The sequence below is a fragment of the Neorhizobium sp. R1-B genome (assembly GCF_004368875.1).
Classification (GTDB): Bacteria; Pseudomonadota; Alphaproteobacteria; order Rhizobiales; family Rhizobiaceae; genus Neorhizobium; species Neorhizobium huautlense.
This window is the reverse complement of the sequence record NZ_SOEM01000018.1, coordinates 1-56,433: the sequence shown is the minus strand read 5'-3', so window position 1 is coordinate 56,433 and position 56,433 is coordinate 1. Positions and strand designations below refer to the sequence as shown.

General features: G+C 60.5%; 55 protein-coding genes (1 of these 55 only partly in view). 25 read left to right on the top strand and 30 right to left on the bottom strand.

Features of this window, described 5'->3' with window-relative positions; genetic code table 11:
- Positions 1 to 290 carry the 3' end of a sn-glycerol-3-phosphate ABC transporter ATP-binding protein UgpC gene (ugpC, locus tag EDE05_RS20600; RefSeq protein WP_134102771.1) on the top strand. It extends 754 nt beyond the left edge of the window, so 290 of the gene's 1,044 nt are visible here — the last part of the coding sequence; its start codon lies beyond the left edge, outside the window; the stop codon is at positions 288 to 290.
- Positions 287 to 1,186 carry a PfkB family carbohydrate kinase gene (locus EDE05_RS20595; protein WP_134102768.1) on the top strand — a complete coding sequence of 300 codons (900 nt, stop codon included), beginning with the start codon at positions 287 to 289 and terminating at the stop codon, positions 1,184 to 1,186. The genes ugpC and EDE05_RS20595 overlap by 4 nt, the downstream gene beginning before the upstream one ends.
- Here EDE05_RS20595 and EDE05_RS20590 read toward each other — a convergent pair.
- From EDE05_RS20590 to EDE05_RS20565, 6 genes are all read right to left on the bottom strand, one after another.
- Positions 1,183 to 2,184 carry an ABC transporter ATP-binding protein gene (locus EDE05_RS20590; protein WP_134102765.1) on the bottom strand — a complete coding sequence of 334 codons (1,002 nt, stop codon included), beginning with the start codon at positions 2,182 to 2,184 and terminating at the stop codon, positions 1,183 to 1,185. The genes EDE05_RS20595 and EDE05_RS20590 overlap by 4 nt on opposite strands.
- A gap of 12 nt (positions 2,185 to 2,196) precedes the next feature.
- Positions 2,197 to 3,261 carry a Gfo/Idh/MocA family oxidoreductase gene (locus EDE05_RS20585; RefSeq protein ID WP_134102762.1) on the bottom strand — a complete coding sequence of 355 codons (1,065 nt, stop codon included), beginning with the start codon at positions 3,259 to 3,261 and terminating at the stop codon, positions 2,197 to 2,199.
- Positions 3,258 to 4,097, bottom strand: coding sequence for a carbohydrate ABC transporter permease (locus EDE05_RS20580; RefSeq protein WP_105373598.1), 840 nt, complete (start codon positions 4,095 to 4,097; stop codon positions 3,258 to 3,260). The genes EDE05_RS20585 and EDE05_RS20580 overlap by 4 nt, the downstream gene beginning before the upstream one ends.
- Before the next feature lie 10 nt (positions 4,098 to 4,107).
- Complete coding sequence (locus tag EDE05_RS20575) at positions 4,108 to 5,058, bottom strand: sugar ABC transporter permease (RefSeq protein ID WP_105373597.1); 951 nt, start codon at positions 5,056 to 5,058, stop codon at positions 4,108 to 4,110.
- A gap of 211 nt (positions 5,059 to 5,269) precedes the next feature.
- Positions 5,270 to 6,526, bottom strand: a complete 1,257-nt coding sequence (locus EDE05_RS20570) for an ABC transporter substrate-binding protein (RefSeq protein ID WP_134102759.1) — start codon at positions 6,524 to 6,526, stop codon at positions 5,270 to 5,272.
- A gap of 25 nt (positions 6,527 to 6,551) precedes the next feature.
- On the bottom strand, positions 6,552 to 7,466 hold the full coding sequence (locus EDE05_RS20565) for an N-acetylmuramic acid 6-phosphate etherase (protein ID WP_134102756.1): 915 nt from the start codon (positions 7,464 to 7,466) through the stop codon (positions 6,552 to 6,554).
- Between the two features lie 206 nt (positions 7,467 to 7,672).
- On the opposite strand from EDE05_RS20565, the gene EDE05_RS20560 reads away from it, so the two are divergent.
- Genes EDE05_RS20560 through nagA form a run of 4 tightly spaced genes read left to right on the top strand, consistent with a single transcriptional unit; the run spans position 7,673 to position 11,521 of the window.
- Positions 7,673 to 8,560 (top strand): N-acetylglucosamine kinase, encoded by an 888-nt coding sequence (locus tag EDE05_RS20560; protein WP_134102753.1) that lies wholly within the window; start codon positions 7,673 to 7,675, stop codon positions 8,558 to 8,560.
- The gene (locus tag EDE05_RS20555; protein ID WP_134102750.1) at positions 8,557 to 9,321 is read left to right on the top strand and encodes a GntR family transcriptional regulator; all 765 of its coding nucleotides are present in this window, start codon (positions 8,557 to 8,559) and stop codon (positions 9,319 to 9,321) included. The genes EDE05_RS20560 and EDE05_RS20555 overlap by 4 nt, the downstream gene beginning before the upstream one ends.
- Positions 9,322 to 9,338: 17 nt before the next feature.
- Complete coding sequence (locus EDE05_RS20550) at positions 9,339 to 10,361, top strand: SIS domain-containing protein (protein WP_134102873.1); 1,023 nt, start codon at positions 9,339 to 9,341, stop codon at positions 10,359 to 10,361.
- A complete protein-coding gene (gene nagA, locus EDE05_RS20545) occupies positions 10,358 to 11,521 on the top strand; it encodes an N-acetylglucosamine-6-phosphate deacetylase (protein ID WP_134102747.1) in 1,164 nt (387 codons plus the stop codon). The genes EDE05_RS20550 and nagA overlap by 4 nt, the downstream gene beginning before the upstream one ends.
- On the opposite strand, the gene EDE05_RS20540 is transcribed toward nagA, so the two are convergent.
- The 3 genes from EDE05_RS20540 to EDE05_RS20530 form a co-directional block, all read right to left on the bottom strand.
- A complete protein-coding gene (locus EDE05_RS20540) occupies positions 11,518 to 12,900 on the bottom strand; it encodes a sensor histidine kinase (RefSeq protein ID WP_134102744.1) in 1,383 nt (460 codons plus the stop codon). The genes nagA and EDE05_RS20540 overlap by 4 nt on opposite strands.
- Positions 12,897 to 13,574: a response regulator transcription factor gene (locus EDE05_RS20535; protein ID WP_134102741.1), complete on the bottom strand. Its 678-nt coding sequence runs from the start codon at positions 13,572 to 13,574 to the stop codon at positions 12,897 to 12,899. The genes EDE05_RS20540 and EDE05_RS20535 overlap by 4 nt, the downstream gene beginning before the upstream one ends.
- A 73-nt stretch (positions 13,575 to 13,647) precedes the next feature.
- Positions 13,648 to 14,157, bottom strand: coding sequence for a DUF1993 domain-containing protein (locus EDE05_RS20530; RefSeq protein ID WP_112796224.1), 510 nt, complete (start codon positions 14,155 to 14,157; stop codon positions 13,648 to 13,650).
- Between the two features lie 166 nt (positions 14,158 to 14,323).
- Here EDE05_RS20530 and EDE05_RS20525 point away from each other — a divergent pair, with 166 nt between their 5' ends.
- The 4 genes from EDE05_RS20525 to EDE05_RS20510 all read left to right on the top strand — a co-directional run bounded on the left by EDE05_RS20525 (position 14,324) and on the right by EDE05_RS20510 (position 18,602).
- Positions 14,324 to 15,394 carry an ABC transporter substrate-binding protein gene (locus EDE05_RS20525; protein WP_134102738.1) on the top strand — a complete coding sequence of 357 codons (1,071 nt, stop codon included), beginning with the start codon at positions 14,324 to 14,326 and terminating at the stop codon, positions 15,392 to 15,394.
- A gap of 236 nt (positions 15,395 to 15,630) precedes the next feature.
- The gene (locus tag EDE05_RS20520) at positions 15,631 to 16,575 is read left to right on the top strand and encodes a tripartite tricarboxylate transporter substrate binding protein (RefSeq protein WP_112796219.1); all 945 of its coding nucleotides are present in this window, start codon (positions 15,631 to 15,633) and stop codon (positions 16,573 to 16,575) included.
- Positions 16,572 to 17,063: a tripartite tricarboxylate transporter TctB family protein gene (locus EDE05_RS20515; RefSeq protein WP_112796216.1), complete on the top strand. Its 492-nt coding sequence runs from the start codon at positions 16,572 to 16,574 to the stop codon at positions 17,061 to 17,063. Before EDE05_RS20520 ends, EDE05_RS20515 begins: the two co-directional genes overlap by 4 nt.
- A 21-nt stretch (positions 17,064 to 17,084) precedes the next feature.
- Entirely contained in the window at positions 17,085 to 18,602 is a 1,518-nt protein-coding gene (locus EDE05_RS20510; protein WP_105373585.1) for a tripartite tricarboxylate transporter permease, read from the top strand.
- A 54-nt stretch (positions 18,603 to 18,656) separates the two neighbouring features.
- Here EDE05_RS20510 and EDE05_RS20505 read toward each other — a convergent pair whose 3' ends face one another.
- The 8 genes from EDE05_RS20505 to EDE05_RS20470 form a co-directional block, all read right to left on the bottom strand.
- Positions 18,657 to 19,586 (bottom strand): glutaminase, encoded by a 930-nt coding sequence (locus EDE05_RS20505; RefSeq protein ID WP_134102736.1) that lies wholly within the window; start codon positions 19,584 to 19,586, stop codon positions 18,657 to 18,659.
- 35 nt (positions 19,587 to 19,621) lie between these two features.
- Positions 19,622 to 20,134, bottom strand: coding sequence for a MarR family transcriptional regulator (locus EDE05_RS20500; protein ID WP_134102733.1), 513 nt, complete (start codon positions 20,132 to 20,134; stop codon positions 19,622 to 19,624).
- 3 nt (positions 20,135 to 20,137) lie between these two features.
- The gene (locus tag EDE05_RS20495; protein ID WP_166675492.1) at positions 20,138 to 20,824 is read right to left on the bottom strand and encodes an ABC transporter ATP-binding protein; all 687 of its coding nucleotides are present in this window, start codon (positions 20,822 to 20,824) and stop codon (positions 20,138 to 20,140) included.
- Complete coding sequence (locus EDE05_RS20490; RefSeq protein WP_134102729.1) at positions 20,821 to 21,570, bottom strand: ABC transporter ATP-binding protein; 750 nt, start codon at positions 21,568 to 21,570, stop codon at positions 20,821 to 20,823. Before EDE05_RS20490 ends, EDE05_RS20495 begins: the two co-directional genes overlap by 4 nt.
- The gene (locus tag EDE05_RS20485; protein WP_134102725.1) at positions 21,563 to 22,552 is read right to left on the bottom strand and encodes a branched-chain amino acid ABC transporter permease; all 990 of its coding nucleotides are present in this window, start codon (positions 22,550 to 22,552) and stop codon (positions 21,563 to 21,565) included. The genes EDE05_RS20490 and EDE05_RS20485 overlap by 8 nt, the downstream gene beginning before the upstream one ends.
- Positions 22,545 to 23,468, bottom strand: a complete 924-nt coding sequence (locus tag EDE05_RS20480) for a branched-chain amino acid ABC transporter permease (RefSeq protein ID WP_134102722.1) — start codon at positions 23,466 to 23,468, stop codon at positions 22,545 to 22,547. Before EDE05_RS20480 ends, EDE05_RS20485 begins: the two co-directional genes overlap by 8 nt.
- A gap of 9 nt (positions 23,469 to 23,477) precedes the next feature.
- A complete protein-coding gene (locus EDE05_RS20475; protein ID WP_134102719.1) occupies positions 23,478 to 24,614 on the bottom strand; it encodes an ABC transporter substrate-binding protein in 1,137 nt (378 codons plus the stop codon).
- 146 nt (positions 24,615 to 24,760) lie between these two features.
- Positions 24,761 to 26,386: an AMP-binding protein gene (locus EDE05_RS20470; protein ID WP_134102717.1), complete on the bottom strand. Its 1,626-nt coding sequence runs from the start codon at positions 26,384 to 26,386 to the stop codon at positions 24,761 to 24,763.
- Positions 26,387 to 26,575: 189 nt separating this feature from the next.
- Here EDE05_RS20470 and EDE05_RS20465 point away from each other — a divergent pair, with 189 nt between their 5' ends.
- A complete protein-coding gene (locus EDE05_RS20465) occupies positions 26,576 to 27,403 on the top strand; it encodes an alpha/beta hydrolase (protein WP_166675490.1) in 828 nt (275 codons plus the stop codon).
- Here EDE05_RS20465 and EDE05_RS20460 read toward each other — a convergent pair.
- The 4 genes from EDE05_RS20460 to EDE05_RS20445 are packed head-to-tail and all read right to left on the bottom strand — an operon-like array spanning position 27,400 to position 30,918.
- On the bottom strand, positions 27,400 to 27,921 hold the full coding sequence (locus EDE05_RS20460; protein ID WP_105373577.1) for a winged helix DNA-binding protein: 522 nt from the start codon (positions 27,919 to 27,921) through the stop codon (positions 27,400 to 27,402). The genes EDE05_RS20465 and EDE05_RS20460 overlap by 4 nt on opposite strands.
- Positions 27,922 to 27,979: 58 nt before the next feature.
- Positions 27,980 to 28,960 carry a TRAP transporter substrate-binding protein gene (locus EDE05_RS20455; protein ID WP_208325232.1) on the bottom strand — a complete coding sequence of 327 codons (981 nt, stop codon included), beginning with the start codon at positions 28,958 to 28,960 and terminating at the stop codon, positions 27,980 to 27,982.
- A 55-nt stretch (positions 28,961 to 29,015) separates the two neighbouring features.
- Entirely contained in the window at positions 29,016 to 30,329 is a 1,314-nt protein-coding gene (locus EDE05_RS20450) for a TRAP transporter large permease subunit (RefSeq protein WP_105373576.1), read from the bottom strand.
- Between the two features lie 4 nt (positions 30,330 to 30,333).
- Positions 30,334 to 30,918 carry a TRAP transporter small permease gene (locus EDE05_RS20445; protein ID WP_112796197.1) on the bottom strand — a complete coding sequence of 195 codons (585 nt, stop codon included), beginning with the start codon at positions 30,916 to 30,918 and terminating at the stop codon, positions 30,334 to 30,336.
- A 198-nt stretch (positions 30,919 to 31,116) separates the two neighbouring features.
- Between EDE05_RS20445 and EDE05_RS20440 the strand changes: the two genes are divergently transcribed.
- From EDE05_RS20440 to EDE05_RS20425, 4 genes are all read left to right on the top strand, one after another.
- Complete coding sequence (locus EDE05_RS20440; protein WP_134102711.1) at positions 31,117 to 34,728, top strand: hydantoinase B/oxoprolinase family protein; 3,612 nt, start codon at positions 31,117 to 31,119, stop codon at positions 34,726 to 34,728.
- A 22-nt stretch (positions 34,729 to 34,750) separates the two neighbouring features.
- Positions 34,751 to 35,959, top strand: coding sequence for a TIGR03862 family flavoprotein (locus tag EDE05_RS20435; protein ID WP_134102708.1), 1,209 nt, complete (start codon positions 34,751 to 34,753; stop codon positions 35,957 to 35,959).
- Between the two features lie 110 nt (positions 35,960 to 36,069).
- Positions 36,070 to 36,789 carry a YoaK family protein gene (locus EDE05_RS20430; RefSeq protein ID WP_105373572.1) on the top strand — a complete coding sequence of 240 codons (720 nt, stop codon included), beginning with the start codon at positions 36,070 to 36,072 and terminating at the stop codon, positions 36,787 to 36,789.
- A gap of 18 nt (positions 36,790 to 36,807) precedes the next feature.
- The gene (locus EDE05_RS20425; protein ID WP_132411964.1) at positions 36,808 to 37,596 is read left to right on the top strand and encodes a YdcF family protein; all 789 of its coding nucleotides are present in this window, start codon (positions 36,808 to 36,810) and stop codon (positions 37,594 to 37,596) included.
- Here the strand turns inward: EDE05_RS20425 and EDE05_RS20420 are convergent, their stop codons facing one another.
- Positions 37,597 to 38,070 (bottom strand): hypothetical protein, encoded by a 474-nt coding sequence (locus EDE05_RS20420; protein ID WP_105373570.1) that lies wholly within the window; start codon positions 38,068 to 38,070, stop codon positions 37,597 to 37,599.
- Positions 38,071 to 38,177: 107 nt separating this feature from the next.
- On the opposite strand from EDE05_RS20420, the gene EDE05_RS20415 reads away from it, so the two are divergent.
- Positions 38,178 to 38,831 (top strand): trimeric intracellular cation channel family protein, encoded by a 654-nt coding sequence (locus EDE05_RS20415; RefSeq protein WP_132411966.1) that lies wholly within the window; start codon positions 38,178 to 38,180, stop codon positions 38,829 to 38,831.
- Positions 38,832 to 38,838: 7 nt separating this feature from the next.
- On the opposite strand, the gene irrA is transcribed toward EDE05_RS20415, so the two are convergent.
- On the bottom strand, positions 38,839 to 39,255 hold the full coding sequence (gene irrA / locus EDE05_RS20410) for an iron response transcriptional regulator IrrA (RefSeq protein ID WP_105373568.1): 417 nt from the start codon (positions 39,253 to 39,255) through the stop codon (positions 38,839 to 38,841).
- 318 nt (positions 39,256 to 39,573) lie between these two features.
- Between irrA and fabA the strand changes: the two genes are divergently transcribed.
- Genes fabA through fabI form a run of 3 tightly spaced genes read left to right on the top strand, consistent with a single transcriptional unit; the run spans position 39,574 to position 42,170 of the window.
- Entirely contained in the window at positions 39,574 to 40,089 is a 516-nt protein-coding gene (gene fabA / locus EDE05_RS20405; RefSeq protein WP_105373567.1) for a 3-hydroxyacyl-[acyl-carrier-protein] dehydratase FabA, read from the top strand.
- Positions 40,090 to 40,135: 46 nt separating this feature from the next.
- Entirely contained in the window at positions 40,136 to 41,359 is a 1,224-nt protein-coding gene (gene fabB, locus EDE05_RS20400) for a beta-ketoacyl-ACP synthase I (protein WP_105373566.1), read from the top strand.
- A gap of 4 nt (positions 41,360 to 41,363) precedes the next feature.
- The gene (fabI, locus tag EDE05_RS20395; protein WP_132411968.1) at positions 41,364 to 42,170 is read left to right on the top strand and encodes an enoyl-ACP reductase FabI; all 807 of its coding nucleotides are present in this window, start codon (positions 41,364 to 41,366) and stop codon (positions 42,168 to 42,170) included.
- A 68-nt stretch (positions 42,171 to 42,238) separates the two neighbouring features.
- On the opposite strand, the gene EDE05_RS20390 is transcribed toward fabI, so the two are convergent.
- The 6 genes from EDE05_RS20390 to EDE05_RS20365 form a co-directional block, all read right to left on the bottom strand.
- Positions 42,239 to 43,246 carry a class I SAM-dependent methyltransferase gene (locus EDE05_RS20390; protein ID WP_132411970.1) on the bottom strand — a complete coding sequence of 336 codons (1,008 nt, stop codon included), beginning with the start codon at positions 43,244 to 43,246 and terminating at the stop codon, positions 42,239 to 42,241.
- A 90-nt stretch (positions 43,247 to 43,336) separates the two neighbouring features.
- Positions 43,337 to 45,481: a polyribonucleotide nucleotidyltransferase gene (pnp, locus tag EDE05_RS20385; protein WP_132411972.1), complete on the bottom strand. Its 2,145-nt coding sequence runs from the start codon at positions 45,479 to 45,481 to the stop codon at positions 43,337 to 43,339.
- A gap of 330 nt (positions 45,482 to 45,811) precedes the next feature.
- Positions 45,812 to 46,081 (bottom strand): 30S ribosomal protein S15, encoded by a 270-nt coding sequence (gene rpsO, locus EDE05_RS20380; RefSeq protein WP_105373562.1) that lies wholly within the window; start codon positions 46,079 to 46,081, stop codon positions 45,812 to 45,814.
- 170 nt (positions 46,082 to 46,251) lie between these two features.
- A complete protein-coding gene (truB, locus tag EDE05_RS20375; RefSeq protein ID WP_105373561.1) occupies positions 46,252 to 47,181 on the bottom strand; it encodes a tRNA pseudouridine(55) synthase TruB in 930 nt (309 codons plus the stop codon).
- A gap of 11 nt (positions 47,182 to 47,192) precedes the next feature.
- Entirely contained in the window at positions 47,193 to 47,600 is a 408-nt protein-coding gene (gene rbfA / locus EDE05_RS20370; protein WP_112796181.1) for a 30S ribosome-binding factor RbfA, read from the bottom strand.
- 143 nt (positions 47,601 to 47,743) lie between these two features.
- Positions 47,744 to 48,748, bottom strand: coding sequence for a GntR family transcriptional regulator (locus EDE05_RS20365; RefSeq protein ID WP_132411974.1), 1,005 nt, complete (start codon positions 48,746 to 48,748; stop codon positions 47,744 to 47,746).
- A gap of 201 nt (positions 48,749 to 48,949) precedes the next feature.
- Between EDE05_RS20365 and EDE05_RS20360 the strand changes: the two genes are divergently transcribed.
- Positions 48,950 to 50,035: an Ldh family oxidoreductase gene (locus EDE05_RS20360; protein ID WP_245505184.1), complete on the top strand. Its 1,086-nt coding sequence runs from the start codon at positions 48,950 to 48,952 to the stop codon at positions 50,033 to 50,035.
- Positions 50,036 to 50,099: 64 nt separating this feature from the next.
- Here EDE05_RS20360 and EDE05_RS20355 read toward each other — a convergent pair whose 3' ends face one another.
- Positions 50,100 to 51,833, bottom strand: coding sequence for a hypothetical protein (locus EDE05_RS20355; protein ID WP_132411976.1), 1,734 nt, complete (start codon positions 51,831 to 51,833; stop codon positions 50,100 to 50,102).
- A 337-nt stretch (positions 51,834 to 52,170) separates the two neighbouring features.
- Between EDE05_RS20355 and EDE05_RS20350 the strand changes: the two genes are divergently transcribed.
- From EDE05_RS20350 to EDE05_RS20330, 5 genes are all read left to right on the top strand, one after another.
- Positions 52,171 to 52,500, top strand: coding sequence for a hypothetical protein (locus EDE05_RS20350; RefSeq protein WP_132411978.1), 330 nt, complete (start codon positions 52,171 to 52,173; stop codon positions 52,498 to 52,500).
- Positions 52,497 to 52,865: a response regulator gene (locus tag EDE05_RS20345; RefSeq protein WP_105373556.1), complete on the top strand. Its 369-nt coding sequence runs from the start codon at positions 52,497 to 52,499 to the stop codon at positions 52,863 to 52,865. Before EDE05_RS20350 ends, EDE05_RS20345 begins: the two co-directional genes overlap by 4 nt.
- Positions 52,862 to 54,874, top strand: coding sequence for a chemotaxis protein CheA (locus tag EDE05_RS20340; RefSeq protein ID WP_132411980.1), 2,013 nt, complete (start codon positions 52,862 to 52,864; stop codon positions 54,872 to 54,874). The genes EDE05_RS20345 and EDE05_RS20340 overlap by 4 nt, the downstream gene beginning before the upstream one ends.
- Positions 54,871 to 55,398 (top strand): chemotaxis protein CheW, encoded by a 528-nt coding sequence (locus EDE05_RS20335; RefSeq protein ID WP_105373554.1) that lies wholly within the window; start codon positions 54,871 to 54,873, stop codon positions 55,396 to 55,398. The genes EDE05_RS20340 and EDE05_RS20335 overlap by 4 nt, the downstream gene beginning before the upstream one ends.
- Positions 55,399 to 55,402: 4 nt before the next feature.
- Positions 55,403 to 56,433 (top strand): HAMP domain-containing protein (locus tag EDE05_RS20330; protein WP_132411982.1); only part of this gene is annotated, 1,031 nt, incomplete at its 3' end.

Here is a 56,433-nt window from a genome sequence, read left to right as displayed (position 1 = left end):
AGGCACAGGACGGCGGCGATGTCCTGATCGGCATCCGGCCCCACGACCTGATCGTTGCCGACGATGATAAGGCGTCCCCTGCCGCATTCCGGTTGCGCGGCACCGTGATAGCCGTTGAGCCACTGGGGCCGGAGACGCTCGTACATCTGGATGTTGCCGGAACCTCAATCATTGCGACCGCGCGAAACAAGTTCGTGCCAGCCGTCGGAAGTACGCTCAGCTGCGACGCCGCTTCCGGTGGCCTCTACCTCTTCGATGCCAGCACAGAGAAATTTCTGGAGCGTTCATGATGACGCCTACAGAGACAAGATCCGCGGTGCTCAGCATCGGGCGGATCTATTGCGACCTTATCTTCACAGGCCTCGACCACCTGCCGGTGCTGGGGCGCGAGCTTTTTGCAAGCGGGATGGAGATCGCGGCCGGCGGCGGAGCCTTCATCGCTGCGGCGCATCTCGCCAATGCGGGGCGCAAGGTGGCGCTCGCTGCCCGGCTTGGCACGGACTCTCTGTCGGCGGGCGTCGAAACGCAGATCCGTGAAAGCGGGGTCGACCTTCAGTTCATCGAACATTCGGAAGACGCCGGACCGCAAGTAACCGTGGCGGCCGTGGTCGGGCAGGACCGCGCCTTCTTGACCCGCCGTGCGGGACAAGCCCTTCCGGCGACGCTCGACGCCGCCTTGGACTGGGAAGAGGCGCGCCACCTCCACATCGCCGAATACGCAACGCTGCACGAAATCCCGGATCTCGTTTCCCGCGCTAAGGAAAGAGGCCTCACCGTCTCGCTCGACCCCAGTTGGGACGCGACGCTGATTTACGATCGCGGCCTGCTCCGCGCCTGCGAAGACGTCGATCTGTTCATGCCGAACCTGGAAGAGGCAGAAGCGATCACCGCTTCTGCCGATCCGCAAGCTGCGATCCGCAAACTGTCGCTTGCGTTTTCGACGGTCGTGGTGAAGGGAGGCGCGAAGGGCGCATGGGCAATGTCGAATGACCAGGTGCTGCATGAGCCAGCCGAGACGGTACCGGTTATCGATACGACGGGGGCAGGCGATGCTTTTAATGCGGGCTTCATCAATGCGTGGCTGAACGGGGCCTCTGACGAGGCTTGTTTGCGTGCCGGCATCCGCTTCGGCAGCCTTGCGGTTCAGGCTGCCGGCGGCGCCAGGCTGCTTCCGGCTGCGAATTAGGCAATCGCCCGATCGTTCGTGTCAAACCGATGAAGGCTCGCCTTGTCCGGCGTGGCATAAACCACGTCATCGGGCGCATAACGATGCTCGCCGAACAGTCGAACGGTCAGAAGTCCCGTCACTTCCGTTTCCAGATAAACGATCGTATCGGCGCCGAGGTGCTCCACGTGAATCACCCTGCCTTTCCAAGCGCCGTCTTCGCGGGACAGGGCGATGTGCTCAGGACGGACACCGATCGTTTTCGCGCCGGACTGACCGAGTTTTTCTGCGGGGATCAAATTCATCTGCGGCGAGCCGATGAACCCGGCAACGAAGATGTTGGCCGGCCTGTTGTAAAGCTCCATCGGCGAGCCGATCTGCTCGATCGCGCCGGCATTCAGCACGACGATCTTGTCGGCCAATGTCATAGCCTCGACCTGGTCGTGGGTGACGTAGATCATTGTCGCTTTCAGCCGCCGGTGAAGGCCGGCAATTTCCAGCCGCGTCTGGACGCGTAGTGCCGCGTCGAGGTTCGAGAGCGGTTCGTCGAACAGGAAGAGCTTCGGTTCGCGAACGATGGCGCGGCCGATGGCAACGCGCTGGCGCTGGCCGCCGGACAATTCGGCCGGTCGGCGGGCAAGATAGGGATCAAGCGACAACATGGCCGACGCCTTGGCGACGCGGGTGTCGATCTCCGCTCTTTCGGTGCCCGCCTGCTTGAGGCCAAGACCCATATTGTCCTTGACGTTGAGGTGGGGATAAAGCGCGTAGGACTGGAAGACCATGGCGATGCCGCGCTTTGCCGGCGGCGTGTTGACCACTTCTGCGCCGTCGATCCGCACGCTGCCGGAGGTGGCATCCTCAAGCCCGGCAATCACCCGCAAGAGCGTGGATTTGCCGCAACCGGACGGCCCGACGAAGATGACGAACTCGCCGTCCTTGACCTCAAGGTCGATGCCTTTCAGCACCTCGTGCGTGCCAAAGGCCTTGCGGATGGATTTCAGCTCAAGAGAACCCAAGGTACGTTTTCCTTATAAACGGATCGGCTTGCCGGTGCGTACGCTCTCATCCGCCCCGAGGCAGATCCTGAGCGACTGGACGGCATCGTCCATGTGCCGGGTGAGATCGATGTCCCCGCGGATGGCTTTCAGAACATAGGCCTGTTCGAGATCGCAGAGTTTCTGGTGATCCGGCTCACCGGACATGGAAAGATCTTCATCCGGCCGAATAAACCGGCCATCCGGGCCGGTCTCGGCGGTGTGGACACGGATGACCGAAGTCTTGGTATGCGTGTCGATGTCGTCGGACTTGGCCTTATGATCGACGAGGATCGACACCGATCCCCTGGGCGACATGACGTCCTTCACGAAGAAGGCCGTCTCCGACATCATCGGACCCCAGCCCGCCTCGTACCAGCCGACGGAACCGTCCTCGAACATCACCTGCAGATGGCCGTAGTTATACATGTCCGGCGCAATCTCTTCGGACATGCGCAGGCCCATGCCGCGCACCTCGACCGGCTTGGCATCGGTGATCTGGCACATGACATCGACGTAATGCACGCCGCAATCGACGATCGGCGAGGTGGTTTGCATCAGCGCCTTGTGGACGTCCCATTTTTCGCCCGACGACTGCTGGTTCAGGTTCATGCGGAAGACGAAAGGCGGACCGAGCTTGCGCGCCTCCTCGATCAGCCGCATCCAGGACGGATGGTGGCGAAGGATATAACCGATCACCAGCTTGCGGCCATGCTTCTTCGCCGCCGCGACGACGCGCTCGGCATCGGCGACGGTGGTCGCCAGAGGCTTTTCCACGAAGACGTGGCAGCCGGCTTCAAAGGCCATGACCGCATAGTCCGCGTGACTGTCCGAATAGGTGTTGATCGAGCATAAATCAGGCTTCAGTTGATCGAGTGCCAGAGCGAAATCCGTAAAGAACGGATAGTCCTCGAGTGCTGTCGGCAGGTCGCGCTTCGAGCGGTTGACGAGGCCGACGATCTCGAAACCGGGATTGTTGTGATAGGCGAGCGCATGGCTGCGGCCCATGTTACCGAGGCCTGCGACGACAACGCGGACAGGAGGAGTGGATGTGTTCACTTGACGGCTCCCGAGGTGATGCCGCGGATCAATTGCCGCGAGAAGATGACGTAAAGCACCATGACCGGCAGGATCGCCAGCGACAGCGCCGACAGCACTGCATTCCAGTTGGTGACGAACTGGCCGATAAACATCTGGGCGCCGAGCGTGACCGTCTTGGTGGCCTCGCCGGGAGCCAGGATCAACGGGAACCAGAGATCGTTCCAGATCGGGATCATGGTAAAGACCGCAACGGTCGCCATGGCGGGCCTGACCAGAGGCAGGACGAGGCGGAAGAAGATCGCATATTCCGAAAGCCCATCGATCCGGCCGGCATTCTTCAGATCGTCTGATACGGTGCGCATGAATTCCGAAAGGATGAAGATCGCGAGCGGCAGCCCTTGCGCGGTGTAGACGAGGATCAGCGAGGTCAGCGTGTTGACGAGGCCGGCGGCCACCATGCCCTGCAGGATCGCGACCGTGCCGAGGCGGATCGGGATCATGATGCCGAGCGCCAGATAGAGGCCGAGCAGCGTGTTTCCGCGGAAACGGTATTCAGACAGGGCGAATGCGGCCATCGCGCCAAACAGCAGGACCAGAGCGATGGAGACAACCGTGACGACAAGGCTGTTCTGGAAATATCCGATGAAATCGCCCTGCTGCAGAACCGTCTCATAGCCGACGAGACTGAAGGTCGAGGGCGTCGGCACGGCCATCGGCTCGCGGAAGATGGCGTTGCGGCTCTTGAACGAATTGACCACCGTCAGGAAGACCGGGAAAAGCGCAACCACGGTATAGGCAATCAGCGCGAGGTGGATGAGCGCGGTGCGCAACGGAGCGGCGCGGGCTTTCGACATCTTTGCGCTCCTAGAATTGATAGCGACGCATGCGCCGCTGGATGACGAAAAGGTAAAGGGATACGCCGGCCAGGATGATGAGGAACATCACGGCGGCGATCGTGGCGCCCATGGAGCGGTCGCCCATCTGGTTCTGGAAACCGAAGAAGGTGCGATAGAGCAGCGTGCCCAAGATATCAGTCGAGCCGTTCGGCCCGGCGAGAGCGCCCTGCACCGTATAGATCAGGTCGAAGGCGTTGAAATTGCCCACGAAAGTCAGCACCGAGACGATGCCGATCGAAGGCAGGATAAGCGGCAGCTTGATCTTCCAGAACTGGCTCCAGCCGGTGATGCCGTCGCATTCGGCAGCTTCCAGAACTTCATCGGGAATATTCAGGAGCGCTGCATAGATCAGCATCATAGGGATACCGACATATTGCCAAACCGAGATGAGGGAGACCGCGAGCAGCGCAGTATCCGGTTTGCCGAGCCAGGGCGCGAAGAAGGATTTGAGGCCGACAAGGTCCATCAGGCCCGGCGCAATACCCCAGATCGGCGAAAGGATGAGTTTCCAGATAAAGCCGACGATAACGAAGGACAGCAGCGTCGGCACAAAGATTGCCGAGCGGTAGAAAGCGGCGAAGCGCAAATTCGGTACCGACAGCATGGCGGCGATCGCGATGCCGACCGGGTTCTGCACCAGCATATGGATGATGAAGAAGACGACGTTGTTGCTCAGTGCATTCCAAAAGTCGGCGGAAAGCCGCGGATCGCTGAAGAGCACCTTGAAATTGTTGAGACCCACGAAGGCGAGCTGGCCCTCGACCATGTTGAACAGCGACAGGCGCAGCGTCTCGATCAGAGGCAGGATCATTACGGCCGTATAGACGAGAAAGGCCGGCGCCAGAAAAACGGCAATGTGCCAGCGGGTCGACCGTTTGACAGGAGCCGCTTCGATATCGGCAATTTCGGTATCGCTCATGGCTCGGTTCCAAGTGTTCATAGGGTGTCGGCGGAAAGGTTATGGCAATGCTTACATCCAGCTACAGCAACCTTCTCCCCGTCTATTGGAGATAAGGCCGTGTTCTGCGGCAACTTCCTCGACGTCGTGATCGAGCAGGGTCCATTCCCTCCCCCGGCTTGCAGGGAGAGGGTTGGGATGAAGCGCTTCTTTCGAAGAGGGCGCCTTCAGCTCACTTGGCCGGCTTGTACCAGCTGTCGAGACCCTTCTGGGTTTCGGCGGCGGCCTGTTCCGGCGTCTGGGTGCCGTTGATCACGTTCGCCGAAACACGCCACATCTCCAGATCGAGGTTCGGCTGCCCACGGCCGACGATCGCAGCGCTCGGTCGGATGGTCGTCTTGCAGTTCTGGCGCCAGGATACGAATTCCTGAGCCAGACCATCGGTCATCTTAACCGGCTTGGAGTTCAGGCTGAAGAAGCCCGGCAGCGAGTTTGCATAGAGTTCGGCGAACTCCGGCGAGGCCACCCAAGCCAGGAATTTCTTCGCGGCCTCCTGGTTCTTGCCCTTGGCGTTCAGGCCGAGGCCAATGTCGTTATGGTCGGAGATGTAGCAGGTGTCGCCGGCCTTCTTCACCGGTGGCGGGAAAGCGCCCATCTCGAAGTCAGCCTGCGCCTTGAACGGCGCGATTTCCCAAGAGCCGGCCGGATAGATTGCAGCACGACCGAGGGTGAAGAGGTTCTGGCTGTCCGGATAGGTTTGCGCTTCAAAACCGTCGCCCAGATAAGGCTTCCACTTCGCCAGCGCCTTGTAAGGCTCGACCCATTGCGCATCGGTGAGCTTTTCTTTGCCTGATATCAGCGCCTTGCGGCCTTCCTCACCCTTCCAGTAATTGGGGCCGATGTTGTAATAACCCATCGTCGCCGCTTCCCACTGGTCCTTGGTGCCCATGGCGAGCGGGATGTAGTTGCCGTCCTTCTTGAACTTTTCGAGCACGGCGAAGAACTCGTCCTCCGTCTTGGGGACCTGAACGCCGGCCTCCTCGAATGCCTTCTTGTTGTAGATGAAGCCGTGGATGACGGAAGCCATCGGCACGCAGAAGGTCGTTTTGCCGTCGTCCGTAGTCCAGGCAGACTTCGCCACGTCGGAGAAGTTTTCCATGCCCGGCAGATCGCTCAGCGGAGCAAGCTGGCCCTTCTGGAACATGGCGAGCGAGAGGTCGAACGGGCGGCAGGTGATGAGGTCGCCGGCGGTACCGGCTTCCAGCTTGGCGTTGACCGCGGAATTGTATTCCGTCGGCGCCATCGGTGCGAAACTCACCTTGATATCGGGGTTCTTCGCCTGGAAAGCCGGGATGATCTTTTCCTGCCAGATCGCCAGGTCGTCGTTACGCCAGCTTTCGATCGTCAGCTGCGCATCCGCCGCGTGAACCAAGCCAGCAGGCGCGAGCACGGTCGTGGCGAAAAGCATGCCTTTCAATATGCGGGTCATGATGTTCTCCCTCTTTTTTGCGCCTTCAGGCGCGCTTCATGGAACTCTTATTTGCCTGCAGTTCGCTCAGCGCGACACGCAGCACCTCACCGGAGCGGGCGAGCAGCGCCTTCGCAGCGTCCGTGCTGGGAGCGCCGGCGGCCAGCAGGACCGCGACCTTCACCGAACCCTGGGCAGATCCCATCAAAATGCGCGCCTCGTCCATATCGATGCCGGCGATCTCCGCCACCATACGCGCGGCGCGGGCACGCAGCTTGTCATTATCGGGACGCAGGTTAACCATATGACCATCATGAACATGGCCGAGCTTCACTGCAGCGAGCGTCGAGAGCATGTTGAAGGCCATTTTCTGGGCGGTGCCAGCACCCATGCGCGTCGAGCCGGCCACCACTTCCGGCGGCGTCTCCAGCACGATCGCGACATCGGCTCTTTTGAAAAGCTCAGCGCCCGCGTTGTTGGCCATGGCGACAATCCTGGCTCCGCACCTGTGGGCAATGTCGGCAACCGCGCACGCATAAGGGGTCGAACCGCTTGCCGAAACAGCAATGACGCAATCGCCCGAACCTATGACCGCAGCGTCCTTTTCCGCAAGCGGAACGTCGTCTTCCGGCGCGCCTTCCATATCGGTGAGACTCGATATGCCGCCGGCGAGCAGAAGCACGATCTGCTCGCGCGGGATACCATAGGTGCCCGGCAGCTCAAGCGCGTCGGCCATGGCCATCAAGCCGGAACTGCCGGCGCCCGCATAAACAAGCTTGCCTCCGGACCTCAAGGTCGACGCAACAATATCCGCAGCCTGAGCAATGGCGGGAATGGCATCATCGACGGCCTTCGCCGCCTGCTGCTGGCCGGCCGCCAGAAGGCGCAGGATCTCAGCAGGCTCACGCGTATCGAGCCCTTCTGCCTTCCCATGCCTGGCTTCGGTGGCGTTACTGCTCATCCGGTTTCTCCCTCTGCCAAAATGATGCCAAAAAAATACCAATTGTCCAGAAGGAAAATTAACTTTTATGAAGAAAGAGGCTCACCCTTTGAAGGAACTTGTAAAAAACAGCTTTATTTCAATGATATGTGGCGGTGGCTCCGAAAAATTCCGAAATGGCCTTGGTTAATGGTATTTTTTTGGTATCATTAATTACGGAGGTATCCATGGGCGACTATTTTATCGGAATCGACGGTGGAGGAACGAGCTGCCGTGCGGCATTGGCCAACGGTGCAGGCGAGATCATCGGGCGCGGGAAAAGCGGCGCCTCCAACATTCTGACCGATCCCGATACCGCGCTCAATCACATCACGGAAGCCGCGCGGTTCGCGTTCGAGAATGCGGGACTTGTCCCCGATCTCGCTTCCGTTGCCGCCACCCTCGGCCTTGCCGGCAACAATGTCGGCGACGCGGTTAGCTACGTCCAGGGCCGCCTGCCCTTCAAGAAGGCGGATATCGTTTCCGACGGCGTCATCGCCTTGCAAGGCGCGATTGGAGACGATGATGGCGCGATCGGCATAGTCGGTACAGGCACGGTTTACATCACCCGGCATGAAGGAGTGCTTCGCTCCGTCGCAGGCTGGGGATTTCAGGTCAGCGATCTCGGCAGCGGTGCCCGTCTCGGCCAGCTCGCACTGCAGGAGAGCCTGCTCGCCTATGACCGGATTCACCCGATGACAGAGTTCTCGAAGGCGATCCTCGCGGAATTCGGCAACAACCCCGAAAATGTCGTCGACTTCGCGCGTCTCGCCAGGCCCGGCGACTTCGGCCGCTACACGCCGAGGGTATTCGAGTTCGCCGGGCGCGGCGACGAAGCGGCAATACGCATTCTAAAGACGGGAGCCTCGGACATAGACCAGGCGCTCGATGCGGTGAATGCCATTACCAAAGGGAAAGGCCGGCTTTGCCTGCTGGGCGGGCTGGCGCCGCTTTATCCGCAATATCTTGCAGAACGGCACCGGTCGCGACTATCCGAACCGCTTGCGGACGCCCTTACGGGCGCTGTCGCACTTGCAGTCAAGACCCATGGCCGCGCGGCGGAGGTACGCGTATGAACGAAACGCTTGCCACGATCCTTCCGCTCGACGGCCTGCAGTCAGCCGGGACGGGGCCGCTCTACATGAAGCTGCGGCAAAGCCTGGAAGATGCGATCCGTACCGGCAGGCTTGGCCATGGAGACGCACTGCCGGCGGAACGCGATCTTGCCGACTATGCCAATGTCAGTCGCGTCACCGTCCGCAAGGCCGTGGACGACCTCGTCAAGGACGGATTGCTTACCCGCAAGCATGGCTCGGGCACATTCGTGGTCAAACCGTTGTCACGCGTCGAACAACCGCTAACCCGACTGACATCGTTCACGGAGGATATGGCCCGACGCGGCCTGGTGACGAGGTCGGAATGGCTGGAGCGCGGGCTTTTCCACCCCTCTCCGGAAGAAATGATGATGCTGGGGCTGGCACCAGGAACCAAGGTCGCCCGTCTCGGCCGTCTTCGCATTGCGGACGACATGCCGCTTGCCATTGAGCGGGCCAGTATTTCCGTCGAGTTCCTCCCGGACCCTTCGGTCGTCACCAACTCTCTTTATGCGGAGCTGGAAAAGAAGAACGCCCGCCCCGTGCGCGCCATCCAGCGAATATCAGCCTGCAATATGAAAGACCCGGATGCGGGGCTTTTGGCGGTGCCGATCGGAGCGGCCGGCCTGTCCATCGAGCGCGTATCCTATCTGGCGTCCGGCCGTGTCGTCGAGCTGACGCGGTCCCTATATCGGGGCGATGCCTATGATTTCGTGGCCGAGCTTTCGCTCGGCGAAAAATAACGTTCGAGGACAAGATGATGCAGACACACATGCGGCAGGAGATTGATGAGATACCGGAGGCCGTCCAGCGCCTGCTCGACGGGTCGAAATCCGAGCTTGCCGCCGCAGGTCGTGCACTTCGCGAGAAAGACCCGGCTTTCCTGATTACGATCGCCCGCGGCTCTTCCGATCATGCCGCAACCTTCATCAAATATGCCGTCGAACTCACCAGCGGCAGACCCGTCGCTTCGCTCGGCCCCTCGCTTGCATCCATCTATGGCGCAAGGCTCGAACTCGGCGCCGGAGTCGCGATCGCCATTTCCCAATCGGGCAAGAGCCCCGATATCGTGGCGATGGCGGAGGCGGCAACCAAGTCCGGTGCGGTAACGATTGCGCTCACCAACACGCTGCCTTCGCCGATCGCTGACGCCTCGGCCCACGCCGTGAATATCAATGCCGGACCGGAACTTGCGGTCGCGGCGACCAAATCTTTCGTCAATTCCATCGTTGCGGGCCTCGTTTTGCTTTCGGAATGGGTAGGCGACGAAGGACTTAAGGCGGCGATCGGCAATCTGCCGTCACATTTCGAAACCGGGGTTAAACTCGATTGGAGTGAACTCGCACAGGAACTCGGCGAGGCAGACTCCCTCTACATGCTTGGGCGTGGCCCAGCGCTTGCGATTGCGAGCGAAGCGGCACTGAAGTTCAAGGAGACATCCAATATGCATGCGGAAGCCTATTCCGCGGCGGAGGTCCTGCATGGTCCGGTTGCGTTGGTCGAAAAGCGGTTTCCCGTCGTAACCTTTGCTGCACGGGATGCCGCTGAAGCCTCTGTGGCCGAGATCGCCGACAGCTTGGCGAATAAAGGCGCGCTTGCTTTTGCCACTTCGGACAAGGTGAAGAAAGCCAAGCAGTTGCCGTTTGTCGCGACCGGCCATCCCCTGACCGATGCGCTCGCCCTGATCCTGCCTTTCTATGGTTTCGTCGAGGCATGGTCGCGTGCCAAGGGCTTCAATCCGGATGCGCCGGTAGCACTCAAGAAAGTGACAGAGACATTATGACGACACGCAAGGCCATCACAGGTGCCCGCATTTTCGACGGCACCATCTGGCATGACGGTGCCGCGCTCATCATCGCAGACAGCAAGATCGAGTCCGTGGAGCGGGCAACGCACCTGCCATCGGACGCGGAAACGATTGATGCCGAGGGCGCGCTGATCGTGCCGGGGTTCATCGATCTTCAGGTCAATGGCGGCGGCGGGGTGTTGCTGAACGAGGAGCCGACAGCGGAAGGCCTGAGACAGATCTGCGCAGCGCATGCGAAATTCGGCACCACCGCGCTGTTGCCGACGCTGATCACCGATACGCCGGAAATCACGGCCAAAACGGTGGCGGCCGGCAAGCAAGCAAAAGAGCAGGGGTTACCCGGTTTTCTCGGCCTGCATCTGGAGGGGCCGCATCTATCGGTCGCGCGCAAGGGAGCTCATGACCCTACCCTGATCCGGCCAATGGAAGAGAAGGATATCGAACTCATCCTGACCTGCCGGGGGGAGTTCGAGGCGATGATGATCACCATCGCGCCGGAAAACGTGACGGTCGATCAGGCGGGGCGTCTGGCCCAAGCCGGCTTCACGATCAGCCTCGGACACACAGAAACAAGCTACGAGACCGCGCGAGCCTATACAGAGGCGGGAGTGCGGACGGTGACGCATCTTTTCAACGCGATGAGCCCGCTTGGCCACCGCGAGCCGGGTCTCGTCGGAGCCGCGCTGGACACCGGCTCGCTCTATGCAGGGCTGATTGCCGACGGCATTCACGTGCACCCTGCTTCGATGCAGGTCGCCCTCCACGCTAAGACAGGGCCTGGCAAGATCTTCATTGTGACGGATGCCATGTCCACCATCGGAACCGATTTGAAGAGCTTCACCCTGAACGGCCGGGAGATCCTGCGTCGGGACGGCCGCCTGACGCTCGCCGATGGGACGCTCGCCGGCGCCGATATCGACATGATATCTTCCGCGCGTTTCGTACACCGGACCCTTGGACTGCCGCTAGAGGAGGCACTCAGGATGGCCTCGGCCTATCCTGCGGAAGCGGTCCGTATTTCGGATCGAAAAGGATCGCTGAAGGCAGGGTACGACGCGGACTTCGTAATACTCACACGCGACCTCGGCATGAAGAGCACCTGGATTGGCGGCAACAAGGTCTATCAAAACCACTAGCCGGCTATCGGAATGGCGACCTGTACTTTTAGGCCCCTCCCTTCGCGGCCTTGCGCGAGGGACAATACCGCGCCGTGGAGGCGGGCGATCTCTTCCACGATCGGCAGCCCGAGGCCTGTGCCGGATTTTTCCGTCATCCCTCCGCGTTCGAAGCGCTTCAGCACCTGCGTCTGCTTGTCCGGGGGAATACCGGGGCCATTGTCCTCCACCTCAAGTACGGCCATGTCGCCCTTTTGGTTGACCCGGACCGTTACCTCTGCACCGGCGCCCGCATAGAGCAGCGCGTTGCCGATTAGGTTTTTCAGGAGTTCGCCGATCAGCAGGGGCTCGGCGAAGACCGTGGAATCCCCCTCGCCCTCAAAACCGAGATCGATGTCAGCTTCCGCGGCGAAGGGCACATGCTCGGCCGTGACCCCTTGTGCCAAGGCCGTCAGGTCGATCTTCTGCATCGACGTCGACCGCTTCGTCGCGTCGATCCTCGCCATCAGCAGGAGCTGTGCCAGGATGCGTTCCGCATCGGCAACGGCTTCGTCGGCCTTGCGGGTGGCTTCCCTTGCCACTCCAATATCCGTGGCACGGCCAGCAAGCGCCAGCTGCGTGCGGATGATGGCGAGCGGCGTACGCAGCTGATGGCTCGCATTGCCGGTGAAATGCCTGAGCGCCTCCAGCGCTCCCTCGAGCCGCACCATGAAGGAATTGACGGTATCGACAAGCCCCTGCACCTCATTCGGTACACGCTCGCTGATCGGATGCAGATCGTCGGGACTGCGTTCGGCGATCGCCTCGCTGAAACGGTAGAGCGGACGCAGCGACAGCGTCACCGCCACCCAGACGATCACGGCAGCACCGGCGATCATGAAGAGCAGTCGCAAAGCCGATCGGATGAGGATCGTCCGCGTCAGATGCTGGCGGGCGATGGTTGTTTCGGCAACGGTAACGATGAAGGGTACCGAATTGATGCCGGTTGAGGCCGACCGGGCGAGCGCCGCGACACGGATCGGCTCGCCGCGGAAGGTGGCATTCTCGAATGCGGCGGCCTGTCCCTCGCGACGCGGTATCGACGGGAGGTTCTGGTATCCGGTGATGAACGTTCCCGGCGGCCCGTCGACGCGGTAGAAAACCCGGTCCTGCGCGGCTGAAGTCAGCATTTCAAGCGCGACATAGGGAATGTCGACCTCGAGAGATCCGTCCTCGGCAACGATCACCCGTTCCGCGATGGCGAGCGCCGAACCGGCAAGAACCCGATCGGAAACCTCATTGGCCGTATCGACCGCCTCGTCCCAAGTATCGATCATGGCGGCCGTGCCGATGACGGCAGTTGCAAGCAGGAGCCAGGCGAGCAGCCGGCGCCGAAGCGAATAGGCAGCGGAGGGCGTCATGAGCCAGGCGCCAGGGTTTCAAGATAATACCCGATGCCTCGGGCGGTCTTGACCGTCAGCCCGTACGGCGCCAGGCGGCGGCGCAAGCGGCTTACATATTGCTCGATCGCATTGGCCGACAGATCGTCGTCAAAGCCGCTCAAAGAACCGATGATGGCATCCTTGGAGACGACTTTGCCCGCCCGCAGGAACAGGAGCTCCAGGAGTGCGACCTCCCGAGCCGGGATATCGAGCGGTACGCCCTGGCTGGAAAAGGTTCGGGACGTGAGGTCGAGGGTAATGCAGCCGTAATTGACAATCGAGCTCCTCAAGCCCGCTTGCCGGCGCAAGAGCACCCGGATGCGGGCTTCGAATTCGGAAATATCGAAGGGCTTGATCATGTAGTCGTCGGCACCAAGGTCGAGGCCCCTTACCCGCTCCTCCGGCGTACCGCGCGCGGTCAGGATCATCACGGCAGCCTTGTTCGCTCGTGCGCGCATGGCGCGAAGAACGTCCAACCCATCCATTTCCGGAAGGTTCAGGTCGAGGATCACCAGATCATAAGTCTCCGCCGCCGCAACAGCCTCGGCGGACGCACCATCGGCCACCGCGTCGACCGCATAACCGCTGCTTCGCAGGATGGCCGACAGCCCCTCGGCCAGTGCCTGATTGTCCTCGACCAGAAGAATGCGCACGAACTCCCCCCACTTCAGGACGCGATTATAAACGCGCGGAAGCGGGGATGTCACGGAGGCGCTTGAAGGGTGGTTACTGCGACCGGCCGATATAATCCATCTTGCCGATGGGAACGCCCTTGTGGCGTAGAATCGCGTAAGCGGTCGTTACATGGAAGTAGAAATTTGGAATGGCGAAGCCCAAAACATAACTTCTTGCGGTGAAGGTCGTGGAGCCCGTGCGGGTCTTCAGTACCACCTCGGCCTCATCGCGGCCTTCCATACTGGCCGGGTCGACGCTCTTCAGAAAAGTCACCGTTTTTTCAATGCGCGCATGCAGATCGGCGAAGGTCACTTCGTCATCGGTCATCGGTACGTTTTCCAGCTGGGCCACGCGCACGGGCACGAACTTGGCCGTGTCGCTTGCCCGCTGGACCTGGGCGGGAAGCGGATACATGTCTTCGATCAGCCGAGCCTCCAGCAATTCCTTGTGCGCCATGCCTTTTTCATCTGCAAATCTCTCCGCTTTCCTGAGGATTTCACTGAGATTGCCGAAGGCGCGAATGAAGACAGGTACCGAAATATCATAGAGCGAAAGCGACATGGATCTGACCTTGCTGACGAGTGGCGCCCGAAGGCGAAAAGACCGAACGTAAGGACGCCGGATTATAAAACAAGCAGATGCAGGCTGCATTCGCGTGACCGTGACGGGAATGCCACGCGCCTGCCGCCGCCTTGTCCCCGCGCCATCGGTGAGGCATTGTTGACGGATGAAAGGTCCGCTCATCTCCTTGCTCTGTCTTGCTCTTTCCTCCGATCTTGCAGCCGCAGGCACGACTACGTTTCCGGCTCTTTCCGGCCGCGAGGACGCGCCGGTTCTGCATGTTTACTCCTCGCTCGATGAACCGCTCGCAAAACCTATGATCGCCGGCTTCCAGCAGGCCAACCCGGACGTGACGGTTCGTTACGAGGATATGCTGACGGGCGAGATCTACGACCGGATCGTGCGGGAGACCGATTTAGGCAAGAAGACCGCGGACTTCGCCTTTTCCTCCGCCATGGATCTGCAGGTGAAGCTCGCCAACGACGGTTATGCCCAACGCAGCGACCTGCCCATGAGCGGCCAGTGGCCGGCCTGGGCCAACTGGCGCAACACCGCCTATGCATTGACCTTTGAGCCTGCCGTATTCGTCTACCACAAACCCAGCTTCAAGGATTTTCCTCCTCCTTCGACACGGGCGGAATTCGTGGACTTCCTGCAAAAGCAGGGAGATGCGATCTACGGGCGGATCGGCACCTATGACATTGAGCGGTCCGGCGTGGGTTTCCTGTTCATGGCCCGCGACCAGGAACAATTCGGCGACATCTGGTCGGTGATCCAGGCGATGGGCGCCGCGGGCGTCAAGCTATATTCGACCAGCGAGGCCATTCTGGAACGCGTGGCCGACGGACGTTTCGCGCTCGGCTATAACATTCTCGGCTCCTATGCGGCCGACTGGGCCTCCCGGTATCCCGATGTCGGAATTGTGCTGCCGAAGGACTACACGGTCGTCATGTCGCGCATCGGCCTGGTGCCGCAGGCTGCCAACATGCCGGATTTAGGCAAAAGATACCTGCAATTCTTTATGTCCAAGGAAGGCCAGACGATCATGGCGCGTGAATTGCAGATCCCGGCCGTCAGTCCGGAAGTTGCCGGCAACAATACCGCCACGACGATGCGGGAGATGCTCGGCGGTCAATTGAAGCCGGTGCCGGTCAGCCTCGGACTGATGGTTTATCTCGATCAGGTAAAACGGGCGCGGTTGATAGCCCGATGGAACGAGGTCCTCAGGCTGCAATAACCACAAAAATTCCGACCGAATGCCCGTTAACCTCTTGCCAAAAGTCAAGATGGCGAAATCTGTCAGGTAGATGTCAGCTTGATATGTTGGCTTATGTCTAATCGGCCCCGTGGAGGCGGGACCCGATCAACGACGGGAGGAGTTCAGGTTGGCGGTTTCCGCACACCCTTTCCATCCCTTCGTTTCGCCTGAGAAACAATTCGCGTCAGATCAGGACGCCAACGGAGGATTTACCCTTGAAACACTTCTTTCTCGCTTCCATTCTTGCTGGAGCACTTGCACTGCCAGCCTATGCCGCGGATTACACCATCATGGCGCCGGCAGCGCCGGGCGGCGGCTGGGACCAGACCGCCCGTTCGCTGCAGACCGCCATGCAGCAGGAGAAGATCTCCGGCAATGTGCAGGTCATGAACGTGCCGGGCGCTGGCGGCACCATCGGCATTGCCCAATTCGCCAGCCAGCAGAAGGGCAAGCCTAATGCGCTGATGGTCGGCGGTTATGTCATGGTCGGCGCTATCCTCACCAACAAATCGCCCGTCACCCTGAAGGACGTCACCCCGATCGCCCGCCTGACCGGCGAATATGAGGCGATCGTCGTCCCGGCTTCGTCGGACATCAAGACGATCGGCGATCTCGTTGCCAAGCTGAAGGCAAATCCAGGCGCCGTTTCCTGGGGCGGCGGTTCGGCCGGCGGCACCGACCATATCCTCGTCGGCCTGCTTGCCAAGTCCGCTGGCGTGGATCCCACCAAGATCAACTACATCGCCTTCTCCGGCGGCGGCGAAGCACTCGCGGCTATTCTGGGCAGCCAGGTGACCGCGGGCGTCTCGTCCTACGGCGAATTCGAATCCCAGATCAAGGCCGGGACGCTGCGCCTGCTGGCTGTGTCCGCCGACAAGAAGATCGAGGGCGTCGACGCTCCGACGCTGAAGGAATCCGGCTTCGACGTCGTGCTGCAGAACTGGCGCATGGTCGCAGCTGCTCCGGGCCTATCGGCCGAGCAGAAGAAAGCCGTTCAGGCGGATGTCGAGAAGGTCGTCAAGTCGAAGACCTGGCAGGAAACGTTGAAGACCAAGGGCTGGGCCGATACCTATCTGTCCGGTGAGGCATTCGACGCGCAGCTCGCCAAGGACATTTCCGCGACCGAAGCGGTCCTGAAGGACATCGGACTGGTCAAATGAGCCTGGACAACAAAACAAGCACCGGACAGCGCCGCCCTGACAGGGCGGCGCTTGCTATCGCCGCCGTTCTTGCCGCAATTGCCGCAGTCATCTTCGTGGACGTTTCTCGCCTCAAGGAGATGGCCGGCTACTCGCAGGTCGGTCCGGCCACCGTTCCGAACTGGATTGCCTTCGCCCTGATCGGCTTGGCCATCTGGACCGTCGTCGAGGCTTTCCGGGGAGATTTCCCCGAGCGGGAAAAGCAGGAATTCGGCCCTGTCATATGGATTGTGGCAGGCCTTGCCGCGCAAATGCTGCTTCTGACGACCGCCGGCTTTTCCATTGCAACCGGCATCCTGTTCGCGCTTACGGCGGCAGGTTTCGGAAAGCGCAAGCTCTGGATCACGATTCCCGTCGGCATCCTCCTCTGTCTCGTCATCTGGCTGATCTTTGCCGGACTGCTGCAGCTCTCGCTTCCGGCAGGCCCGCTGGAACACCTCTTCCTGTGATCGGCGCCGGAGAAAACGACCATGACGACATTTGAATTTCTTCTGCAGGGGCTTCTCGCTGCCGCACAGCCGCTCAACCTCCTTTACGCGCTGATCGGCGTTACCCTCGGCACGGCCGTCGGGGTGCTGCCAGGTATCGGCCCAGCGCTCACGGTGGCACTCCTGCTGCCGGTCACCTATCGGCTCGACCCCACGGGATCACTCATCATGTTCGCCGGCATCTACTACGGCGGCATGTATGGCGGATCGACGACGTCGATCCTCCTCAATACCCCTGGCGAAAGCGCCTCCATCGTCACCGCCCTCGAGGGCAACAAGATGGCGCGCGCCGGACGCGGCGGGCCGGCGCTGGCAACCGCGGCGATCGGCTCCTTCGTCGCCGGCCTCATCGCCACCCTGCTGCTGGCCTTCATCGCCCCCTACATCGTCAAGCTGGCGCTGGTCTTTGGTCCTCGCGAATATTTTGCGCTGATGGTGCTTGCCTTCGTCACCGTCTCGTCGGCCTTCGGTGACTCGACGCTGCGCGGCCTGACCTCGCTGTTTATCGGCCTCGCTTTCTCCGTCGTGGGCATCGACCAGCTGACCGGCCAGAACCGGTTATCCTTCGGAATTCCGGACCTGCTGGACGGGATCGAGGTCACGACCATGGCTGTCGCCATGTTCGCGATCGGCGAAACCCTCTTCATCGCCGCCCAAGGCGACAAGGGACCGGACAAGGTCGAAGCCGTGCGCGGATCCATCTGGATGAGTGCGCAGGATTGGGCGCGCTCCTGGAAAGCATGGCTGCGCGGGACGCTGATCGGTTTCCCGATCGGGGCCATGCCGGCCGGCGGGGCCGAGATCGGCACCTTCCTCTCCTATGCGACCGAAAAGCGCCTTACCAAGCATCCGGAAGAATTCGGCAACGGCGCGATCGAAGGTGTGGCAGGTCCGGAAGCCGCCAACAATGCCTCTGCGGCCGGCACCCTGGTGCCGCTCTTGACACTCGGCCTGCCGACGACGGCAACCGCCGCGATCATGCTCGCCGGCTTCCAGCAATACGGTTTGCAGCCCGGTCCGCTGCTCTTTGCGACCAACCCCCAGCTCGTCTGGGGCCTGATCGCGTCGCTGCTCATCGCCAACCTGATGTTGCTGGTCCTGAACCTGCCGCTGGTCGGCCTCTGGGTCAAACTGCTGACCATTCCGAAGCCTTGGCTTTACGCAGGCATCCTGCTGTTTGCGACCCTCGGCACGATCGGCGCCAATCCGTCCGTGTTCGAACTTGGCATGCTGCTGACCTTCGGCCTACTCGGCTATGCCATGCGGATCTTCGGTTATCCGATTGCGCCGGTAGTCGTCGGCTTGATCCTCGGTCCGCTTGCCGAACAGCAGCTCCGTCGGTCACTGGCCATCAGCCAGGGCGACGTCACGACGCTCGTGCAATCGCCGATCGCAGCCGGACTGCTCCTTCTCGCAGCCCTGGCGTTGATAATTCCGCTGATCCTCAGGGCACGCGGCCGCGGCGAAGTGCTCTCGCAGATGGCAGCCAGCGAGGACTGATCACAACGCTGCCACCTACTTCAAGCCCGGCTTCGGCCGGGTTTTTTTATGGATTTAATGACCGAAGACGGACCAACCGGTCCTGGTTGCCAGCATTTCGAGCGCCAAGGAGCCCAGAAGCGAATTTCCGTTGTGGTTCAATCCTGGCGACCATACCGCAACCGAGGCCCGGCCCGGCGCAACGGCCAGGATGCCGCCGCCGACACCGCTTTTGCCGGGCAAGCCTACGCGGTAGGCGAAATCGCCCGAGCCATCGTAGTGGCCGCAAGTCAGCATCAGCGCGTTGATGCGGCGTGCCCGCTGCTTGGAGACAACTGTATGTCCGGTCAGCGGATTGCGGCCTGATGCCGCCAGAAAAAGGCCGGACTTGGCCAACTGCATGCATGTCATAGCCAGCGCGCAGTGATGGAAATAGACACCGAGCACATGCTCCACCGGATGATCCAGCTTGCCGAAGGAGCGCATGAAGTTCGCCAGCGCGAAGTTGCGATAGCCGGTTGCCTGTTCCGACTTCGCCACATCCGGATCGATGGCGATTGTTTCATCGTCGGCGAGATAACGCACAAAGCGGACGATCTCGCCGATTGCCTCCCGCGGCGTATGCCCGGCCAGCACCAGGTCACTCACGGCTATTGCACCGGCATTGATGAAAGGATTTCGCGGCTTTCCTTCCTCATGCTCCAGCTGAATGATGGAATTGAAAGCGGAACCTGAAGGTTCGCGGCCCACACGGTTCCAAGTCGTTTCGCCGTGCTTGCCGAGAGCCAGGGTCAGTGTGAAGACCTTGGAAATACTCTGAATCGAAAAGGGAAGATCGGCATCGCCAACCTTGACCACCTCACCGTCAACCGTGACGATCGCCATGCCGAATTTCTTGGGATCCACGTGCGCGAGCTGGGGGATATAATCGGCGACCTTGCCTTCGCCCAGCCGCGGCGTCAGTTTTTCATGGATCTCATCAACGATCGCCTGCAGGTCTGCCATCTCTCACCCGAAATATTTTGCGCAGACGATCCTTACTATTCGAAGGCCGCGCCGGAAAGATGGTTGCTGGCGGAGGCCTTTACCGCCCCTATCTCCGACCATAACGATGCGATCGTGTCCGGATCGACATCCCCCATGATATCGCGAAGCCAGCCTTCATGGGCTGCCGCCATGGCGACAAAGAGTTCGGTCCCGGCGAGGGTCAGCTTGGCGACGGTGACGCGCCGGTCCCCATCCGGCGTGACACGCTGCACCAGGCCGTCCACCTCAAGCCGCTCGACGAGGCCCGTGACATTGCCATTGGTGACCATGGTACGCTTGGAAAGCTCACCGAGACGCAGGCCATCCTTCTCGCGGTAAAGCTGGGCCATGAGGTCGAACTGCGGCAGCGTCGCGCCAAACTCGGCACGAAGCCGGCGGCGGATTTCGTTGGTGATCAATTTCGTCGTGGAGAGCATACGCAACCAAAGCCGCGTTTCCGGCTTGCTGCGCCCATGCGGTCCATGAGCGATCAGTTCCAGATCGGCACTCGTTGCTTCACCACTCATCGTTCACACCCCGAGATATCGATCTTGCAGCTCCATCGTCAGATCGGCGGGCTTGCCGCTCCAGGCGCTTCGTCCGTTTTCCAGGATGACGCCACGGTCCGCAACCGGCAAAAGCTCGGAAAGCGTCTTATCCACCACCAGGATCGACAGGCCTTCGGCCTTCAGCCGGCGTATGGCCTTCCAGATATCCTGGCGAATGACCGGGGCAAGTCCCTCGGTCGCCTCATCGAGGATCAGAAGCCGCGGATTGGTCATCAACGCACGTCCGATCGCCAGCATCTGCTGTTCCCCCCCGGAAAGCGAACGCGCCATCTGGGTCTGCCGTTCCTTCAGCCGGGGAAAGAATTCGCTAACGCGATCGAGGGTCCACAGGCCAGGCCGAGCGGCCGCTACCAGGTTTTCATACACAGTGAGATTGGGGAAGCAGCGCCGTCCTTCCGGCACCAGGCCAATGCCGAGCCTGGCGACATGATGCGGACGCCTGCCCTTGAGATCCGCACCGCCAAGCCTGACCGCTCCCGCACGCGGAGGGTTGAGGTTGCAGATGGCGCGGATGGTCGTTGTCTTGCCCATGCCATTGCGGCCCATCAGCGCCACGACCTCGCCTTCCGCCACGGAAAGATCGACTCCGAACAGTGCCTGGCTCGCGCCGTAGAACGCTTCTATCTTCGATACCTCGAGCAACATCAGGCGTGATCTCCGAGATAAGCGGTACGCACGGCCGGATCGCTGCGGATTTCTTCTACGGTGCCTGTGGCGATGATGCGGCCGTAGACAAGAACCGAAATGCGATCGGCGAGCGCGAAAACAGCGTCCATGTCATGCTCGACCAGCAGAATCGGTGCTTCATGGCGCAGGGTATCAAGGAACCGCGTGAGCGACTTCGAGCCCTCCGGCCCCATGCCCGCCATGGGCTCGTCGAGCAGAAACGCCTTAGACTGCAGGGCCAGCGCCATTGCGATTTCGAGCTGTCGGCGTTCGCCATGCGAAAGTTCAGCAGCGGGGACACGGGCTCGCGCGGCAAGCCCGACGCGCTCTAGGATGGTTATGGCCGCGTCGATCAAGCCCTTGTCCCGCATGACCGGTTTGAAGAAACGGAAGCTCGATCCCTGCTTGGCCTGGACCGCCAGCATCACATTGCGAAGCGCGGAAAAATCCGGTGCCAGCGACGAGACCTGGAATGTCCGCCCGAGCCCCAACCGCGCACGTTGGGCGACACCGAGACCACCAATGTCCTGGCCGGCAAAACGGATCATGCCGCTGTCCTGCCTGAGCGTGCCGCATATCTGGTGGATAAGGGTCGATTTTCCAGCGCCGTTCGGGCCGATCAACGCATGGATTTCTCCTGGACGCAGATCCAGCGTCACGCCGTCGGTCGCGCGCAACGCTCCAAAATTCTTCACCAGACCGGAGATTTCAAGAACCGCATCAGCCATGGCGCGCCCTCCCCGCCAGGAGGCCGAGCAATCCGCCACGCGCAAAGAGCACCACGAGAAGCAGGATGAGACCGAGGAAGAATTGCCAGCGCTCGGTAATCCCGCCGAGTGCATATTCGAAGGCAACGTAGAGCGCTGCACCCGCCAACGGCCCGAACAGGCGACCGGTGCCGCCGAGGATGATCAGCACGATCAATTCACCGGACATATGCCAGGACAGCATGGACGGACTGACGAAACGATTGAGATCGGCAAACAGCGCTCCGGCGAGTCCGGTCATCATCGCCGAGATCACAAAGGCAGTCAGCCGGATGCGGTAAGGCTGGATGCCTACCGTCGAGACCCGCACCTCGTTTTGCCGCGCCGCCTGCAGCGCCGAGCCGAAACGCGAGGCTCGGATCACCGCGAAAAGGGCGATGCCTATGAGCAGGATCACATAGCAGATCAGGAAGAAGCTCATCGGCCGCATCGTCATCACGCCGGGGAACTGGTTGCGGACCAGAATAGAGAGCCCGTCCTCGCCGCCATAGGCCGGCCAGGATACCGCGAAATAGTAGACCATCTGCGCGAAGGCGAGCGTGATCATGATGAAATAGACGCCTGAAGTCCTCAAGCTGATGGCGCCGATCGCCAATCCGACCAGTCCCGCAAGGACGACCGCCACCGGCCAGATCACCCACATCTGGTTTGTGCCCGAGAAACCGAACAGGAGCGGCTCGCCGGAAAAACCATGCGACGCGAGAATGCCGGCCACATAACCGCCGAGGCCGAAAAAGGCCGCGTGGCCGAATGAGACGAGACCGCCGAGGCCCAGTGCCAGATTGAGACCGGTCGCGGCGAGAGCCAGGATGGCCACGCGCGTCGCCAGCGTGATGTAGAAAGGCTGGCCGAGTACATTCGCCGCGACGGGTACGGCAAGCAAAAGCACAGCCAGAATGAGATTGATAAGGTTCTCGCGGGTCACGATCATGGCCTCACGCATGCGCTGCCGGGAAAAGGCCGCGCGGCTTCACCGCCAGGATGAGCGCCATCACGATATAGATGAGCATGGAGGCCGCCGCGCCGCCGATCATGCCCGCCTGAGCCGGCGGCACGAAGAGCGCCAGGATTTTCGGCAGAAGGAAACGGCCCATCGTATCGGTGACGCCCACCAGAAGAGCACCGAGAAGCGCCCCCTTGATCGAGCCGATGCCGCCGATGACGATCACCACGAAGGCGAGGATCAGTACTGGCTCGCCCATACCGACCTGCACCGACTGCAACGCCCCGACCAACGCACCCGCCAGGCCGGCCAGTGCGGCCCCGAGTGCAAAAACCACCGTATAGAGAGTGCGGATATCGACGCCGAGCGCGCCGATCATCTCGCGATCGCTCTCGCCAGCGCGGATGCGCATGCCGAGCCGGGTCCTGGATATCAGCATATATAGCCCGAATGCTACGGCCGCGCCGGCGGCGATGATCGCCAGACGATAAACCGGATATTCCGCACCGCCCGGCAACGGTACCGCGCCCTGAAGCAGCGGCGGGATATCGAGATAAAGAGGAAAGGAGCCGAAAAGCCAACGCGTGCCCTCGGAAAACATCAGGATCAGCGCGAAAGTTGCCAGCACCTGGTCGAGGTGATCGCGGTCATAAAGTCTGCGGATCACCAGCAGTTCCACGATCGCGCCTGCCGCCGCCGCGCAAGCGAGGCTGGCGACAAGCCCGATCCAGAATGATCCGGTCCAGGCCGCCACGGTGGCGCATGCGAAAGCACCCACCATGTAGAGCGAACCGTGAGCGAGGTTGATCAGGCCCATGACGCCGAAAATCAGCGTCAGCCCGGCAGCCATGAGAAACAACATGACGCCGAGCTGCAGGCCGTTCAGCAACTGCTCGAGAGCAAGTGCGAGGGTCACGATATAGCCTTAGATCTTGCAGTCTTTGGCGTAGGCGTCCTTGTGATCGGTGAAAATCTTTTCCACCGTCTTGTTGGTCAGGACGCCGTTCTGCTTCACCACTTCGGTCAGGTAGATGTCCTGGATCGGATGCTGGTTGGTATTGAACTTGAATTTTCCGCGCGGAGACTTGATGTCGGCCTTGCGAAGTTCGGCACCGAAGGCATCGGCATCCTTGACGCTTGCCTTCCCCGCCGCCGAGAGGATCAGCTGGGCCGCGTCATAGGCCTGGACAGCATAGATGGACGGCAGCCGGCCGTATTCCTTCTGGAAATCCGCGAGAAACTTCTTGCTGGCCTCGTTGTCGAAATCCGGAGCCCACTGGCCGGAAGCCTTGGCGCCGAGCGCCGCATCGCCGATCGCCGGCAGGACGTCCTGGCTGAAAGAGAAACCCGGGCCCATGACCGGGATTTTTACGCCCGACTGGGCGAATTGCTTCATGAAGGCGATGCCCATGCCACCCGGCAGGAAGACGAAGATGCCGTCGGCGCCGGAGGCGCGCATCTGGGCGATTTCGGCAGCATAGTCGGTCTGGCCGACCTGCGTGTACACTTCCGAAGCCAGCTCACCCTTGTAATAGCGCTTGAAGCCGGTCAGCGAATCCTTGCCGGCCGGATAATTCGGGGCGAGGATGAACATCTTCTTGTAGCTCTTGTTGGCGTATTCGCCCATGGCTTCGTGAAGATTGTCGTTCTGATAGGCGGCGTTGAAATAGAGTTTGTTGCAGTTGGCGCCGGCAAGCGCCGCCGGAGCGGCATTGGTGGAGACGTAGAACTTGCCTTGGGCAACCGCGCTCGGGGCAACCGCCATCAGGAGGTTCGACCAGACGATGCCTGTCAAGATATCGACTTGGTCGCTCTGGATCATCTTGTCGGCGATCTGCACGGCGAGTTCCGGCTTCTGCGCGTCGTCCTCTGTAACGACCGTGACATCCTTGTTGCCGGAATTTTTAATCGCCAGCATAAAGCCATCGCGGGTATCAATACCGAGGCCGGCGCCGCCACCGGAAAGCGTGGTGATCATGCCGATCTTCAGCGGCTCGGCAAAGGCCAGTCCCGAGGTGCTGACGCTGAGCGCCACAGTGGCCGCAGCAAGCAGTTTCTTCATGTGACGAACTCCCGTTTGTTGTTGTGTCGTTCCCAGTTTTATTACGTCGGCGGAAAGCAACCCGCCGAGCATTTTCAGTACCTTCCACATTTGCGCGGAAACTTCCACTCTACATTCGTGCCGGAAGCGACGAGCATGAGCGCGGGTTACACCAATAGCCTCTGCTTTAGGCGGAATCGCTGGATCTTTCCGGATTCGGTCTTCGGCAGGGCGTCGGCGAAGACGATGGAGCGGGGGTATTTGTAGGGAGCGATGACGCTTTTCACATGCTCCTGAAGGAGCCTGACCATAGCCTCGCAGGCCTCGGAACCCGGAACAAGGACGACATGAGCCTCCACGATCATTCCACGCGCTTCATCCGGCACGCCGATGACGGCGCACTCCAGTACCGAATCATGCTTCAGCAGAGCCGCTTCGACCTCCGGACCTGCAATGTTGTAGCCCGCCGAGATGATCATGTCGTCGGAGCGGGCTGTGAAATGGAAATAGCCTTGATCGTCTTCGACGAATGAATCGCCCGTGATATTCCATCCGTTCCTGACGTAATCTCTCTGGCGTTCGTCCGCCAGGTAACGGCAACCGATGGGCCCCTTGACGGCAAGGCGGCCGACCGTCCCTCGCGGCACTTCGTTCATATCCTCATCGACGACCATGGCTTCGTAACCCGCCAGCGGTTTACCGGTGCAGGCCGGCTTGGCATCACCCAGATGGTTGGAAATGAAGATGTGCAGCATCTCCGTCGCGCCGATCCCGTCGAGGATCGGTTTGCCGGTCTTCTTCACCCATTCCTCGAAGACGGGTGCAGGCAGGGTTTCACCCGCGGATACCGCGATGCGAAGCGAGGAGAGATCGGCACCGTTGTCCATCGCCGCCAACATGGCGCGATAGGCGGTAGGCGCGGTAAAGCTGATGGTCGCCTTGTAGGTCTCGATGATTTCGATCATCTTCGGCGGCGTGGCCTGCTCCAGAAGCGTCGCGGCAGCGCCGAAGCGCAAGGGAAAAACCGCAAGCCCCCCGAGACCGAAGGTAAAGGCAAGCGGCGGCGAGCCCACGAACACGTCGTCCGGCGTCACGGCCAGCACTTCCTTCGCATAGGCATCGGCGATGATCAGGATATCGCGATGAAAATGCATCGTCGCCTTCGGGACGCCGGTCGATCCGGACGTGAAGCCCAGCAACGCCACATCGTCACGGCCGGTCTTCACCGCTTCATAACGCACCGGTTTGTCGAGCGCCGCCCGATCGAGTTCGGCATCATGGTTTGCCGTGCCGTCGAAGCCGATCACCTGTTTGAGGAATCTGCTTTCCTTGGCGCAGGCGACCAGTTCATCCATCAGCCGGGTGTCGCAGAGCGCTATGGAGACTTCGGCCTTGTCGACGATCTTGGCGAGTTCGCCGGCACGCAGCATCGGCATGGTGTTGACGACAACGGCTCCCGCCTTTGTCGCCGCCAGCCAGCAGGCGACCATGGCGGGATTGTTGGCTGAGCGGATCAGCACCCGATTGCCCGGCTTCAGGCCGTAGTCTTCCGTGAGCGCCAGAGCGATCCGGTTCGTCCAGTCGGAGAGTTCCTTGTAGGTGCGGCGGCGGCCGTTGCCGATCAGGGCCGTGTGATCCCCGAAACCTTTTTCCACCATGCGGTCGGTCAGCTCTACCGCCGCATTCAACCATTCCGGATACTCGAAGGCCCCGAGCTTGATATCCGGCCACTGATCGAACGGCGGAAGATTGTCACGGGCAAACGTATCCCGATGGCCTGACGGTCCCAGCATTTTTCAGTTCCCAGATTTTCTTGTCGATGCGGCTTTTTGCCTTTTGTCCAGAAAAGCACCGCTTTCTGCCCATGGCAAGAGAGAAATTTTAAGTTTATAATATTTTTTGACATCGCCCCGTTCAGGGCTTCCAACCGACCGGCCGCGGTGCCAGTATCACCTCGCTTCAACAGCGACTGCGGAGAAATGATGATGCGCCACCGGATCAGCGATTGGGACAATGCCTATGCCAACGGCATAAACATTCCCCAGGGTGATCGCTGGCCGACCGCGTGGGTCGAGCCGGCGCGGCTCTATCGCGAAGCTCTTTCTGCTTTGGGACGCACGAGGCTTGGCCTTCCCTATGGGGAACGTCCGCGCAACAGGTTCGATCTCTTCCTGCCGCAGAACAAGCCCGCCGGCCTCGTTGTCTTTGTCCATGGCGGTTTCTGGATCGGGCTCGATAACAGCTATTGGTCGCATTTCGCTCGGGGCGCTGTCGAACGGGGCTACGCCGTCGTCATGCCAATGTACACGCTCGCCCCGGAAAACCGGATCGCAGACATCACGCTTGAGATCGGCAGGGCGATCGAGGCCGCGGCCAAAGAGGTGGATGGGCCGATCCGGCTGATTGGTCATTCCGCCGGTGGACATCTGGTGACGCGAATGATCTCCTCGACCTCGCCGCTGCCGGAAGCGGTATGCAGCCGTATCGTCAACGTCGTCTCGCTATCGGGCGTCCACGATCTGCGACCCCTGATGCAGACGAAGATGAACGAGAAGCAACGGATAGACCGGGAAGAAGCCTACCGGGAAAGTCCGGCGCTTCTCGAGCCGATGTCGGGGGCTTGGGTGACCTGCTGGGTGGGAGCGGGCGAACGATCCGAATTCATCCGCCAGAACGCGCTGCTTGCCAACATCTGGAAAGGGCTCGGCGCCGAGACTGCGGTCGTCGAAGAACCAGACAAACATCATTTCAACGTCCTGGACGGGCTAGAAGACCCCAACCATCCCCTGGTGGACGCGCTGTTTTCTTAAAGGGATGCAGCAGCGCGAGCTGCCTGATCATAGTGGCCGGAAAGCGCCCGCAGCCGCGCCGCCACCTCCGAAAGGGATTCGGCGGAGACTTCCGTCGCAAGGACCGAGCGCACCAAAAGGCTCTCGCGCATAGCCTTATACCGGGCGCAGGCATCGGCACCGGCTTCGGTCACCATGACCAGCTTTTCCTTGCCGCGCCTTCCCGATTTTATGAGTTTCATGCGCTCGAGCTTCTTCAGCGCATAGGTCACCACGTGCGTGTCTTCGATGTTCAGAACGAGGGCGATATCGGCGAGCGTCTTCGGCTTGTTGCGGCTGTTGATATTGTGCAGCACCAGGATGTCGACCGGGGAGAGGTCCGGCACGCCGGCGGCAGCCATGCAGCGGATCATCCAGCGATTGAAGGCGTGGTTCAGCATGATCATGCCGAATTCGATTTCGGAGAGAGCCGGCAAGGCGCCGGTGGCCAGATGCCCGGAGGAAACGATCGGGCCGAAACTATCCTTTTCCGATGACATGGCTTCTCTTCCCGGGAATGAGGGCGCCGGCGGCAGAATGCCGACGGCGCCTCTCAAATCACATCTTCTTGTAGGCGTCCAGAATAGCAGCGCCATCGGCTCCGGCTTTCTTCAACCAGTCTTCCGTCAGCTTTGCGCCAACCTCGCCTAGCCCTTTCTTCAGGTCGGCGCTGGGTTCGACAACCTGCATGCCATTCTTCTTGAGCGTCTCCATGTAGGCCGCGGTCTTTTCAGCCCCGAGTCCCCAGCCCCGGGTTTCCGCGGCAGCCGCTGCATCGGTCACGGCTTTCTGGACGGCAGGGTCCAAAGCCGCGAAGGCCGCCTTGTTGACGAAGACGACGTTCTTCGGGATCCAAGCCTGAGTGTCGTAATAGTGGGTCAGCGATTCCCAGATCTTGGAATCGACGCCGGTGGCGCTCGACGTCATCAAGCCGTTGACTACGCCAGTCGCGAGAGCCTGGGGCAGTTCGGCCGCCTGGACCGTGACCGGCTGAGCGCCGACGATCTCGGCGATACGGGATGTGCCGACATTATAGGCACGCCATTTCAAGCCCTTGAGATCCGCTACGCTGTTGACGTCCTTCTTGGTGAAGATGCCTTGCGGCGGCCACGGCGTTGTGTAGAGCAGCTTCAACCCCTGTGCATCCAGCGCCTTTTCGATTGCCGGCTTGGAGGCTGCCCAAAGCTTTTTCGATTGGTCGAAGCTGGTTGCCAGGAAAGGCACTACGTCGATGCCGAACACCGCATTCTCGTTCTCATGCAGCGAGATCAACACCTCCCCTGCCTGCGCCTGGCCGGTCTGGACGGCGCGCTTGATGTCCGGTGCCTTGAAGAGCGAGGCGTTCGGGTGAATGGTGATCTTCAACGCGCCTTTGCTCGCGGCATCCACATCGGATGCAAACTGGCTGAGGTTCTGGACGTGGTAGTTTGCCGGCGGATAAGCGGACGGCAGAACCCATGCGGTCTGCGCGAGCGCCGAGCCGGCGGCGGCAGTCAGCGCCGCACCCGCAAGACCCGAAAAAATGAGGTTCGAAAGCAAGCGTTTCATGTCAGTTCCCTTCCTTTTTCTATGAAGCTAATCTTTTTCGCCAAAGCTAACCCGGGAAAGCCATTTTCGGCAGGACCATCACGATATCCGGGAAAACCGTGATGATGGCGACGGTCGCCACGAGCAGGAAGAAGAAGGGCAGCGAAGCTTTCGCCACCGTCAAACTGTCTCGGCCGCTCATCGTCTGCAGCACGAAGAGGTTGAAGCCGACGGGCGGGGAAACTTCGGCCATTTCGACGATCAGCACAAGGAAGATGCCGAACCACACGAGGTCGAACCCCGCCTGTTGAATCATCGGCAGAACGACGACGGTGGTCAGAACGATCATCGACAGACCATCGAGAGCCGCGCCGAGCAGAATATACATGATGGTCAGAACCGCAATCAGCGCATAGGGGCTCAGATTGAAGCTGTCGACCCAGTTCGCGAGCGCGTTCGGGATGCCGGTATAACCCATGGCAATCGACATGAAACCGGCACCTGTCAGGATCAACATGATCATGCAGGTGAGCCGGGTCGCACCCATGACGCTTTCCCAGAAGGATTTTCTCGTCAGGGAACCGGACCATGCTGCGATTGCGAGCGACCCGAGCACACCCCAGGCCGCGCACTCGGTCGCAGTCGCCCAGCCGAGAAGCAGGGTTGCGAAGACGAGCACGATCAGGAGCGTCACCGGAATGAGGTTCGCCGATTCCCTGAGCTTCTCTTTAAAACTCATTTTCGGAGGCGCGGGCGGGGTCTTGTCCGGATTGAGGAGCGACCAGACGATGATGTAACCGGAATAGAGCGCCATGACGATCAGGGCTGGCAGGAAACCCGCAAGGAAGATCTGGATGATCGAGACGTTTGCCGCGACCGCATAGACCACCATGGTGATCGATGGCGGTATGAGGATGCCGAGCGTGCCGGCGCCTGCAAGCGAGCCGAGGCTTACCATCTCGTCGTAGCCACGCTTCTTGAGTTCCGGCAGGGCGATCTTGGCGATCATCGCCGTCGTTGCGGCCGAGGAGCCGGAGATCGAGCCAAAAAGGCCGCAGCCAAGGATATTCACGTGCATCAGGCGGCCCGGGAGCCATCCGAGCCAGGGCGACAAGCCGCGGAACATCTCTTCCGACAGCCGGGTCCGGAACAGGATCTCTCCCATCCAGACGAAGAGCGGCAGGGCTGCAAGCGACCAGGAGGCGCCGCCGCTCCAGGAATTTGTGGCAAGGACCGCGCCAATCGGGATGCCCGGCACGAACAGCATGGCGATGAAGCCGCAGATCAATAACGAGACCCCGATCCACACTCCGCCGGCGAGCAGTGCCAACAGCACAAGAAGAACCACCCCGGCTATTTCAACGAGTTCGATTGTCCCCATCAGCTCAGGCCCCGCTCTGCATGGCGCGTTCTATGACTTCCTCAGCAGTGACCGGCTCCGGTTTCTCGTAGCGCGGCGATCCGCCGAACAGGACGTGCAGGAGCTCGTCGACGAATGCGATCGCCAGAATGATCAACCCACCGCAGAAACCAAGCTGCGGGATCCACAGCGGCACGGCGATCACACCCTGCGACAGATCGTTGAACTGGAAGGAGGTACGCGTCATATCGAAGGCAAACCAGGCAAAATAGGTCGCGGCAACCGTGCCGATCGCCAATGCCGTCGCCTCCAACGCCCGTCTGGCCGGACCGCTGATCCGCTCGATCAACAGGCCGACGCGGATCATCTCGCCGGAACGAAACGTGTGAGCGAGCCCCAGGAAGGCGCTTGCAGCCATGCACCAGGAAGCGAAGTCGTCGCCGGAAGGTACATCGATGTCGAGCGGCCGGCCGGCGGAGAGCGCAAGCATGAGGAGGAAGATGGCGACGAGGAACAGGCCCGCCAACCAGCCGGAAATCAGATAGAGACCATCAAGAATTTTGCGCAGCCAATCCGGCAGCACGCTATGGCGCAGTTCAGCGGAGGACATGAGTTACCCTCCCGCAAACGGGATAAAAGATCATGATCGGCTCCCCTCGGTTGCCGTTGTGAGGCGGAGCTCTTTGCGGCTCTTTGCTCTTTATCCAGGCATAATGCTTCAAGAGGCAATTTGTTGTCAACTAATCATTGACGTTTTATCGATGAAATGTTTTCGTTAATGCAAAGCAACGAGCGACAGGGGCGGAACATGACGAAGTGCAAATGGGATTTCTGGATCGACCGCGGCGGCACCTTTACCGACATCGTCGGCAGGAAGCCGGACGGCACGCTCATCGCGCATAAGGTTCTCTCCGAAAATCCTGAAGCCTATCGCGATGCCGCCGTGCAGGGAATTCGCGAGTTGCTGGAGGTTCCGGCCGGGCATGCGATTCCTGCCGATCGGATCGGCGCCGTAAAGATGGGTACGACGGTGGCCACGAACGCCCTGCTCGAACGGAAGGGCGAGCAGACGCTTCTCGTCACCACGCGCGGCTTCCGCGACGCTTTGGCGATCGGCTACCAGGCTCGCGCCGATATCTTTGCGAAGAAGATCGTCAAACCGGAATTGCTGTATCAAGCGGTTGTCGAAGTGGACGAGCGCGTCCGCGCCGACGGGACCGTCGAGGCCACGCCGGACGAAACCGCAATCCGATTGGCTCTCCAGAAGCACTTCGAGAACGGCTTCCGCGCCGTCGCCATCGTATTCATGCACGCCTATCGTTACCCGGCTCATGAACAACTTGCGGCAAAGGTCGCGAGAGAGATCGGATTTAGTCAGATTTCCGTCAGCCACGAAGTTTCGCCGCTTATCAAATTGGTTGGCCGCGGCGACACGACGGTGGTCGATGCCTATCTCTCGCCGATCCTGCGCCGTTATGTGGATCAGGTTGCCGCCGAATTGGGCGCTGACGGCGAAGGCGGCCCGCAGCTGATGTTCATGCAGTCTTCGGGCGGCCTCACCGCTGCCCGGCTCTTCCAGGGCAAGGACGCGATCCTTTCTGGTCCAGCAGGCGGGGTAGTCGGCGCAGTCGAAACATCGCGCCTGGCAGGCTTCGAACGGATGGTCGGCTTCGACATGGGCGGTACGTCCACGGACGTCTCCCACTACGACGGCGAGTTGGAACGTTCCTTCGAGACCGAGGTGGCCGGGGTGCGGATGCGGGCACCGATGATGTCGATCCATACGGTCGCCGCCGGCGGTGGTTCGATCCTGCATTTCGAAAATGGACGGTTCCGGGTGGGCCCGGACTCAGCCGGTGCAAATCCCGGCCCGAAGGCCTACCGGCGCGGCGGACCGCTGACCGTCACCGACGCCAACGTGATGCTTGGAAAGCTGTCGCCGGAGCTGTTCCCCAAGATCTTCGGCGCCAACCGCGACCAGCCGCTCGACGCGGGAGCCGTGCGTGCCGCTTTCGAGGAGATGGCAAAGGTTATCGGCGACGGGCGCTCTCCTGAAGAAGTGGCTGACGGGTTTCTCGCGATCGCGGTCGAGAATATGGCCAATGCGGTCAAGAAGATCAGCGTCCAACGCGGCTACGATGTAACCCATTACGTGCTGACCTGCTTCGGCGGGGCCGGCGGCCAGCATGCCTGCCTGACGGCTGATGCGCTCGGCATCTCGACGGTGCTGATCCACCCATTCTCCGGGATTCTCTCCGCCTATGGCATGGGTCTGGCGGATATCCGCGCCACCCGCCAACGCACGGTTTCCGAAGAGCTTGCGGTGGCACTCGAAGCGCTCGCCACCATCCGTGAAGAGCTCACGGCAAGCGTGATCGAGGAAATGGCAAGCCAGGGGGTTTCCGGAGCCGGGGTAGCCGTGCTGCACCGAGCTCACCTGCGCTATCAGGGCACCGATACGACCTTGCCCGTGGTCCTCGGGGGCGTTGCCGACATGACCTCGGCATTCGAGACAGCCCACAGGAAACAATTCGGCTTCATCTTCGAGAACCGTGAGATCATATTCGAAGCCTACGAAGTCGAGGCGATCGGCGGCGGCGCGGATTCCACCGAACCGGAATTCTCGCTGGATAGTGCCGCTCCGACCGCGACGGAACAAACGAAATTCTTCTCCGGCGGCGCATGGCGCGAGGCGCCGGTCTATGTCCGAGCGGACATCAAGCCGGGTGCTCATGCAAAGGGGCCATGCCTGATCGTCGAACCGCACCAGACGATCGTCGTGGAAGACGGCTGGGCTTTCGAGATCACCAGGCTGAACCACGTCGTCCTGAAACGCGTCGCCGAACTTTCCCGCGCGAAACCGATCGGCACCCAGGCGGATCCGGTTCTGCTCGAAGTGTTCAATAATCTCTTCATGTCGATTGCCGAACAGATGGGCGTGACGCTGCAGAACACCGCCTCCTCGGTCAACATCAAGGAGCGGCTTGATTTTTCCTGCGCGGTTTTTGACGAGAACGGCGCACTGGTCGCAAATGCACCGCATATGCCGGTGCACCTTGGCTCCATGGACCGCTCAGTCGAAACCGTGATTGCCGCCAACAGGGGCAAGATCCGCCCCGGCGACGTTTTTGCGCTGAATGCCCCCTATAACGGCGGCACGCATCTGCCGGACATCACCGTCGTGACGCCGGTCTTCGATCAAAAAGGCGAAAAGATCCTGTTCTACGTCGCTTCGCGCGGACATCATGCGGATGTCGGCGGAACCGCGCCGGGCTCAATGACGCCGCTTGCGACGACCGTCGATGAGGAAGGCGTGCTGTTCGACAACGTGCTGCTCGTCGACCGTGGCCGGTTCGACGAGGCAGGCATCACAAGACTTCTTTCCGACCACCCCTACCCCGCCCGCAACGTGGCGCAGAACGTCGCCGACCTTCGCGCCCAGATCGCCGCCAACGAAAAGGGCGTGCACGAAATGCGCAAGATGATCGCACAGTTCGGGCTGGACGTCGTGCAGGCCTATATGGGCCATGTGCAGGACAATGCGGAAGAAAGCGTCCGGCGCGTCATCGAGAAGCTGAACGACGCGGAATTTTCCTACCCCACCGACCAGGGCAGCATCATCAAGGTCAAAATCACGGTCGACAAGGAAAAGCGGGAAGCGACTGTCGACTTCACAGGAACTAGCCCCCAGAAAAAGAACAACTTCAATGCGCCGGAACCGGTGACGCGCGCCGCCGTACTCTATGTGTTCCGCGTCATGGTGGAAAGCTCCATCCCGATGAATGCCGGCTGCCTGAGGCCGATCCGCATCGTCGTGACCGAAGGGTCGATGCTGAAACCTCAATATCCGGCAGCCGTCGTCGCCGGCAACGTGGAAACCAGCCAGCATGTCACCAATGCGCTGTTTGGCGCACTTGGCGCCATGGCCGCCAGCCAAGGAACGATGAACAACCTCACATTCGGCAATGCGACCTACCAGTATTACGAGACGCTGTGCTCCGGGTCGCCGGCCGGCCGCTTCAATGACGGCACGGGTTTTTCCGGCACGGATGCCGTCCACGTGCATATGACCAATTCGCGCCTCACGGATCCCGAAATTCTGGAGACGCGTTACCCTGTTCTGCTGGAAGACTTCCACATCCGTGAGAATTCCGGCGGCAGGGGCAAATGGTCGGCCGGCAACGGCACCAGACGTACCATCCGTTTCCTCGAAAAGATGGACTGCGCCATCCTCTCCTCGCATCGGACGATCCCTCCGCATGGCCTCGCGGGCGGCAAGGAAGGCGAACTCGGGCAAATGATCGTCCGCCGACTGGACGGCATGCTGGAAGAGCTTGGTGGCTGCGCCCAGACCGTCGTCAACGCGGGCGAAGCCGTCACCGTCGTGACGCCAACGGCAGGCGGCTATGGAAAAGCGTGATGATCTGCCGTAACCGGAGGTCATGACAAAACAGATCGCGATCATCGGCGGCGGGCCGGCAGGACTGATGGCGGCGGAGGTCCTCTCTGCCGCCGGCTACTCCGTTACGCTTTACGAAGCCATGCCGACCTTTGGCCGCAAGTTCCTGCTGGCCGGCAAGTCCGGTCTCAACATCACCCATTCGGAGGAATATCAGCGATTCGCAGGACGATTTGGCGCGGCCTCCGCTCGCCTGCGACCCGCACTCGATGCTTTCACGCCGGAAGATGTCCGGCGCTGGGCCGAGGGCCTTGGGATTGAAACCTTCGTCGGCACCTCCGGTCGCGTCTTTCCGACTGCAATGAAGGCTTCACCACTCCTGCGGTCCTGGCTGCGAAGGCTTGAGGTCCAAGGCGTAAAGCTCCGCACGCGGCATCGATGGGTCGGCTTCGCCGATGGCGGCTATCGGTTCGAGACACCGGATGGCGGAATTACACTTCACCCTGACGCTACCCTGCTCGCGCTCGGAGGAGCAAGCTGGCCGCGGCTCGGCTCCGACGCTGCCTGGGTGCCCTGGCCGCAAGAGATGGGGATTACCATCAATGAATTTCAGCCGGCGAATTGCGGTTTCGACGTCGACTGGAGCGATACGTTTCGTCAGCGCTTTGAAGGAGCGCCCGTCAAATCCGTATCGGCCACATCAGCCGCGGGCACGCTCCAGGGTGAATTCGTGATTTCCAAACATGGGATCGAAGGGAGCTTGGTCTATGCGCATTCGGCCGCATTGCGAGACAGGCTGAAACGCCACGGACATGCAAACCTGGCCGTCGATCTTGCTCCGGGCCGATCGGTCGAACGCCTTGAGCGGGACCTCGCTCGGCAGGATGCCAAAGCCAGCTTTGCCAATCGGCTTCGCAAGGGTGCCGGCCTGGAAGGCGTAAAGGCAGCTCTCATTCGCGAACTCGTTCCCCAGGCAAATCAGCTTCCTCCCCAGGAGCTGGCAATCCTTATGAAAGGCCTGCCGATCCCACTTCTTCGCCCGAGGCCTATCACCGAAGCCATATCGTCTGCAGGCGGGCTCGATTGGAGCGAGCTCGACGAGAACTATATGCTGAAGGCGGTACCGGGGCTTTTTGCGGCTGGAGAAATGCTGGATTGGGAGGCGCCGACCGGCGGCTACCTGCTCACAGCGTGCTTTTCGACAGGGCGGGCTGCGGCTAAGGGTATCGAGAACTGGCTACGGACGAAATAGGACTGGCCTCCGGCCACTATTTCCGATTTCTTTCCAACTGATCCGGCATCGTTCCGGAAGAACGCATCCGCAACTCGATTCGCACAAAACAAGGGGAGGAAGGGGCCTCCATGAGCAGGGCAAGACGCCGCTATATCATCAAAAGAAGACGCACAGTTACCGGTCTGGCGCTCGTCGCAGCGATTTCCTTCGTCGCCGGAATGACCGACGCGGTCGGCCTCCTTCTTTCCGGTGATTTCGTTTCATTCATGACCGGCAACACCACCCGCGCTGCCTTGTCCTTCGCAAACAGCGACTATTCCCATGCGCTGATCCTTTATTTCGCCCTATGGGTTTTCGTCATCGGCAACGCGCTCGGCATCGTGCTTGCCCACACGCTTTCGGTGCTGCGAACCTTCGTCGTCCTCACAGGCGTCGCCGTGACACTTGCCGTAGCGGCGTTCCTTCCCGAGGCGGAATATCCGCGGATACAGTTTTACCTCGTCATTCTGGCCATGGGCATGATCAACGCAACCGTCGAACATATCGAAGGGTTGCCGATCGGGCTCACCTATATTACCGGTGCGCTGTCGCGCTTCGGGCGCGGGATCGGCCGCTGGATCGTGGGGGATCGCAATCCGACAGGGTGGGTCATTCAGACGGTGCCCTGGACAGGCATGGCGTGTGGCGCCGTGTCCGGGGCGTTCGTTACAAAATATCTCGGCAACAATGCCCTTTGGGTCGTCGTGCTGGCTGTGGTTTTTCTGGCCTTCGCCACCATTCTTCTGCCACGGTCCTTGCATCTGCATTTCCACCAGCAGCCGATGGGGGCCGCAAGGCGCCGCGCATAGACACTTCCGAAGGGCCATATGTTCCTGCTTTCAAAGCTTTTTTGGGTGTTCGCCCAGCCGCTGTCGGTCGCATTTCTGTTGAGCGCCCTGGCGGCACTGCTTGCCTTTGCCGGACGGCGCGGGCTCAGCGGCCTTTCCGCGCTGCTCGCCGCTCTCGTTCTGCTCGTTACACTCTTCACGACGACAGGCACCGTGGCGCTGCAGATACTGGAAGCGCGCTTTGCGAGGCAGGCCTCAGATCCAGTGGATGTTGCCTGCATGATCGTACTCGGCGGGGCCTTCGACAACGAGATCAACACGGCGCGCGGCGGCATCGAGCTCAACCAGGCGGCCGACCGTTTTGTCGAAGCGCTGCGGCTCGCGCGAAATCATCCGCAGGCACGGCTCCTGATTTCAGGTGGAGACGGATCGATCAGCGGCGGCTACGAAGGCGAAGCCCAAACCGCCGAACGCTTCTTTGCCGCTTTCGGCGTGGCGACAGACCGGCTGGTCAAGGAGAATGCCTCGCGGACGACCTATGAGAATGCCCTCAAGACAGCCGAGCTCCTGAAAAGCGAGGGGCTCGAAAATTGCCTGCTGATCACCTCGGCCTATCATATGCCGCGATCGGTCGGTCTTTTCCGTAAAGCGGGAATCGCGTTCACGCCCTGGCCGGTGGACTACCGCACGAGCGGCGTCGTCTCTTGGTCGGTGGATTTTACGCAACCGTCTCTCAACGCCCAACTTGCCACCACCGCCGCACGGGAATGGATGAGCCTTGTCGCCTATTATCTGACGGGGCGAATCGGGACGACTTTTCCGCAGTGACTATTTCTTCGAGATCGTCAGGAAGCGCCCGCCCTTTACACGCACGCGCATCTCACATGGTTCGGCGTCGGTGCGGTCGCAATAGCGCGGGTGCATCTTCAACAGGAAGACCATATTGCCGAAATACTTGACGAAATCGTAGCCGTAGAGCTGCGCGGTAGCGATCATGAAATAGCCACCCTCCTTGGCCTGGAGATAGAAGTTATAGGGGCAGCCGTCATTGCTGCAGGCCGGGCCGCGTTTCCCGTCGCAGACGAGTTTGCCGTGATTCGACACGAGGTCGATAATCCCGTCGTTGTTGATATCGAACCGTTCGATGAAGCCCGGATCGAACTGGGCGATCTTGCACTCGCTGCGGAAATGATCCTTTTCATAGATTTCCGGATCGCTGACGAGCTGCTGCTGCCCGTGGGCAAGAGCAGGAGCCAGGATCAGCGCCACGACCTGGGCGAGAACGATCAGGAGCCTCTTCACGGCTTTCCTCCGCAAATTCATCTGTTTACGGCGCGCAACCACCGATGGCGGGCGCGACTATCCGCGGTTATGGTAGGTTCTGCCACTTGCGCGACGCTGGAGTTTGCATGTCACTGCTGATGATGCTCGATTATGCCGGTGTCGCTCTGTTTGCGGCAACAGGTGCCCTTGCCGCCTCGCGAAAGGAGCTCGACCTCGTTGGCTTCCTCTTCTTTGCCGCCGTCACCGGGCTCGGCGGCGGCACGTTGAGAGACATCATTCTGGGGCGAACGCCGGTCTTCTGGGTTCTGGATCCCACCTATATCCTGATCTGCGTGACAACCGGCGCCTTCGTTTTCTGCACGGCGCATCGCGTGGAGTGGCGTTATCGGATGCTGATCTGGCTCGATGCGGTAGGGATTGCCGCCTACAGCGTACTTGGAGCGGCCAAAGGTCTTGATGTCTCCGGGTCGCCGACCATTGCCATCGTCACCGGTGCACTGACCGCAGCATTCGGAGGTATTCTCCGCGATCTTCTCGCCAACGAGCCGTCCGTCCTTCTCCGCCCTGAAATCTATATTACCGCAACTCTTGCCGGGGCTGGCACCTTTACCGCAGCGAACGCCCTCGATCTGCCGCTCTCCGTCAGCTCCGGCCTGGGGGCGGCAGCCGCGTTCCTGCTGCGCGGCGGCGCAATCCATTACGGCTGGACTTTGCCGCGATACAGGCCACGGCCGGGCAGGCCCGCAGCCGAGGCCATCAAGGGGAAAAGAGGGGAGTAAGCCTTTATCAGGCCTTCTTCTCGCGCAGGCGGATGATCACATCCACATGAGCTATTTCCATGCCCTCCGGAGCTTCCGGCAGGTTGCCGATCTCCAGGTTGCTCACGGGAATATCCATGACTTCGTTTCGGCCTTCAACGAAGAAGTGATGATGGTCCGAAATATTCGTGTCGAAGTAGGTTTTGGCGCTCTCGACCGCAAGGACCCGGATCATGCCGGCCTCGGTAAACTGATGAAGCGTATTATATACCGTGGCAAGCGACACCGGAACGCCTGCTGCCGTCGCCTCTTCGTGCAGTTCCTCGACAGTCAGATGACGGTCGCCCTTGGCGAACAGCAGGTCGGCGAGTGCCACACGCTGCCGGGTCGGACGCAGGCCAGAATGGCGCAATCTCGTCTCGATGTCAGTAATGGCTTCAGCCATAGTACCTGTCAGCTCCCACCGTGCATGTGAATATAAGGTATCTTGACTTTGCGATATAACTTTTACAGGCACCACTTTCAATACTTTCCGGAGGATACCCCTCTTAACGTGCCGAAAATCGCGTTATTTCCTCCACAAGCCTCTGGTTTGCGCCCGTAGCTTCCTATATGCGAACCTGAACAGACGGATGTTCCCGCATCTGGCCGCCATCCCCGGGCGGAATGTGGGGCGCTGTCGGCACGCTTTAAATCCGACCATTCATGCAATAATGGTCACACAACAAAAGGTCGAAGGCTTCAACGGGGGGAACGGAATTTTATGGCAAGCAGACAGTCCAGCTTCTCTTATGAAGAACTTATTGCCTGTGCACACGGCGAGCTATTCGGGCCTGGCAACGCACAGTTGCCCCTGCCGCCCATGTTGATGGTTCACCGCATCACGGATATCTCCGAAACGGGCGGCGCTTTCGACAAGGGCTACCTTCGGGCAGAATACGATGTGCGCCCCGACGACTGGTATTTTCCCTGCCACTTCGAAGGCAATCCGATCATGCCTGGTTGCCTGGGTCTCGATGGGATGTGGCAGCTGACCGGTTTCTTCCTGGGCTGGCTCGGCGAGCCGGGTCGTGGCATGGCGCTCTCCACCGGCGAAGTGAAGTTCAAGGGCATGATCCGCCCGGACACCAAGCTTCTGGAATACGGCATCGACTTCAAGCGCGTCATGCGCGGCCGACTGGTGCTCGGCACCGCCGATGGCTGGCTGAAGGCGGATGGAGAAACCATTTATCAGGCGACCGACCTCCGTGTAGGCCTGTCGAAGGAAAAGGCAGCCTGACGGCGGCTCGTGCCGAAACAGGACAGTAAGAAAAGGTTTTGATGAGATGAGACGGGTAGTTGTCACGGGTCTCGGTATCGTATCCTCGATCGGAAGCGATGCCGCCGAAGTCACCGAATCCTTGCGTCAGGCAAAGTCCGGCATTTCATTCTCACCAGATTTTGCCGAACACGGCTTCAAATGCCAAGTGTGGGGCAGACCGTCGCTTGACCCGACCGATCTCGTGGACCGCCGCGCCATGCGCTTCCTGTCCCAAGGCGGCGCCTGGAACCATGTTGCAATGAAGCAGGCGATTGCGGATTCGGGACTGGAGGAAAAGGACTACAGCGAGAACGAGCGTACCGGCATCATCATGGGCTCTGGCGGCCCCTCGACGCGGACGCTGATCGAAGCGGCAGAGATCACCATCAAGAACAACAGCCCGAAGCGGATCGGTCCGTTCGCCGTGCCGAAGGCCATGTCTTCGACGGCTTCCGCAACGCTTGCAACCTGGTTCAAGATCCACGGCGTGAACTATTCCATCTCGTCGGCCTGCTCGACCTCCGCCCATTGCATCGGCAACGCGGCGGAGATGATCCAGTGGGGCAAGCAGGACGTCATGTTTGCCGGCGGCCACGAAGATCTCGACTGGACGATGTCGAACCTTTTCGACGCCATGGGTGCCATGTCGACCAAATATAACAATGATCCCGACAGGGCATCGCGCGCCTATGACGTCGACCGCGACGGGTTCGTAATCGCCGGCGGAGCGGGCGTCCTGGTTCTGGAAGAACTGGAGCATGCAAAGGCCCGCGGCGCAAAAATCTACGCCGAACTCGTCGGCTACGGCGCCACTTCGGACGGGTACGACATGGTCGCTCCCTCCGGCGAGGGCGCCGTGCGCTGCATGCGTCAGGCGCTTGCAACCGTAAAAGGCGACGTGGACTACATCAATACTCACGGCACCTCCACACCGGTCGGGGATTCCAAGGAGATCGGCGCCATCCGCGAAGTGTTTGGCGCAAAGATACCTCACATCCAGTCGACAAAGTCACTGACCGGCCATTCGTTGGGCGGTGCCGGCGTGCAGGAATCCATCTACAGCCTCCTGATGATGCAGGAAGGTTTCATCGGCGAGAGCGCCCATATCGAGAACCTCGATCCGGAATTCGAAGGCGTGCCGATCGTTCGCAGCCGCATCGACAATGCCAAGATCGATATTGCTCTTTCCAATTCCTTCGGGTTTGGCGGCACCAATGCCACGCTCGTCTTCCAGCGCTACAACGGATAATTCCATGACGGGAATCATGCAGGGGAAACGCGGCCTGATCATGGGGGTCGCCAACAACCATTCTATCGCCTGGGGGATTGCCAAGGCAGTCGCTGCCCAAGGGGCCGAGCTTGCCTTCACCTTTCAGGGCGACGCACTGGGGAAACGCGTGAAGCCGCTTGCGGCGGAACTCGGTTCCGATTTCGTCGTGTCTTGTGACGTCGAGGATATCGCTTCGGTCGATGCGACTTTCGCGGCCATCAAGGAACGCTGGGGTACCCTGGACTTCCTCGTCCACGCCATCGGCTTTTCCGACAAGAACGAGCTGAAAGGCCTTTACGCGGACACGACGCGGGAAAACTTCAGCCGGACGATGGTCATTTCGTGCTTCTCATTCACCGAAATCGCCAAGCGCTCCGCCGAGCTGATGCCGAATGGCGGCTCAATGCTGACGCTGACTTACAACGGCTCCCAGCGAGTGATTCCCAACTACAATGTCATGGGCGTTGCCAAGGCGGCTCTGGAGGCGTCGGTTCGCTATCTCGCAGCCGATTACGGCCCGCGCGATATCCGCGTCAATACGATCTCGGCCGGTCCGGTGCGCACGCTGGCGGGCGCCGGTATTTCCGATGCCCGCGCCATCTATTCATGGAACCAGCAGAACGCCCCGTTGCGCCGCACGCCGACCATCGAGGATATCGGCGGATCAGCGCTCTATCTTCTGTCGGATCTTTCCCGCGGCGTTACAGGGGAAGTTCATTACGTCGACGCCGGCTACAGCATCACGTCGCTGCCGACGCTCGAAAAGCTCCGCAAAGCCGACGTGGAATAATCCCGAAGCCTCAGGAACAATAAGAAAAGACCCTGCCGATGATGTCGGCAGGGTCTTTTTTCTATGACTTATTTTTTTGCCCAGAGAACCTTGAACCGAGCGTTGCGGCAGGTCTCACCGTGCTCCCGGAAATCAGATGCCAGAACCGGCTCGTAGGGCAGGCCGCGATTGGCGACCAGCATCAATCGGCCACCGTTCTTAAGTGCAGCCGCCGCTGTCCGTATCATCGTCCTGCCGAGTTCCGGATCGGCGGCCTGAGCTTCATGAAACGGCGGGTTCATGATCACCAGGTCGTATTTTTCCTTCGGCGGCTCGGCGCCCAGATCCTGCCAGTAGAAGCGGGCGTTAAGGTTCGGGCAGTTGCGGGCAAGATTCTTATTGGCGAATTCCAGCGCTTGATAATCTGCTTCGAAAAGATCGATGCGATTTACCCGCGGCGACTTTTCCGCCAGCATCACGGACAGATAGCCCCAACCGGCACCGAAATCGGCGGCATTGCCATCGAAATCCGTCGGCAGGCGACCGGCCAGGAGTTCCGAACCCGGATCGATGCGGTCGTGGGAAAACATGCCGGGCGCGGCTTCGAACCGGCCTTCAAATGTCACGGGCTGCTTCTTCAATGCCTTGATCGCCGCATCGGCGTTTTCCGGCCGCGCGAACCACACCGCCACACCGTGGTATTTCGGTGTGTAGTCCAGCTCGATCCCGAGCTTCAGAAGCGTGTTTCTGAGCGGTTGGATGCCGTCTTCCTTGCCGCCCGCAATAACGATCATGCCTCCTGCCCGGACCCGCTCCAGAGCCTCCGCCGTGCGGTTTTCGTTCTCGCCGCGATGCTTGCCGCAGAGAACCAACCCCACGTCATAGCCGTCGCCTTCGGCTTCGGGAAACGCACCTTCCCGCAGAGTGCGGAAAAGCGGCCGGAAGGGTTGCACGGCTGTTATCTCACCCGCGAAGCCCTCAGGCAGGATACTGCCGCCTTCTGCGCCCAGGAAGATCACGCGTTCACCGTCGCGGGGCATGGGAACCGCGTCTGTGAAGAAGGGATGAAGCAGGGTTTTCAAAGCGTCGCGGCTCATTGTCGTTCTCTGGGCAGGTGTCTGTTTCAGCTAAAGAAAAGGCGCGGAAGAGCTTCCGCGCCTCAATTTTCTCCCTGGGAGGAAGGAAGCTTACTCGGCGGCTTCGCCGTCGGCCTTCTTCTTCTCCTGCGGGATCTCCTGGCCGGTGGCCTGGTCGACAACCTTCATCGACAGACGAACCTTGCCACGCTCGTCGAAGCCCATCAGCTTGACCCAGACCTTGTCGCCTTCCTTGACGACGTCCTGGGTCTTGGCAACCCGCTCGGAGGCGAGCTGCGAAATATGCACGAGGCCGTCACGGGCGCCAAAGAAGTTCACGAAGGCGCCGAAATCGGCGGTCTTGACGACCGTGCCTTCGTAGATCTGGCCGACTTCCGGTTCGGCGACGATCGAGTGGATCCACTTGCGGGCCGCTTCGATTTCCTTGGCGGACGAAGAGGCAATCTTGACGGTGCCGTCGTCTTCGATGTTGATCTTGGCGCCGGTCTTCTCGACGATTTCGCGGATGACCTTGCCGCCCGAACCGATGACTTCGCGGATCTTGTCGACCGGAATGTTCATCACTTCGATGCGCGGCGCGAATTCGCCGAGCTGGTCGCGGCTTTCGGTGATGGCATTCGCCATCTCGCCGAGGATGTGCTTGCGGCCGCCCTGGGCCTGGCTGAGAGCGACCCTCATGATCTCTTCGGTGATGCCCGCGATCTTGATGTCCATCTGTAGCGAGGTGATGCCGTCGGAGGTACCGGCAACCTTGAAGTCCATGTCGCCGAGATGATCTTCGTCGCCGAGGATATCGGAGAGAACCGCAAACCGATCGCCTTCAAGGATCAGGCCCATGGCGATACCGGCAACCGGCTTTGCAAGCGGAACGCCGGCATCCATCAGAGCGAGCGAGGTGCCGCAGACGGTTGCCATCGAGGACGAGCCGTTGGACTCGGTGATTTCCGAGACGACGCGCAGCGTGTAGGGGAACTGCTCGGCGGACGGCAGCATCGGGCGAATGGCGCGCCATGCAAGCTTGCCATGGCCGATTTCGCGGCGGCCCGGGGAGCCCATGCGGCCGGTTTCACCCACGGAATAGGGCGGGAAGTTGTAATGGAGCAGGAAGCGCTCCTTGTACATGCCGGTCAAGCTGTCGACATACTGCTCGTCTTCACCGGTGCCGAGCGTGGCAACGACGATCGCCTGCGTTTCACCACGGGTGAAGAGTGCCGAACCGTGGGTGCGCGGCAGAATGCCGACTTCCGAGACGATCGCACGAACGGTTTCCAGATCGCGGCCGTCGATGCGGCTCTTGGTGTCGAGAATGTTCCAGCGAACGATCTTTGCCTGCAGGTGCTTGAAGATGGCACCGACTTCTTCAGCCGTGTACTTTGCTTCACCCTCTTCCGGCAGGAAGTGAGCCTTGACCTTCGCCTTGACGGCGTCGACAGCGGCGTAACGCTCAGCCTTCTGGGTGTTTTTATAAGCTTCGCGGAGTTCGGCCTCGAAATGCTGGAGCATTTCGGCCTCGAGCGCGGAATAATCTTCCGGCTGGAAATCGCGCGGCTCCTTGGCGGCCACTTCGGCAAGCTTGATGATTGCGTCGATCACCGGCTGGAAACCGCGATGGCCGAACATGACGGCGCCAAGCATGATGTCTTCCGGAAGCTCCTTGGCTTCGGATTCGACCATCAGAACGGCATCCTGCGTACCGGCGACGACGAGGTCGAGGCTCGATTCATCCATCTCGTCGAGATGCGGGTTCAGGACGTATTCGCCGTTGATATAGCCAACGCGCGCGCCGCCGACCGGACCCATGAAAGGAACGCCGGAAAGCGTCAGTGCGGCCGAGGTCGCAACCATCGACAGGATGTCCGGGTTGTTTTCAAGGTCGTGCTGAACAACGGTGACGACAACCTGCGTGTCGTTCTTGTAGCCTTCCGGGAAAAGCGGGCGGATCGGGCGATCGATCAGGCGGGAAACGAGGGTCTCGTTTTCGCTCGGACGGCCTTCGCGCTTGAAATAGCCGCCCGGGATCTTGCCGGCGGCATAGGTCTTTTCCTGGTAGTTGACGGTCAGCGGGAAGAAATCCTGGCCCGGCTTAGGCGCCTTGGCAGACACCACGGTGGCAAGAACGACTGTCTCGCCATAGGTTGCGAGCACGGCCCCGTCAGCCTGGCGGGCGATCTTGCCCGTTTCCAGCTTCAGCGGGCGGCCTGCCCATTCGATCTCTACGGAGTGGGTATTGAACATGTCTTGTCCTTCAATGCGGAAGCACACGCACCGCCTGTTCCGGCGCAACGCATGATCGACCGCAATCAATGTGACGCATCATGGGCAAGACAGCAGGAGGCTTCTGGCGGTGGTCTCTTGTTAAGAAAACCTGGCCAAAGCACTCGAGCTTTGGCCGAAAGCATCCGGCAATCCTGCCCCATGACAGGTCAGTGGTTGCTGGCGAAACCGGCCCATCCGGGTTCGCCGTAGGTTCCTGCCGTACTATTTAGCGCACAGCGAGATATTGTCATCGGGCAAGGCCCGAAAAGCAAACGGCGGGCACCGTTTCCAGGCCCGCCGGAAGAGTTCTTAGCGGCGGATACCCAGGCTGCCGATCAGCTTGGTGTAGCGCCCTTCGTCCTTCTTCTTGAGATAATCAAGAAGCGAGCGGCGGCTGGAAACCAGCGTCAGGAGACCACGACGGGAGTGGTTGTCCTTCTTGTGGTCCTTGAAGTGTTCGGTCAGGTTGTTGATGCGTTCCGTGAGGATCGCGACCTGTACTTCCGGGGAACCCGTATCACCTTCGGTGGTAGCGTATTCCTTGATGAGGGCGGCTTTGCGCTCTGCAGTGATCGACATCGTACGATCCTTTCTATGGAGAGGAATAAGGGACGCCAAAAGCCGGGATGTCGTCCAGCCTTGGCCGTGAAACCGCAAAAAGGAGCCCCAAAGGCTACCTTTATGCTGGCGCTGCCTATAAACCATTCACCGGCGGATTGGAAGAGCCGATATTCGGGGCTTAGGAGCGGTTAGCCGAAGACCCGTTTCGGGCGGAATTCGCCCTGTCCGATCTCGCCGATTGCGACCAGTTTGCCCCGCACCGTCGCATAAGCCTCCGCTTCCGCCAGCGGAGCATCGCGGCCGCGCAGGATTACAGGATTGCCCATCTTCAGGCGATGCGCCTGATCGTCGGTCACCGGCAGATGCGGCAGGTTCGAAAGCGCCTCCGCCGTATCGATCAGGAATTCATCGAGCGCGGCCAGACGTTCGTCGCGGTCCTCGATCGTTTCCAGCGCTACGAGATCCGCAAGCGGCACCATCTTGTCCTCCCCGAACGGGGCGACGAATGTGCGGCGCAGTTCGGAGATATGCCCGTAGCAGCCGAGATCACGGCCGAAATCACGAGCCAAAGCGCGAACGTAGGTTCCCTTGCCGCATTCAACCTCGAAATGCGCCTTGTCGGTGCTCGTGCCGAGCAGCGTCAGGCGGAAAATCTCCACCTCACGGGACGGAATTTCAACCGTCTCACCGTCGCGGGCGAGGTCATAGGCACGCTCGCCGGCGATCTTGATTGCCGAGAACTGCGGCGGGATCTGGCTGATCGCGCCGGTGTATTTTGGCAGGAGATCGCGGATCGACTGTTCGTCGGGTCGCGCGTCTGACGCGGCCGTAACTTCACCTTCGAGGTCGTCAGTCGAGCGCTCCTCGCCCCAGCTGACGGCGAATTCATAGATCTTGCGACCATCCATGACGTAAGGCACAGTCTTCGTCGCATCGCCGAGCGCGATCGGCAACATGCCGGAGGCAAGCGGATCGAGCGTGCCGGCGTGCCCCGCCTTCTGGGCGTTGAAAAGCCACTTGATCTTGGAAACGGCTTCGGTCGAGCCGAAATCGATCGGCTTGTCGAGGATCAGCCAGCCGGAAACCGGCCGGCCTTTGGGTTTGCGTGGTTTGGACATACGTTCTCTGGTTATTCCTGGTCTTCACTATCGCTGTCGAGGTCCCGCTGGACTTCCGGCGAACGCAAGAGCTCGTCGATTTTCTTGTAGTTGTCGAAACTGGTATCGTCGCGGAAACGGACTTCCGGCATGTATTTCATCTGCCGAAGCTGGCCGGCGAGCCGACCGCGGATGAATTTGGCGTTGCGGTTGAGCGCATCGATGACGGCCTTGTGGTCCGGAAGCCCAAGCGGAGTGACGTAAGCCGTCGCAATCTTCAGGTCCGGCGACATACGCACTTCGGATACCGAGATCACGGTTTTTTCGATCAGATCGTCGCGCACGTCGCCGCGCTGCAGGACCTGGGTTATGGCGGCGCGGACCTGTTCGCCAACGCGAAGCATGCGCTGAGACGGCGCCGAGGATGTAGCCTTGGTCATTTTGTTTTCTCTTCCAAAGCGCCGACGGGGCTCGTCCCATATCCGGCGCTACATCACGTAAAGGCGGTCCAAATGACGGAGACGCGGTCAAAGGTCAAGGCTTTAGGTGCAGCTATCTCGATGCGGAGCACAATTCCGCAACCTCAATCGAGCTTTTCCAGATAGGGCACATCGTGCGGGCTGACCTGCCGCGTGACCAGTGTGATCCGGTTGATCGCCCGTTCCTGCGAGACTTGAAGATGGCGCTTGAGCGACTGCGCAGCCTCCTCGACCCTCCCAGCCTGCAGACGCTCGACGATTTCCAGATGTTCGGCGAGGAACGGCTCGGTGCCAAAAAGCCGCGGCATCCATTGATAGAGGAACCGATGTGTCACAAGGAGCGCCTGCGGCAAGCTGATTGCCTGCATCAGTGTCCGGTTTTCGCAGTTTCCGAGCAAGGTGATATGCAGCTCTTCCTCCAGGCGATCGAGATCCGGTCCGGCAAGTTCGCCCGCCTTCTCGACCGCCGCTTCGAGATTGGCACGCATTCCGGCGATAAACTGCGGCGAAGTCTTTGCCGCAGCCTTTTCCAGCGCCACCGGCTCCAGAAGCCACCGAAGCTCGTAGAGTTCGCCCACGTAATCAGGCGTCATAGCCGGCGCGATCCATCGCGAACGCTCGTCCTTGCGGACGATGCCGCGCTGCTGCAATCGACCAACGACATCACGAGCCACGGTGCGGCTGACGTCGTAAAATCGGGCCAGCTCCGTCTCGTTGACGCGCCAGCCGGCGAAGGAACACCGGGCTGCGATCTCGCTTTCGACCTCGCCATAAATCTTCTCCCAGCTAGAGAATTGTGTAAGGGGGAGGTCCTCAATCGGCCGGATGCGAGCAGCGGCCTCCATGCCGCCAAAGGTGTTGGAGCGGACGGCGTAACCACGACCGGCCGATTTTTCGAGAAGGCCACGCCGTTCCAGCTCGACCAGGGCCTGCCGGGCAGGAGCACGACTGATCTTGAACTGTTCGGCCACGGAGGATTCGTTGAGACGCACACCGGCCGCCAGGCTCCCCTCAGCGATGCGGGTCGCCAGAATTTCGAGGACCTGCTGGTAGAGACGAGGGGCAGCGCCCGCCGCCGGCCTCTGCCGCTGCCGTTCCACGCTGCTCATGCGCGCCGCCTCCTGTCCGCGATCATCTTGAGAACGCGATATCTGTTTTCGGAAATTTTACCAGCTGACTCGCCATCGTTCAATTCATGCGTCCCGGCGCCGCCGCCAAACAATAGGTACAAAGTTCTTGCTACAAGCTTTATGATGTCTAGTGTACACATGGTACATTAATTCGCGGAAATGCTCGAACAGGACGATCCTATGAACACAAAACCGGCTGCCGAAGAGGTCGTTATGCGCGTCTCCGTCGAGGAAGCTGATCGGTTCTGCCGGGCGATACTGCTTGCTGTCGGAGCCGATGAAGCCACGGCCGGTGCCGCCACGCGCGCCATGATGCATGGTTCCCGGCTGGGCGTTGACAGCCACGGGATCAGGCTTCTCGATCACTATGTAGCCGTCATGACAGAAGGACGGGTCGACCCGCGGCCCGACATACGCATCACCCAGACCGGCGCAGCGGCTGCCTGGCTCGATGCGGGCCATGGCCATGGAGCGCTCGCCGCCTATCGCGCCATGGAAAAGGCTATCGAGCTTGCCGAAACTGCCGGCATCGGTGCGGTCTCCATCCGCAACAGTTCACATTTCGGGCCGGCCGGCGCCTATGCGCTGGAGGCGGCGGCGAAAGGCTATGTCGGCGGCGCTTTCTGCAACTCGGACAGCTTCGTTCGTCTCCACGATGGTGCAATGCGCTTTCACGGCACCAACCCGATTTCCTTTGCCGTGCCCGTTCAAGGTCAAAACCCATGGCTCCTGGATATGGCAACGAGCGCTATACCCTACAACCGCGTGAAACTTTACCGCAGCCTCGGACGAGAACTTCCCTCCGCCGTCGCTTCGAATATCGAAGGTAAAGACACACAGGATCCGTCGCTTGTGGAAATGCTGGCGCCACTCGGCGCGGAATTCGGTTTCAAGGGCGCGGGGCTGGCGGGCCTTGTGGAAATCCTGAGCGCCGTTCTTTCCGGTATGGGGTTGAGTTTCGACCTGTTGCCGATGAACGGGCCGGATTTTTCCACGCCCCGCGCCCTTGGCGCCTTTATTGTGGCGATAAGACCCGGCGCCTTCGTTTCCGAAGAGATCTTCCAGGCCGGCATGCACCGTTACCTCGAGGCATTGCGCAGCTCGCCCGCAAGAGACGGTATGCGGGTCATGGCTCCGGGAGACCGGGAGTGGGCGGTCGCGGAGGAACGCCGCCAGCGCGGCATCCCGCTCGATCCCGCAACCCGCGAGTCTTTCGCCAAACTCGCCGAGCAATACGGATTGGAAGCGCCCCTCATGGCGCCATGAAGATACCGGTTGGGGCCGTTGTCTTATATAACTGCAGGAGAATTTCGCGTTTCCGGCGGTGACGTCAGAAGAGCGCATCGTCGATGTCCTCGTCGGACATAACCGTTGCGACAGCGGCGACCTCCACCGGGGGGGCCGTACCCAACACCTCGGCGTGCAGTTCACGTTCCGCAACCATGGTGTAGAGACGAGCAATGCGGGCGCCGAGATCGGCGAGCGGTTCCTCAATGCCGGGCGCTTCAGACACGGGACCGTCAAGCTCAAGTTCCCTGGCACAGGAGCGCAGCACTTCCCCAAGCTCGGCATTGAAGTTGAGGCGCGCCAGCGACGCATCCATCTCACCCACAGCCGTCTTGCTCTGGTCACCGAGTGCTGCCATCTGGGCATCCATCCGGTCACCCACCACGCGGATATTTTCGAGCGCCGCAGCCAGGCGCAGATCGAGAGATTCCTCTTCGCTTTCACCCTGAACGCCATTCAGCTTGCTGGAAGCGGCCTCCAAAGTGTGGAGTTCCGCGAGAATCTTCTCGGCCGTCTCGTCAAGCAAGGCCGCGAAATTCCGGAGCTCGGCGGTGACGACGTTGATTGCTCTGCCCTCTTCGCCGATCTTGCCGCAACGCAAGTTTGTGTTAAGCGCCATGTAGTGAATGTCGGTGCGCACAGCCCGGACGATGCCGATACCGTCGAGCAATTGCTGCACCGTCTTGCCAGTCGATCGGCTAAGTTCGCTTGCCTGGCTGGCAACGCCCTCCACGTTCCGTACGGCACTGCGGGCATCCGCCACGCTGTTTTCCAGCTCACGGATCGCGCTCTCGCCTCCACCGGAGCCGTTCTCGGCTGTCGCGGCACGCAGCGCCTCGATCTCCGACAGGTCAGAGCGAAAACTTGCAACGGTGGCGACGATTTTCGTCGTGTCCCGATCGAAATCCAAGATCGACTGATTGAGCTGCTGGGATACCAGCATGCGAATGATCAGCGACAGGCTCTCGCGCTGCTCCTCGCTCAATCCGGCGGCAGCGGGTGATCGCAGGTATTCCGACAAGATCCGGAGGCTCGACTGGCAATGCTCGATGCGCTGGCGGGTAATGTCGCCGACTTGCATTGCCGAAAGCGTCGTAGCCAACTTCGTCTGGATGGCACCGGCCACGGCGCGCACTCTGACAGCGCGCTCGACAAGCGATTTGCGATGCTTGCCGATCTCCGCTGCGCCCTCCGTGAGCCCTTCCACAATGCGCGGCACCGTCTTGTCATAACTTGCCAAAGTCGCCTTGCCCTTGACCATGACGGGACCCAGGCCTTGGCCAAGTGTGCTGAGCTTGCCGGCAAAGTCATTGACCTGCCGCGTGCCCTCCTGGATTCTTTCCAGAATTTCCTCGGCGAAACCGGCAAAGTCCGAAATACCGGCCCCGGTGATCTTTGCGGTCACGGCAAAGGTTCGCAGGTAGCGCAGCGTCTCCTGCATCTCCTCGATCTGCGGCTGAAGCTTGCGTTCCGTTAGTGCGATTTCCTGAAATCCCACTTGGCGGACAGCTTCCAGTTCCGTCAGGTGCGATAGCCGGTCCACGGTATTCTTTAATTCCGCCATGGTGGCGTTCGCCGTTCCCTCATCAAGCGAGCCCGTCAACTGATCGAGCGAGCCTATCAGCTTGTTGAGTACGTCGAGAATGGATAGAAGCGCGGCACCGCCCTCAAGGAATCGTTCCTCGATACGCGACCGGGCCGCCTCCATCCGGTCAATAAAGAACAGAATGTCCTCGGAGCTTTCCGCGACCTCAAAAACTGATGCCCTGACAGCCACTTTGCCTCACCCTTTCAGCCCCCCGATGGGGCTTTCTCCTGCCGAAACTCGGGCGATGAACTCGCCTGCATCCTTTTGGAACAGGGCCACACCAGAAAGTCGTGGTGTGAGTTTGCCCTGCGCAGGGACCAATCTTTGGGTGAAGGGGTTAATTCCTACGAAACACGCCGCCGGTTTTGCCGCTTGTAGTTAATTTTTCGCTCCGAAAACGGATGCGAATTACAACTTATTATAATTACGCCGCGAAATTTCGCCACGGACCATTAACACCCCATTAACGATGTAAGGTCAGTGTTTTGCAGGTATTTCAGCTGTTGCGGAATTATATTGAGGTTCGATGTCTATCGCCGATTTTAAAGAAGATTGCTTTCATCTGCCACCGAACCTGACGGTACGCGCAATAGGTGCTATCCGGCAGGAAATGCTCCAGCTGATCGACAAGAACAGGTCCACAACCATTGCGTTTGCGGATGACTGCCAGGCGGACATCAGCTTTGTTCAGCTGATGGAAGCTGCGCGCATCTATGCCGTTTCCACCGGGAAAAACATCGTGCTCGCCGAGCCTGCCAACGGCTCGGTTCTCGATGTCCTGGAACGCAGCGGGTTCCTCGAAGGAATGTCCGCTGACGATGCAACATTCTGGCTCCATCAAGGGGGAATTCAATGAGCGCCAGTATCCTCACGGTCGACGATTCCGCCAGCATCCGACTGACGACCCGCGTTGCCCTCAGCAATGCCGGTTATCAGATTACCGAAGCGGTGGACGGAATGGACGGGATCGCCAAGCTCAATGCCGGCCAGTTCGATCTGATCGTTACCGATCTCAACATGCCGAACATGGATGGCCTGACGATGATCCGCGAGCTGCGCAAGATGCCGGCTCACATGGGGGTCCCGGTGATCTTCCTGACGACGGAATCCGATAACGACATGAAGCAGCAGGCCAAAGCGGCCGGCGCCACCGGATGGCTGACAAAGCCTTTCGACCCGGAGAGCCTCGTGAAAATCGTCCGAAAGGTGCTTGGCAAATGAGCTTTCCCGATCCTATCGCGGTTTTCAGAACGGAAGCGGCCGAGCTTCTGGAACAGATCGAAGCCGGCCTTCTCGACCTGAACGTAAACCTCGGCGACAAGGATCGGATAGACGCGGTATTCCGCGGTCTCCACACGTTGAAGGGCTCGGGAGCCATGTTCGGCTTCGACGCCCTCGCCGCCTTCACCCATCACTGCGAAACTGCCTTCGATCGCGTCCGCAAAGGCGAGGTTCCGGCAACCCAGGCACTGATCACCGCCGTTCTTGAAGCGAAGGACCACATGCGGGCACTGGTGGAAACACCGGCCGCCGATCATGAGGCAACCAGCGAGGCATTGCTCGCAAACCTGAGGGCAGCCGTCGAAGGCGCCGATAATCCCAGCGCGGCTCAGGCCCTAAGTGCACCTGCCCGGACCTTATTCAAGATTCGCTTCAGTCTGCCGCAGAACGCGATGGCGAACGGAACGAATCCTCTTCCGCTGCTTGACGAACTGCGCGAGCTTGGCGAATGCAGGATCGTCGCCGACCGTTCCACAATTCCGTCACTTGATCTTCTCTCCCCCACGGATCTCCACATCTCCTGGAATGTAGAGCTGCTGACGTCCCAGCCCCGCTCGGCAATCGAGGATGTCTTCATCTTCGTCATGGACGACATGCAGCTGGAGATTACCGCCGTCGAGGCCGCCACTTCCGCCGCAAGGTCCCCGGAAAGTCGGGAGACACCGGTCCAGCCAGCCGAGCCAGCCGCAACGGAGCCCGTCACGGCTTCAGCGTCGCGCGTATCGGCCCCTGTGACTGTCGCTCCACTCCCAACCGACGCCAAGGCCAGCAAAACTTCCGAAAATGTCCGCGTACCCGCCGAAAAGCTCGACGAGCTGATGGACCGGGTCGGAGAGCTGGTGATTGCCCAATCCCGCCTCAGCCAGCTTGCGGGCGGCAGCGGCGATCTGCAGTTGCGCGCCGTTTCGGAAGACGTGGAACGCCTCTCCGGCGAGCTTCGGGATACCATGATGGTGCTGCGCATGGTGCCGGTCACCCAGCTCTTCGGCCGGTTCCGCCGACTTGTGCACGATCTTTCCCACGAGACCGGGAAGATGATCGAGCTCGTCACCGAGGGCGAAAGCACCGAAGTCGATAAAAGCGTCATCGAGCGACTTGCAGATCCGCTCGTCCATCTCGTCCGCAATTCCTGCGATCACGGGCTGGAAACACCGGATGAACGCCTTGCCGCCGGCAAGCCTCAGGCGGGGCGGATCATGCTCTCCGCCCGCCAGCAGGCGGGCGAGGTCATCATCACCATCAAGGACGATGGCCGCGGCATCAACCGGGAGCGGGTACGGGCAAAGGCGGAAGCATCGGGCCTCATTCCGCCGAACGCGAACCTCACCGATCAGGAACTCTATCAGCTTATCTTCCAGCCGGGCTTTTCGACGGCGCAGCAGGTCACCAATCTCTCCGGCCGCGGCGTCGGCATGGACGTGGTCAAGCGGACCATCGACGCCCTGCGCGGCACGATCAACGTGGCCAGCCATGCGGGCCAGGGCTCTGAAATCTCGCTGGCGATCCCTCTGACTCTGGCGATCATCGACGGGCTGCTCGTCCGTGTCGGCGCCGGCCGTTACGTTATTCCACTCTCTGCCGTCGAAGAATGCCTGGAACTGTCGATCGAGGAAGACATGCGCTCCCGCGGACGCAGCTTCATCTCGCTGCGCGACAGCCTGGTGCCCTTCCTCCGGCTCCGCGACCTCTTCCGCACCGGCACCAAACCAGATCCTTTCCAGAAAGTGGTGGTCATTTCGACCGGTTCGGAACGCGTGGGGCTGGTGGTCGACCAGATCATCGGCGACCACCAGACCGTCATCAAGGCCATGTCGAAACTGCATCATGACGTCGCGACCTTTTCCGGTGCGACCATCCTCGGCGACGGCGACGTGGCGCTGATTCTCGACGTCGGACATCTGGTGACCGAAGGACAACAACAGGAGGCGCATCTGCGGGCGGCCGGATGAACGAAGCAGTCAGAAAGATTTCGGAAGACCTCTGGAACGGCCGTAACGAGCTGGAAGTCCTCACATTCGACATCGCCGGCGAGATGTTTGCGCTGGAAGCCGTGATCGTACAGGAAATCCTGGATCTCCTGCCCGAGACCGTGGTCCCGGGGGCCAAAGCCTTCGTGGGATGCGTGATCAACTTCCGTGGCAAGGTTATTCCGCTTGCCGATATACGGCTCGCTTTCGGTATGGAAGCGACGAAGCCGACCATCGACAGCCGCATCATCGTCATCGCGATCAACATCGATGGCGAGCCTGTTCTCGCCGGCATCCGCACGGACAAGGTGCACGAGGTGACGACACTCCTTCGGGCTGCGGGCGAGCCGCCGCCGAGCGTCGGCATGCGTTGGCGGCCGGATTTCATCGAATGCCTCGTCAAGCGAGGGACGGAATTCATCATCGTCCCCAATCTCAATGCGATTTTTGCCGCCGAGGCAGATCGCATCAATTCATCCATCTCCCACGGCTCAGCACAAAGGTGAGACCATGAAATTCACGATCAAACTCAAGCTTAGCCTGGCCTTCGCTGTCATGATCGTCCTGTTGCTTGCGACAGCGATCTATGGAGTTACCAGTCTCTCCGAGCTGAATAATGCGATGACGCAGATGTCCAACGGACCTGTCGCTCGCCTGGATCTCGCCCAGAGGGTCAGCGTGGCGCAGTTGCAAAGCATCCGCCAGCAGAAGAACCTGATTGCCGCCACGACTCCCACGGAGATCGATGCGGCGCGCGAGAAGGGCAACGCAGCACGCGTCGAGTTGAAGACTGCGCTCGACAAAGCGCTCAGCATTGCCACAGAGCAAGGCAAGCCTCGCTGGCTGAAGATTCAGGAATTCGCCGCCAAGGCAGATGCCGTCGACGATCGCATTCGCGCAGCCGTTCAGGCGGGAGCGACTGACCAAGCCCAGCGCTTGTCTGTCACCGAAGGGCGCGAGGCCGCCAACGGACTGGACGCAGCCGTCGATGAACTGGTGGCATTGTCGAAACAGCAGCTGGCCGATGCGAACACCGAAACCGATATTCTTTACGAAACCACGCGAAACCTTATGGTCGGCGTCGCTGGCGTTGCAGTCGTCATCGCGTTGTCAGCCGCCATCTGGATTTCGATGACAATCAGCCGGGGCCTTGCTCGAGCAACTGCTGGCGTGCGCAACGTTGCAGAGGGTGACCTTACCCGCACGGTTGAGATCTCTACCAAGGATGAGATCGGCGAACTACTTGGCCACGTCAATGTCATGATTGAACGCCTTCGGGGCGTTGTTGCCGATGCGCTGGCCGCGTCGAGCAATGTCTCGTCGGGCAGCCAGGAGCTTTCGGCAAGTTCGGAAACCCTGTCGCAGGGTGCCACCGAACAGGCATCGTCAGCCGAAGAGGCCTCCGCCTCGATGGAGCAGATGGCAGCGAACATCAAGCAGAACGCTGACAATGCCGCCCAGACCGAAAAGATCGCCCGGCAGTCGTCGCGCGACGCCGAAGCCTCCGGCCAGGCCGTCAACCGCGCTGTCGGTGCCATGCG

Excerpts from the sequence above, each read along its gene's own strand:
- EDE05_RS20595 (WP_134102768.1), top strand. The coding sequence starts at position 287 with ATGATGACGCCTACAGAGACAAGATCCGCGGTGCTCAGCATCGGGCGG.
- EDE05_RS20580 (WP_105373598.1), bottom strand. The coding sequence starts at position 4,097 with ATGTCGAAAGCCCGCGCCGCTCCGTTGCGCACCGCGCTCATCCACCTC.
- EDE05_RS20575 (WP_105373597.1), bottom strand. The coding sequence starts at position 5,058 with ATGAGCGATACCGAAATTGCCGATATCGAAGCGGCTCCTGTCAAACGG.
- EDE05_RS20570 (WP_134102759.1), bottom strand. The coding sequence starts at position 6,526 with ATGACCCGCATATTGAAAGGCATGCTTTTCGCCACGACCGTGCTCGCG.
- EDE05_RS20565 (WP_134102756.1), bottom strand. The coding sequence starts at position 7,466 with ATGAGCAGTAACGCCACCGAAGCCAGGCATGGGAAGGCAGAAGGGCTC.
- EDE05_RS20560 (WP_134102753.1), top strand. The coding sequence starts at position 7,673 with ATGGGCGACTATTTTATCGGAATCGACGGTGGAGGAACGAGCTGCCGT.
- EDE05_RS20555 (WP_134102750.1), top strand. The coding sequence starts at position 8,557 with ATGAACGAAACGCTTGCCACGATCCTTCCGCTCGACGGCCTGCAGTCA.
- EDE05_RS20550 (WP_134102873.1), top strand. The coding sequence starts at position 9,339 with ATGCAGACACACATGCGGCAGGAGATTGATGAGATACCGGAGGCCGTC.
- nagA (WP_134102747.1), top strand. The coding sequence starts at position 10,358 with ATGACGACACGCAAGGCCATCACAGGTGCCCGCATTTTCGACGGCACC.
- EDE05_RS20540 (WP_134102744.1), bottom strand. The coding sequence starts at position 12,900 with ATGACGCCCTCCGCTGCCTATTCGCTTCGGCGCCGGCTGCTCGCCTGG.
- EDE05_RS20530 (WP_112796224.1), bottom strand. The coding sequence starts at position 14,157 with ATGTCGCTTTCGCTCTATGATATTTCGGTACCTGTCTTCATTCGCGCC.
- EDE05_RS20525 (WP_134102738.1), top strand. The coding sequence starts at position 14,324 with ATGAAAGGTCCGCTCATCTCCTTGCTCTGTCTTGCTCTTTCCTCCGAT.
- EDE05_RS20515 (WP_112796216.1), top strand. The coding sequence starts at position 16,572 with ATGAGCCTGGACAACAAAACAAGCACCGGACAGCGCCGCCCTGACAGG.
- EDE05_RS20510 (WP_105373585.1), top strand. The coding sequence starts at position 17,085 with ATGACGACATTTGAATTTCTTCTGCAGGGGCTTCTCGCTGCCGCACAG.
- EDE05_RS20505 (WP_134102736.1), bottom strand. The coding sequence starts at position 19,586 with ATGGCAGACCTGCAGGCGATCGTTGATGAGATCCATGAAAAACTGACG.
- EDE05_RS20500 (WP_134102733.1), bottom strand. The coding sequence starts at position 20,134 with ATGAGTGGTGAAGCAACGAGTGCCGATCTGGAACTGATCGCTCATGGA.
- EDE05_RS20490 (WP_134102729.1), bottom strand. The coding sequence starts at position 21,570 with ATGGCTGATGCGGTTCTTGAAATCTCCGGTCTGGTGAAGAATTTTGGA.
- EDE05_RS20485 (WP_134102725.1), bottom strand. The coding sequence starts at position 22,552 with ATGCGTGAGGCCATGATCGTGACCCGCGAGAACCTTATCAATCTCATT.
- EDE05_RS20475 (WP_134102719.1), bottom strand. The coding sequence starts at position 24,614 with ATGAAGAAACTGCTTGCTGCGGCCACTGTGGCGCTCAGCGTCAGCACC.
- EDE05_RS20470 (WP_134102717.1), bottom strand. The coding sequence starts at position 26,386 with ATGCTGGGACCGTCAGGCCATCGGGATACGTTTGCCCGTGACAATCTT.
- EDE05_RS20465 (WP_166675490.1), top strand. The coding sequence starts at position 26,576 with ATGATGCGCCACCGGATCAGCGATTGGGACAATGCCTATGCCAACGGC.
- EDE05_RS20460 (WP_105373577.1), bottom strand. The coding sequence starts at position 27,921 with ATGTCATCGGAAAAGGATAGTTTCGGCCCGATCGTTTCCTCCGGGCAT.
- EDE05_RS20450 (WP_105373576.1), bottom strand. The coding sequence starts at position 30,329 with ATGGGGACAATCGAACTCGTTGAAATAGCCGGGGTGGTTCTTCTTGTG.
- EDE05_RS20445 (WP_112796197.1), bottom strand. The coding sequence starts at position 30,918 with ATGTCCTCCGCTGAACTGCGCCATAGCGTGCTGCCGGATTGGCTGCGC.
- EDE05_RS20440 (WP_134102711.1), top strand. The coding sequence starts at position 31,117 with ATGACGAAGTGCAAATGGGATTTCTGGATCGACCGCGGCGGCACCTTT.
- EDE05_RS20435 (WP_134102708.1), top strand. The coding sequence starts at position 34,751 with ATGACAAAACAGATCGCGATCATCGGCGGCGGGCCGGCAGGACTGATG.
- EDE05_RS20430 (WP_105373572.1), top strand. The coding sequence starts at position 36,070 with ATGAGCAGGGCAAGACGCCGCTATATCATCAAAAGAAGACGCACAGTT.
- EDE05_RS20425 (WP_132411964.1), top strand. The coding sequence starts at position 36,808 with ATGTTCCTGCTTTCAAAGCTTTTTTGGGTGTTCGCCCAGCCGCTGTCG.
- EDE05_RS20415 (WP_132411966.1), top strand. The coding sequence starts at position 38,178 with ATGTCACTGCTGATGATGCTCGATTATGCCGGTGTCGCTCTGTTTGCG.
- irrA (WP_105373568.1), bottom strand. The coding sequence starts at position 39,255 with ATGGCTGAAGCCATTACTGACATCGAGACGAGATTGCGCCATTCTGGC.
- fabA (WP_105373567.1), top strand. The coding sequence starts at position 39,574 with ATGGCAAGCAGACAGTCCAGCTTCTCTTATGAAGAACTTATTGCCTGT.
- fabB (WP_105373566.1), top strand. The coding sequence starts at position 40,136 with ATGAGACGGGTAGTTGTCACGGGTCTCGGTATCGTATCCTCGATCGGA.
- fabI (WP_132411968.1), top strand. The coding sequence starts at position 41,364 with ATGACGGGAATCATGCAGGGGAAACGCGGCCTGATCATGGGGGTCGCC.
- EDE05_RS20390 (WP_132411970.1), bottom strand. The coding sequence starts at position 43,246 with ATGAGCCGCGACGCTTTGAAAACCCTGCTTCATCCCTTCTTCACAGAC.
- pnp (WP_132411972.1), bottom strand. The coding sequence starts at position 45,481 with ATGTTCAATACCCACTCCGTAGAGATCGAATGGGCAGGCCGCCCGCTG.
- rpsO (WP_105373562.1), bottom strand. The coding sequence starts at position 46,081 with ATGTCGATCACTGCAGAGCGCAAAGCCGCCCTCATCAAGGAATACGCT.
- truB (WP_105373561.1), bottom strand. The coding sequence starts at position 47,181 with ATGTCCAAACCACGCAAACCCAAAGGCCGGCCGGTTTCCGGCTGGCTG.
- rbfA (WP_112796181.1), bottom strand. The coding sequence starts at position 47,600 with ATGACCAAGGCTACATCCTCGGCGCCGTCTCAGCGCATGCTTCGCGTT.
- EDE05_RS20365 (WP_132411974.1), bottom strand. The coding sequence starts at position 48,748 with ATGAGCAGCGTGGAACGGCAGCGGCAGAGGCCGGCGGCGGGCGCTGCC.
- EDE05_RS20360 (WP_245505184.1), top strand. The coding sequence starts at position 48,950 with ATGAACACAAAACCGGCTGCCGAAGAGGTCGTTATGCGCGTCTCCGTC.
- EDE05_RS20350 (WP_132411978.1), top strand. The coding sequence starts at position 52,171 with ATGTCTATCGCCGATTTTAAAGAAGATTGCTTTCATCTGCCACCGAAC.
- EDE05_RS20345 (WP_105373556.1), top strand. The coding sequence starts at position 52,497 with ATGAGCGCCAGTATCCTCACGGTCGACGATTCCGCCAGCATCCGACTG.
- EDE05_RS20340 (WP_132411980.1), top strand. The coding sequence starts at position 52,862 with ATGAGCTTTCCCGATCCTATCGCGGTTTTCAGAACGGAAGCGGCCGAG.
- EDE05_RS20335 (WP_105373554.1), top strand. The coding sequence starts at position 54,871 with ATGAACGAAGCAGTCAGAAAGATTTCGGAAGACCTCTGGAACGGCCGT.